The organism is Helicobacter pylori (assembly GCF_002832345.1).
Lineage (GTDB): Bacteria > Campylobacterota > Campylobacteria > Campylobacterales > Helicobacteraceae > Helicobacter > Helicobacter pylori_CP.
This window is the reverse complement of the sequence record NZ_PHLZ01000004.1, coordinates 1-56,904: the sequence shown is the minus strand read 5'-3', so window position 1 is coordinate 56,904 and position 56,904 is coordinate 1. Positions and strand designations below refer to the sequence as shown.

Sequence of the window (56,904 nt, the reverse complement as noted above, 5' to 3'; positions counted from 1 at the left end):
TTTGTGCATGAGAGCTTACTCAACATGTTTTCAGCTTTCCCTAGCAACGCCCACCCTATGGCGAAACTCTCTAGCGGTGTGTCTATTTTATCCACCCTTTATTCCACGCACCAAAACATGCACACTGAAGAAGATTACCAAACGATGGCCAGAAGGATTGTCGCTAAAATCCCCACGCTTGCGGCTATTTGCTATCGTAATGAAGTGGGAGCGCCCATTATTTATCCGGATATTGCGCGCTCTTATGTGGAAAATATCCTTTTCATGCTGAGAGGGTATCCTTATAGCCGCTTAAAACACACCACTCAAGGCGAAGTAGAAATCACGCCCCTAGAAATAGAAGCCTTTGATAAAATCCTAACCTTGCACGCTGATCACAGCCAAAACGCCTCTTCTACCACGGTAAGGAATGTCGCTAGCACCGGCGTGCATCCTTATGCAGCTATAAGTGCTGGCATTAGCGCTTTATGGGGGCATTTGCATGGCGGAGCGAATGAAAAAGTGCTTTTACAATTAGAAGAAATCGGCGATGTGAAAAATGTGGATAAATACATCGCACGCGTGAAAGACAAAAACGACAATTTCAAACTCATGGGCTTTGGGCATAGGGTGTATAAAAGCTACGATCCGCGCGCCAAAATCTTAAAAGGCCTGAAAGACGAACTGCATAAAAAAGGCGTTAAAATGGACGAGAGGTTGAGCGAAATCGCCGCCAAAGTGGAAGAAATCGCGCTAAAAGACGAGTATTTCATTGAAAGGAATCTCTACCCTAATGTGGATTTTTACTCCGGCACGATTTTAAGGGCTTTAAAAATCCCGGTGCGTTTTTTCACGCCGGTGTTTGTCATTGGCCGAACCGTGGGCTGGTGCGCTCAATTATTAGAGCATGTCAAAAGCCCACAAGCTAGGATCACGCGCCCAAGACAAGTTTATGTAGGGGATTAATGTTGGGCTAGGCTTTGTTTTAATAAAGCGTTGATGATAGTTTTAAGAAACGCTCAAAGCCTTGTTTAAAGAGTAAGCGTCTCGCACCAAGCAAGCGGTAATTTTTTACTAACCGCATGCAAACACCCCAAAACTCAAGGATAACCCCACTTTTTTAAAGAAACCCTTGAGTTTTTAGGCTTAGGGAACGCTCTTATAAATTAGCGTTTTATTGAAACCACCACTTTTTAAAAACCCTTGAGTTTTTGAGGAGAATAATTGCAAAACCTTTTTATCTCCTTAAGAAAATCCTTTTTACAACAAAATTTACAACAAATCTAAAGAAAAAATCATTTTTATAACAAATATCAAGCAATCAAATCTTATTTTTTAGAAAAAATCCTTTTGACAACAAATCTCAAACAACCAAACCAAACAATCAAAGTTAAAAACCCTTTTTTGATAGCTACCCCTATTCAAACAAAACCTCATTTCTTTTAAAATCATTTTCATTGGTTTAATATTTGTTTAGAAACTCCACAAAAACCTTTTTTTTTTTTTTGAAAGGACAAAAACGCCTAATTAATATCAAAATCCCATTAATTTATACTATATTAACGAAAGCTTGCGGTATAGAATTACTTAAATATACATTTGCGCAAGATTTACGGACAAAATCAATCTTATTTCAAGTAATAAAAGGAGAAAACATGAAGAAAAAATTTCTGTCATTAACCTTAGGTTCGCTTTTAGTTTCCACTTTAAGCGCTGAAGAGAACGGCTTTTTTGTGAGTGCGGGCTATCAAATCGGTGAATCCGCTCAAATGGTGAAAAACACCAAAGGCATTCAAGAACTCTCAGACAGCTATGAAAGATTGAACAATCTTTTAACGAATTATAGCGTCCTAAACACTCTCATCAGGTAGTCCGCCGACCCCAACGCTATCAATAACGCAAGGGGCAATTTGAACGCGAGCGCGAAGAATTTAATCAATGATAAAAAGAATTCCCCGGCGTATCAAGCGGTGCTTTTAGCCTTGAATGCGGCAGCGGGGTTGTGGCAAGTGATGAGCTATGCGATCAGCGTTTGCGGCCCTGGCTCTAACAAAGATAAAAATGGAGGCGTTCAAACCTTTGAAAATGTGCCATCAAATGGGGGGACTACCATTACTTGCGATTCGTTTTATGAACCAGGAAAGTGGAGCGGTATATCCACTGAAAATTACGCGAAAATCAATAGAGCTTATCAAATCATCCAAAAGGCTTTTGGAGCAAGCGGGCAAGATATTCCTGCTTTAAGCGACACCAAAGAACTTAATTTTGAAATTAAAGGGAAGAAAAACGATAGCGTCCAGCCAGGAGAAAGATGGAAATTCCCATGGACTAATGGAAAATTTGTTCCAATCAAGTGGGTGAATGGGACTTACACAGAAACTAAAGAAGACATCAAAGTATCCAACAACGCTCAAGAGCTTTTACAACAGGCTAGCACGATTTTAACCACCCTTAATGAAGCATGCCCATGGTTGAGTAATGGCGGTGCAGGTAATGTGGGTGGTGGCAATAGTTTATGGGCTGGAATAGACAAAGGCGACGGAACAGCGTGCGGGATTTTTAAAAATGAAATCAGCGCGATTCAAGACATGATCAAAAACGCCGAAATAGCCGTAGAGCAATCCAAGATCGTTACCGCCAACGCGCAAAACCAGCACAACCTAGACACCGAGAAGACATTCAACCCCTATAAAGACGCCAACTTCGCCCAAAGCATGTTCGCTAACGCCAAAGCGCAAGCGGAGATTTTAAACCGCGCTCAAGCAGTGGTGAAGGACTTTGAAAGAATCCCTGCAGCGTTTGTGAAAGACTCTTTAGGAGTATGCCATGAAAAGGGTAGCGACGGCAATCTCCGTGGCACGCCATCCGGCACGGTTACTTCTAACACTTGGGGGGCCGGCTGCGCGTATGTGGGAGAGACCGTAACGAATCTAAAAAACAGCATCGCTTATTTTGGTAATCAAGAGGAGCAAATCAACCATGCGCGAAACCTCGCCTACACTTTAGCGAATTTCAGCGGCCAGTATAAAAAGCTAGGCGAACACTATGACAGCATCACAGCGGCCATTTCAAGCTTGCCTGACGCTCAATCTTTACAAAATGTGGTGAGCAAAAAGACTAACCCTAACAGCCCGCAAGGCATACAGGATAACTACTACATTGACTCCAATATCCATTCTCAAGTGCAATCTAGGAGTCAAGAACTCGGCAGTAACCCTTTCAGACGCGCCGGGCTAATCGCTGCTTCTACCACCAATAACGGCGCGATGAACGGGATTGGCTTTCAAGTGGGCTATAAGCAATTCTTTGGGAAAAACAAACGATGGGGCGCGAGATACTACGGCTTTGTGGATTACAACCACACCTACAATAAATCCCAATTTTTCAACGCCTCTTCTGATGTTTGGACTTATGGCGTGGGGAGCGATTTGTTAGTGAATTTCATCAACGATAAAGCCACTAAACACAATAAGATTTCTTTTGGCACGTTTGGCGGTATCGCCTTAGCCGGGACTTCATGGCTTAATTCTCAGTATGTGAATTTGGCGAATGTGAACAATTACTATAAGGCTAAAATCAACACCTCTAACTTCCAATTCTTATTCAATCTGGGATTAAGGACCAATCTCGCCAGGAATAAGAGGAGAGGTGCTGATCATAGCGCGCAACATGGCATGGAATTAGGCGTGAAGATCCCCACGATCAACACGAATTACTATTCTTTGCTAGGCACTACCTTGCAATACAGAAGGCTTTATAGCGTGTATCTCAACTATGTGTTTGCTTACTAAAAGCTTAAACCCCTTTTTAAACCCTCTTTTTTGGGGGTTTAATCTTTTTTCGCTGACTTCTCACTCGCTTTTTAACTTTTCATAAAGTTTTTATTTTTCTAAACTTTTTTAATCTTTTCCACCAAACAAAGTTTTTTGACTTCAAGCGTTAATCACAAAAAATACTCAAAGGCGTTTTTTACAATCTAAATAAAAATTAGCGTTATTCAAGCGATCATTTTTATAACCCAATGAAAACGCCCCAAAGTCAAGGACAAACCACCCACAAGGAAACCCCTAAGCTTTTTAGGCTTAGGGGAACTTTGGCTAATAAAATTACTTTTCTATAGAAAAGACCACTTTAAACCCCTTAAAAGAGATTTTAATGTATAATACTAACCAAGAGTTTTTATCATGCTTTCTTTTCATGATAAACCCTTTTAAGAACAGATTTGCCCCATATCCTAACTATGGGGCGTGATGAAACCCTACAACAAACGCACTTTAAAGCTCTTAAACGCAACCACCCTAAAAGCGCTTTCCACCCTTAAAATAAACCATAAAATCCCCATACCTACGATATAATCCTAAGACTGATTGATTTTAAGGGGCGTGTTTGACATCATTATTCCATCTGAAGTTTTTAAAGCCCCTAAGTTGTCTGCAAGCCGGTTTGCTCTATAGCCTTATTTTTGGCGTTTTATACCATTTCCCTTTGTTCGCTTACGTTTATAAAGAAAGCAACCAGGTTAGTTTTATAGCCATGATTATTATCGTGCTTTTTTGCGTTAATGGCACTCTTTTTTTGGCGTTAGGCTTGATCTCTGCTTCTTTAATGCGTTGGAGCGCGATAGTTTTTAGTTGGCTCAATTCTGTCGCTTTCTATTTCATTAGCGCTTATAAGGTGTTTTTAAATAAGAGCATGATGGGCAATGTCTTAAACACCAACACGCATGAAGTTTTAGGCTTTTTGAGCGTCAAATTATTCCTTTTTATCGTTGTTTTTGGGGTGTTGCCCGGCTATATCATTTATAAAATCCCCCTTAAAAATTCTTCTAAAAAAGTGCCCTTTTTAGCGATCTTGGCGTTAGTGTTTATCTTTATCGCTAGCGCTTTAATGAACGCTAAAAATTGGTTGTGGTTTGACAAGCATGCGAAATTCATAGGGGGCTTAATTTTGCCCTTCGCTTATAGCGTGAACGCCTTTAGAGTGAGCGCTCTTAAATTTTTCGCCCCCACTATCAAGCCGCTCCCTCTTTTTTCGCCCAACCATTCTCATTCGTTTGTGGTGCTGGTCATTGGCGAAAGCGCCAGAAAGCGCAATTACGCCCTTTATGGCTATGATAAACCCACCACCCCAAGATTAAGCAAACGCTTAGAAAATCATGAACTCACTCTTTTCAATGCCACTTCTTGCGCCACTTACACGACAGCGAGTTTGGAATGCATTTTAGATTCTTCTTTTAAAAACAACGCCTATGAAAATTTGCCGACTTACTTGACTAAAGCCGGTATCAAAGTCTTTTGGTATAGCGCGAATGACGGCGAAAAGAACATTAAGGTTACAAGCTATCGTAAAAACTACGAATTGATTCAAAAATGCCCCAATTGCGAAGCGATCGCTCCTTATGATGAATCCTTACTCTATAATTTGCCTGACCTTTTAAAAGAACACTCTAATGAAAATGTCTTGCTCATCTTACACCTTGCCGGCTCGCATGGCCCCAACTACGACAACAAAGTGCCTTTAAATTTTAGGGTGTTTAAGCCCTATTGCTCAAGCGCTGATCTGTCTTCTTGCTCCAAAGAAAGCCTGATTAACGCCTATGACAACACCATTTTTTACAACGACTATCTGTTAGACAAAATCATTAGCATGCTTGAAAAAGCCAAACAGCCCGCCTTAATGATCTATTTGAGCGATCATGGCGAGAGTTTGGGCGAAGAAGCGTTCTATTTGCATGGCATTCCTAAAAGCATCGCCCCCAAAGAACAATACGAGATCCCCTTTATTCTGTATGCCAATGATCTTTTTAAAAAGGAGCATTCCATTATCCAAACCCAAACCCCCATTAATCAAAATGTGATTTTCCATAGCGTTTTAGGGGTGTTTGAGGATTTTAAAACCCCAAGCGTTGTTTATCGCCCTTCTTTAGATCTGCTCAAACACAAAAAAGAGTAAAATAACACTCATGAAAAAATTCTTATTTAAACAAAAATTTTGTGAAAGTCTGCCCAAAAGCTTTTCTAAAACTTTGTTAGCGCTCAGTTTGAGTTTGATTTTATTGGGTGTTTTTGTGCCTTTCCCAAAAGTCCCTAAACAGCATAGCGTGCCTTTGGTGCTTCATTTCACCGAGCATTACGCGCGCTTTATCCCTACGATTTTATCTGTGGCGATTCCTTTAATCCAAAGAGATGCGATAGGGCTTTTTCAAGTCGCTAACGCTTCTATCGCTACAACCCTCCTCACACACACCACCAAAAGAGCCTTAAACCATATAACAATCAACGAGCAGCGTTTGGGCGAGCGCCCTTATGGGGGTAATTTCAACATGCCAAGCGGGCATTCGTCTATGGTGGGTTTGGCGGTGGCGTTTTTGATGCGCCGTTATTCTTTTAAGAAATACTTTTGGCTCTTACCCCTAATCCCTTTAACCATGCTCGCTCGCATTTATTTAGACATGCACACCATTGGCGCGGTGTTGGCCGGGCTTGGCGTTGGAATGTTGTGCGTGGCTCTTTTTACAAGCCCCAAAAAGCCTTAATTAAAAGGCTTTAATTGAGATCTTAATTCCTGTTTTTATAATATTCATAAGAAAAGCTTTTGAGGATTTTAAAACCTTGCGAATCTATTTTAGCCAGGCTTGGCAGTGGCACGCCATTAAATGAATTGTTTTTCACGATCGTATAATGGAGCATGTCTTGAAACACGATTTTATCGCCCCTTTTTAAAGGCGTTTCAAAGCTAAAACTCCCCATAAAATCCCCCGCCAAACAAGTAGGGCCGCCTAAAAAGTAAGAAAACGCCCCTTGATTTTCGCCCTTTTCAACTTCAATAATTTCTTCATCGTTTTCTACAGAAATTTTAAGGATACTAGGGCGATAAGGCATTTCTAGGCAATCTGGCATGTGAGCGCTAAAAGAAGCGTCTAAAATCGCAATTTCTTGATCGTTTTGAACGATATCTATCACGCTTGCGATTAAAAACCCGCATTGCCACCCTATGGCTTCCCCAGGCTCTAAAATCACTTCTATATCGTGGTAGCGTTCTTTAAAATCCTTAATCGTTTGGATGAGCAAATTCACATCATAATCGCTCTTAGTGATATGATGCCCCCCACCAAAATTCACCCACGCCATGTTTTCTAAATAAGGCTTGAAATGCCTTTCCACATGCTCTAAAGTCCGGCACAAAGCGTCGGCGTTTTGCTCGCAATGCGTATGGAAATGCAACCCGCTCACCCCCTCTAAGCCATGCTCTTTGACTCCCTTTTCAAATTCGCTAGGCGTAATCCCTAACCGACTTGTTTTAGAGCATGGGTTATAAATCGCTGGGGTTACTTCGCTATAAAGGGGGTTAATCCTCAAACCCATTTTAATGGGGCTTAAGCCCAAGTTTTCTAACTGCTTGTTTTTGTCTAAAATCCTGTCTTTATAGGTGGCGTACTGGTAAAAAGAGTTGAAAATGATGCTTGTCGCTAGGGGTAAAATCGCGCTCATTTCAGCTTCTTTAAAGGCCGGGCTATAAACGCAAATTTCCTTATGGCTCTCTCGCCCTCCAAACTCTTCAAAAGCGAGCTTGGCCTCATAAAGACCGCTCGCGCAACACCCGTTCAATTTTTGCCTCAAAATCCCAAACTCACGCCAAAACGCATACCCTTTTAAAGCGAGCAAAACCTTTGCCCCACTTTGCTGGCGCACGATTTCTAAAATCTTGGCGTTTTTTTCTAAGCGTTCGCTCTCTAACACATAGCAAGGGGTGGGGATAGCGCTGTATTTTTTCATGCTAATTCCAAAAATTGCTTAACCACCCGTTGGATGTCTTTAGGGTTAGACTTGGAGATGAAATCATCGGCCTTTAAACTCCTGGCCATGTCTTCATTAGAACTGCCGCTCATAGAAGAATTGACCACAATGGGGATTTTTGAAGTCAAAGGATTGTTTTTAACCTGCTTGATCACTTCAAAACCGCTCGCCTCTGGCATTTCCAAATCGGTAATAATCAGGCCAATATTACCCACATCGGTTGTTGGGTTGAACAAATGCTCTAATAAGGTTTTACCATTGATAAAATCTATATGCTTGACGCCCAGCTTGTCTAAAATCATTTGCATGGTTTTTAAAACGCTTGGGGAGTCATCAGCGAGCAAAACGCATTGGTTAGAATGGATTTTAGAAAGCGTTTCTAAATCGTTGTGTTTTTCATCTTCAATCCAAGGGAACACGTCTATAAGCATTTTTTCAATATCCACCACTTGCACCAAGCGCCCGTCAAAATAGTGCGTGCGGCTCACAAGTTTGTTGTTCCCAGCAGATCCCCCTAGCCCAGCGCTTTGCTCCATTTCAGTCCATTTCTTGCTCAAAATCCTATCCGCTTCATAGATCCTAACCCCTATGGTCCAGCGAGAAAACTCACAAATCATAACAATATCGTCTTCGCCTTTTTCTTTTTCTATCCTGTAAGGGCGTAAATCCTTGTTTTTGTTTTGGCTGTCATAATAAAACCATTTTTTCATATCAATCAAAGGAATGGTGAGCTCTCTTATAATGATCAAGCCCTCAACGAGTGAATTGTTTTCGTGGCTGATGATAGTGAGATTGCCATGGTATTTCACCACTTCACGGATCTTAAAGACATTGACCGCATACAAATCCTTGTTTTTACCCAGCCTGAAACACAACAATTGCAACTCGTTATTTTTATGCAAACTCGTAACTTGATCAATGCCCGCTAAACTATCAGCCATGACTTCCCCTTAATTTAGGTTTTCGTATCGTTTTATAATTATATCGTGTTTGTGTTTAATGCCAACGACACTTAAAAACTATCTTTGGGGTTTTTTAAATCATTTTAAATGACTCAAAACAAACCCGTTTTTAAAGCTGCGCACATATAAAATATTATGGCGGTTAGAGCAAAAGACTTGTGGGGCTGTTACAAACCCTGAAAGCAATTCCCTAGCGTCAATGACTTTAGGGCTTTCAAGCGATCTTTTACAAGGCTTTAATGAAAACGAAAAAGCGTCAATAGAATCAGCTCGAACTTCATAATTTTCAAAAGCCTTATTTTTGATACGCATAAGATAGATTTTATGGGCAAAAATGCTCGTGTTTCTGGTGTCTGCAAAGGTGCTTACACCTGAATACAACGAAGTTACTAGCCCTCCAACAAACCCCAAATAATAGTTCGCTACCGCTTGCATGCCCACCTTAAAAGTAGCCGATAAAATGGCTCTAGTGATAATATAGGGCAATTGCTTCCTAAATTCGCTAGCGACCACCGCATCTATTGAGGCTAAAGTGTCAAAGGGCGTTACTTTTTCTCCATCTTTGAGGGTGAAATTTTGATAAAACGCTTCCCCTTTTTCTAGCTTGGGCAAGGCTATACTCACGTTATAAACCGAATCGATCATAAAAATAGGCACATCAATTTTAAATTCGCTTTTTTGCGGCTCTTTACCATCTTCAATGATGATCCAAGTGAAATGACTCCTGTTAGGGTTTTTGAAAAAAACCAAGTCTTGGGCTACAAAAGGGCTTTGACTGATCCCATAGGCTTCATTAAGATAGCCTAACCCCTTATTTTTATCCCCATCTAAAGCGTAAAACAACCCTGAAAGATACGAAACCGCCGGGTTAAGCAAGCCTTGATAAGCTTCGTATTTGTCTAAATTAGAATAGGTGTTGTTTAAAATCTCGCTCACTTCTACCCTAGAGCGTTCCATATTAATATTGTGCTTTTTGCTAGAATCGATCTCTTTAATGGCTTTTTGAACTTCCTCATAATAAAATTCCTTAGCCCTGCGCTGGCGTTCATTCGCGCGGTTGAATTGCACCCTAGCGTTCGCGCTATCGTTTAAAAGCATGTAGTCTATCGCTTTGTAATAATTGATTAAAACGCTCTCATAAATATTCCCCCCATAAGCGCGCACGTTATCATTAATCATGGTAGCGCCCACATAACTAGCCCCTCTTGTAAAAGCGCTTTGCGTTTTATCAAAGCGTTGCTCGGCTTGATCTAATACCCCTAAAGAAGTCTCGTAATCTCTGGCGTATAAAGCGCTCAAGCCGTTTTGCAAGTCCCATAAAAGAGCGTTCTTTTTTTTCTTAGTGAATTGTTTGGAATATTCATAAGCTTTTTTAGGGCTTTCTTCATAATAGAGCGTGTTAAAATGTTCTAAGTCCATACGATAGCCTATGCAACCTGTTAATGATATTCCTAAAATTACCGACATCAACAGAACGAATATTTTCAATCTAACCCTTTTAATTGACATTTTTTTGCTTGACTATTTGAGCGTATCATAACATTTTTAATGAAAACATAAGCTTTTTATGGCTAAAATGATCCCTAAGCTCTTATTTAGACCTATGCAATAGGACTTTAGGGTAACGCTTCAGGGTAGGAATACAGCAGAGTCCCCTAATTTCTTGTGTGCCTTAGCCATCTGAATAGGAGTGCTTCAAAATAATATTAACTTTTTAAAACTAGCTCTTCAAAAGTTTCTCACGCCACTCTGTAGGGTAGTCTTTTTGTAACGCTTTTACTTTATTCACATGGCTAGAATCCGAATTAAAGATTTTCAAATAACGCCCCAAACTTTCCAAGCTCACATCAATCATGTTAGAATTCCCGTTACCCAGATTTTTGACTAAAACCTGCCTAGCATACAAAGGGGTGTTTTCTAAAAAAGAAATTTCAGTTTCGCTCAAAGGCACATTGAAATGGTGTTTCAACTCCCTAGCGTTTTTTTGCGGATACAAAATAAGAGTCCCCATGTTGCTTAAAAAACTATGAGCGTTTTTGACCCCGCTTAATTGGTAAATATCTTGCAAGGCCAACACCACCACGCCATTAGCTTTTCTGGCTTGCGTGATTAAAGCGTTAATTTTAGCGTTCAATAAATCGTTTTCCACATAGGATTTAAACTCGTCTAAAAAAACCAAAAAACCGCTGTCGTTTTTCCTGGATTCTTCTAAGATTTTATAAAACAAGTAATAGGCTAAAAGCCCTAAGTCTTTAGGGTTTTGGGTGATGGTGTCTAGGTTTATCACATTTAAAAAAGCGTTGGAGTTGAACGCGTCATTCAAAGCGTTAAAAAGGGGGTTATTCAAATACGGCTCTAAACTCAAGCCCAATTGGTTAGATGAGGTTCTTTTAAGCGTTTCTTTAAAATCTAGCAAACTAAAAGCTTTAGGGTATAAAGTCTCATAAAGGCTCTTAATCGCGCTAGAAATCGCATTCATATCTTCCAAGGCTTCTTTATCCCTTGAAGGGGCAAGATCAAGCATGCTCAAAAAGAAGGATTGCAAAAATTCCAAATTCTGCAAATTAGGCTCTAAACAAAAGGGGTTGATGCTAAAAGATTGGCCGTCATGGTAATGCCCTTTAAAAAATTTGGTGAAAGAATACAACCCTTGCATCCTGTCAAATGCTAAAAGGCGCATGTTTTGGTATTTCAAAGCGCTCATCATTAAAAAGCTAATCAGCGTGCTTTTACCGCTTCCGGTAGCCCCTATGATTAGAGTATGCCCATTCACTCTAGCGATTTCTTTAGCGTTGTTGTGGCTCACTTCTTGGTTGTGGAAATTGAATAAAAAAGGGGAATAATCCAAATTTTTAAACACGCTCAAAGGGCTATTCCCCCATGAATTAGCTTTAAAGCCTAAATTTTGCCTTTCAAACACCATCAAACACGCTAGGGCTTTAGAGGTTAAAAAACGCAAGCGGTGGTTCAAATGGATGCGTTCAGGGAAAAAGGAAAAATACCCCCCTTTCAAGCCAAAAGTTTCTATAACGCCCACTAAGTTTTCTTTAAATAAAAGCCCTAAAATTAAGCTTGTTTGAGCGTCTAAATCCTCTAAACTGGGGGCTTTGATAAGAATGTTTAGGGCGAATTTTTGCATGGATAGGCGTTTGGTTTTGACTAATTCTTGGTATTCTAGCAGCTCGTTTTTAACGAGATTGGACATGCTAAACTTGGCCCTCTCTTTTAAAAAACTCAGCGTTTTATGTGCACTCATAGGCTCTATAGAAAAGATAATATCTAGTGGAGTCTCTTGGTATAAAAGCGCTCCGATCGCTATAGAAGTGATGCGTTCGCTCTCATAAGCTTTAATGCCAATCAAGCGGTTGTAGGTTTTTTGATTAAAGCTTTCTTGAATGAAATAATCCTTTTCAAAAGTGATAGAACTAGCGATATAGCTATCGCTCAAATACCCCCCTACTAGGGGCTTTAAAGGGAGATCAAACCCGTTAATGTATTCCGCATAAAAATTCAAAACCTCTTTGGAGCTTAAGAGTTTGGGGGCATAATTTTTGAGCTGGATTTCTAAGCTTTTTAAAGTTTCTTGCAAAAAATGCGCTTTATAAGAGAGAATGTCCTTAAAATTTTCCCTATTGGCATGCATGAGAGATTTTTTCTTATGCTCTAAAACGCCTTGTAAAGAGTGTGCGCTTTCTAAAACTAAAAAATACTGATTTTCATACACTTCTTTGTTTTCAAATTGATTCAAGATCGCTTGCAAGTATTGAGAATCAGATTGAATGTTTTGTTGGTGATCAATTTTACGCCTTTTAACCACCAGGCGCGCCACGACTTTTTCTAAAGAATCCAACGCCATCTGGCGCTCGGTGAAGAGATCTTGCAATTGCTCTGTGCTTAAATGGGTGTAGCTAACCCCCTCTAAACGGAGGATGCCCACTAAGTTTTCGTTTTTAGTGAGTAAAAAATGCTCATCATACAAGCCTAAAATGTTGTTTTCTTCGCTCATAGAATAGCTTTTAGGCAAAACCCCTAAAAAATAGTTTGAAACTTTTTGTTTGATAGCACTTAAAAGCTTTTCTAACATCCTACGCTCTATAACATTTGGTTTTAGTCTTTATTTTGCTTTTAGCCACAATAATATCTGCAATATCTTCATCAAAAAATTCCAGCACGCTAAAGAGCGCTAAAAACCCTAAATACAATAAAAAAGCGCTCAACAAATCAATCCAAGGGAGCAAGATAAAAGGCGCAAAAACAGAAATCAAATAAGATTTAGCGTTCAGCCATAAAAATTTTTCTTTAACCGAAATTTCACGCAAATTCTTCACGCTCGCTGAGAGGATAATCATTAAAAAATTCCCATAAACCAATTCGCTAAACTCGGGGCTTTAAAGAATAAAAAAATCCCAAACACCACGCCAAGGATCGTGAATAAAATCTCTTTCCACCGGTCTAAATTCCTCCACACATAAATAGCGATCCCTATGAAAATCACCATTAAAATCCCCTTAGCGATGGGGCTTTTGAGCTGGGCTTCTAGGGCGTTAAAAAACCCCTCTAAACCTTCAGCGAACAAACTTGAAACGCACATGCCTACTAAAAAAACGATTTTTAAAAAATGAGCGGACATCAAAACCCTTTTGTTTAATTTTAATTAACTTTATAACGCTTTATTATCTCAAAAAAACCATAAAAATCCTCTAAAAGGGGGTCAAAAGGGGTGCATTTGATCTTTAAAAGGGTAAAAAAGCAAAGCTGAAGAGGTAAAAGCCTTACTATTCTACGATTTGATAGACATAAGAAAGATTGGTGTGTTCTTTGGTTTGTAGGGTGTCTTCTTCTAAGAGGCTTTGAATCTTTTCAAAACTATATTGTAAATGGTTGTAAGCGACGATCACCACCTCATCGCCTTTTTGCAAAAAATGCTCTTGTGCAAAAGGCATATAAGGGGTAGCCCCAATCGCAAAAATCATTTTAGTAGGGAAATTATGGTGCTCTAAAAAAGGTCTTAGAGCCTCTAAAGAGTCGCCATCTTGTTGGTGGTTTAATTGGTCTTTGATCCAATCTAAAAGCTTTTGATAAAAAAACTCGTATTTGAGCAATTTGCTGTTTTCCCCATAAATGTGCCAAACATTATTGTATTTCAAAAAAGACGCGATAGAGAAATTGTTACACACCCCCCCATAAACAAACCTATCAATGGGCAATTTTTGCCCTATACCTTTAGAAGCTGGTGAAAAATTCTTTTTTTGGGAGAGCTTTGCGGCTTCTAAATTACGCACAGAAGCGTCGTTAAACGCCATGAAAAAATTAGGCACAAGCTTGGTTACCAAATGTTTTTCATCGTATTTAACATCGCATTCTAAAGCGATTTCTGGCTCTGCTTGCACTTTCAAATTCAAATCACTAGGCAAAATAATCTTATGGTTATTAATGCAACAACGCCCCAGATAGCAATTCTCATACGGGATATAAAAAGGGAATAACCCCTTGGGGGCGTCCTTTTCTTCGCTTTTCATGTTAATAAAACTATGACTCTCTCCTGCTTGCTCCAAATGTCCTGCAAAATTCCCCACCACACCAAAACCTAAAAACTCTTGCATGCAAACCTCCTAGCAAATAGCTTAATGATTAGAGCTTTTTCCATTATAGCATAAAAAGAAAACCCCTAAAATTCTCAAAAACTCCCTTTTAAGCGAACAAATATTCTCTAGCGTTCTCTTTATCCAATGGGTAAAGCTCGCGTTTTTCATCCCCTATTTGAATGAGGTAAGCTTGATTTTTTAAAGTCTTAGCATAGCCTAAAGCGATACGACCGGCCAATTCTTTATCTTCTTGGCTGGCGTTTTTATCCACTAAACTCAAAGGGCCTTTACAGCTTAATAATTCAATCTTATCCATTAAGGGGTGTTGAATGTCTAGCTTATGGTTTTCTTCTTCATTCCTTGCCACCACCAAACGAGCGTTATTAGGTAAGATAAAATAACGCCCGTTTTTGACAATCGCACTATCTTCAAACACCATTTCTCTGTATTCTTTCAAATTCTTAATCTTATTGCTCACTTGAATGTCCGTAAGCAAGCACCCCCCACCTGGCTTTTCATAATATTTCAAGCCGTAATCTTTGATCATTTGCAATTGTCTAGTGCGCCCCCTGCCACTCACATCTAAAAGCTTTTCTCTATCAACAAAACCCTTTTTTTCCATAAAAGTAGGCTCTAAGAGTTTAGCGCTCATGGGCCTTAAGAGCAATTCGTCTAAAAATTGCGGTTTTTCATCGCCTGCTTGCGTTCGGTCTAAAACGGGATCAAAACGAGCCTCTTCGCCCACCTCTCTGACTAATTTCCTCACCTGATTGAGCGCTTCTTTCCTTTGGGATTTAGGGCGTTGCCCTAGCACTTCCCCGCTCAAAACAAAATCCGCGTTCAATTCAAGCATCTTATAAAAAGCGTTCCTAAACATGTTGGCATGGCAATCAATGCAAGGGTTGAAATACTTCCCATAGCCGTATTTGGGCTTGAACAACACATCGTTAAAGAACTGCTCTCTAATATCGCACACCAAGAGTTTAGCCCCGATTTGCGCGGTGGCGTTTTCAAAATACTCTCTTTTATCTTTATTCCCCCCAAACCCTATATTGAAGTGTAAAGCGGTTACTTCAATGCCTTGATCGATGAGTAATTTCATGGACAACAAACTATCCAACCCCCCACTAAATAGGGCTAAAGCTTTAATCTTTTTCATATGGCGACTAATTCTCCTTGTTTTAATTTCATAATGGCCTGGCGAGCCTTTTTCAAACAGATCATTTTTTCGCTAAAAGAAAGCGGGCTTTTAGGGATTTCTTTGAGTTGCCGCTCAAAATAGCGCAAAATCAACAAACGCAATTCCTTTTCAAACCCCCCTTTTTTTAGGGGTAAATTCGCATCTAATAATAACGCAACTAATTTAGGGTCGTCTAATTTTTCTTGACACAAAGCGTCAAATTCTTGTTTTTTATGCAAGAATACCCCACTATGGATATAGCCCACCGCTAAATCCAACAAGCTTCTGTCTTCTAAAAGATAGCGGATCACCAATTTTTCTAAAAATTCCAAACCCATCGTGTTAGGAACATGAGCGAACTTTTGAGCAAGATTGGGTTTTTCTGTTTTGGGGTAAAAAGGCTGAAAAGAGGCTCGCTCTCTAACCCCTAAAACATGCAAAGGCACTTGCAAAAGAGAAGCGATTAAGGGCTTGTATTCGCTTTGTAAAAGCAAGGAAAAGTTTTTTAAAAACCCTAACATTTCTTTAAGGGCCTTATCTTTTTCTAAAGGATCGTCTAAAAGATAAAAACCCGCCATGCGCCTTAAAACAAATTCAATAAAAGCCATGGGGCGCGATAGCCAATTTTTTAAGGTTTCAATCTGATTATTAGCGATCATATCCGCTGGATCCAGGTTGTTTTCAAACAAAATCACCCCCCCCTTCCTTTGCTCTTTAGCCAACATCAAGCTCGCTTTATAAGCCGCGTTTCGCCCTGCCTTATCCCCATCATAGCTTAAGAGGATTTCGGGATCGCCTTTTTTAAGTAAGGGCAAATGCGATGGCGTTAAAGCTGTCCCAAGCGTGGCTATGGCGTTTTTAAAACCCGCCTGGTGCAATAAAATCGCATCCAAATACCCCTCTGTTACAATAACTTGCTTTTGTTTATAGATGTGTTCTTTAGCCAAATGATAGCCATAAAGCAAACTGGATTTATCAAAAAGCTTATTTTGGGGCGAATTGATATACTTGGCCGCTTTTTCTTTTAAGGTGCGCCCTCCAAAGCCCACCACTTGAGTGCTAGGGCTATAAATAGGGAACATGATGCGATCCAAAAAGCGCAAATAGGTTTTACCCTTTTTATCGCTCTTGCCCAGCACGCCTAATTCAATGAGCTTGTCCTTATTCAAGCCTTTATTTTCAATGCCGTAATCAATCCTATTCGTGCATAAGCCTAATTTAAACGCTTTGATACTCTCTAGGCTAAGCCCTCTTTTTTGCAAATAATTCAAAAAAAACGGGGCGTTAAAAAGCTCTTCTTGATACAACGAACTCACCATTTCTAAAAGGTGGTAATCTTCTTTATGATCATAATAAACGCCTTTGTCATACTCTAAAGCTATATTGAATCGGTGGGCTAATTTCTCTAATGCTTCCACAAACGAAAGTTTTTCAAACTCCATCACAAATTTAATGCTATCCCCGCTCGCCCCACACCCAAAGCAATGGTAAAACCCTTTAACTTGATTGACGCTAAAACTCGCGCTCCTTTCTTCATGAAAAGGGCAACAAGCCATGTAATTCGAACCTGATTTCCTCAAATCCACATAGGAGCTAATGACTTCTACAATGTCTATCGTTTGCAAAAGGCGATCAATGGAACTTTTAAGAATCATTTTTCATGCTTTCTTCATCTTGTTTCTTGTTTTAAGCTGTTTGAATGAATTATACTCAATAAATAAAATCTTAAAAAAGGTTTGTTAATAACGCCTCTTTTTTCTAATCCTTATATTTTTAAACTAATGAAACTTTATACAAATAGACTAATAAATCCTTATAGTTATATTCTTAGCTTTGTTTTTATGGCTTGACTTATCCCTAAAAATGCGCTATAGTTATGTCGCTTAAGAATACTAAGCGCTAAATTTCTATTTTATTTATCAAAACTTAGGAGAACTGAAATGAAGTTTCAACCATTAGGAGAAAGGGTCTTAGTAAAAAGACTTGAAGAAGAGAATAAAACCAGTTCAGGCATCATCATCCCTGATAACGCTAAAGAAAAGCCTTTAATGGGCGTAGTCAAAGCGGTTAGCCATAAAATCAGTGAGGGTTGCAAATGCGTTAAAGAAGGCGATGTGATCGCTTTTGGCAAATACAAAGGCGCAGAAATCGTTTTGGACGGCACTGAATACATGGTGCTAGAACTAGAAGACATTCTAGGCATTGTGGGCTCAGGCTCTTGCTGTCATACAGGTAATCATGACCATAAACATGCTAAAGAGCATGAAGCTTGCTGTCATGATCACAAAAAACACTAAAAAACATCATTATTAAGGATACAAAATGGCAAAAGAAATCAAATTTTCAGATAGCGCGAGAAACCTTTTATTTGAAGGCGTGAGACAACTCCATGACGCTGTCAAAGTAACCATGGGACCAAGAGGTAGGAATGTGTTGATCCAAAAAAGCTATGGCGCTCCAAGCATCACCAAAGATGGCGTGAGCGTGGCTAAAGAGATTGAATTAAGTTGCCCGGTGGCTAACATGGGCGCTCAACTCGTTAAAGAAGTAGCGAGCAAAACCGCTGATGCTGCTGGCGATGGCACGACCACAGCGACCGTGTTGGCTTATAGCATTTTTAAAGAGGGCTTGAGGAATATCACGGCTGGGGCTAACCCTATTGAAGTGAAACGAGGCATGGATAAAGCCGCTGAAGCGATCATTAATGAGCTTAAAAAAGCGAGCAAAAAAGTAGGCGGTAAAGAAGAAATCACCCAAGTAGCGACCATTTCTGCAAACTCCGATCACAATATCGGGAAACTCATCGCTGACGCTATGGAAAAAGTGGGTAAAGACGGCGTGATCACCGTTGAAGAAGCTAAGGGCATTGAAGACGAATTGGATGTTGTAGAAGGCATGCAATTTGATAGAGGCTACCTCTCCCCTTACTTTGTAACCAACGCTGAGAAAATGACCGCTCAATTGGATAACGCTTACATCCTTTTAACGGATAAAAAAATCTCTAGCATGAAAGACATTCTCCCGCTACTAGAAAAAACCATGAAAGAGGGCAAACCGCTTTTAATCATCGCTGAAGACATTGAGGGCGAAGCTTTAACGACTCTAGTGGTGAATAAATTAAGAGGCGTGTTGAATATCGCAGCGGTTAAAGCTCCAGGCTTTGGGGACAGAAGAAAAGAAATGCTCAAAGACATCGCTGTTTTGACCGGTGGTCAAGTCATTAGCGAAGAATTAGGCTTGAGTCTAGAAAACGCTGAAGTGGAGTTTTTAGGCAAAGCCGGAAGGATTGTGATTGACAAAGACAACACCACGATCGTAGATGGCAAAGGCCATAGCGATGATGTTAAAGACAGAGTCGCGCAAATCAAAACCCAAATTGCAAGCACGACAAGCGATTATGACAAAGAAAAATTGCAAGAAAGATTGGCCAAACTCTCTGGCGGTGTGGCTGTGATTAAAGTGGGCGCTGCGAGTGAAGTGGAAATGAAAGAGAAAAAAGACCGGGTGGATGACGCGTTGAGCGCAACTAAAGCGGCTGTTGAAGAAGGCATTGTGATTGGCGGCGGTGCGGCTCTCATCCGTGCGGCTCAAAAAGTGCATTTGCATTTACACGATGATGAAAAAGTGGGCTATGAAATCATCATGCGCGCCATTAAAGCCCCATTAGCTCAAATCGCTATCAATGCCGGTTATGATGGCGGCGTGGTCGTGAATGAAGTGGAAAAACACGAAGGGCATTTTGGTTTTAACGCTAGCAACGGCAAGTATGTAGATATGTTTAAAGAAGGCATTATTGACCCCTTAAAAGTAGAAAGGATCGCTCTACAAAATGCGGTTTCGGTTTCAAGCCTGCTTTTAACCACAGAAGCCACCGTGCATGAAATCAAAGAAGAAAAAGCGGCCCCAGCAATGCCTGATATGGGTGGCATGGGCGGAATGGGAGGCATGGGCGGCATGATGTAAGCCCCCTTGCTTTTTAATACCATTTTTTATAAAAGCTCTCTTCTTGGGGGGCTTTTTATCTCACAAAACCGCTCGTCTTGAAAAACGCACAACAAAAAATCTCTGTTAAGCTTTTATCATTAGCATTCCATTAAAACAAAATCTAAAAACTCTTTACCACCCAAAGCACAAAAAATGCAAAAATGCTAAAATTTTCTCCAAATGACAAAAAAAAAAAAAACGATTTTGTGCTACAATAATCTCAAATACATTAAGTATGTTCTTAATGTATAAAATCTCAATCACTCAATTTAATTTCAAAGGATATTTATGAAAAAAACCCTTTTACTCTCTCTCTCTCTCGCCACTTCGCTTTTAAACGCTGAAGACAACGGCTTTTTTATCAGCGCGGGCTATCAAATCGGTGAAGCCGCTCAAATGGTGAAAAACACCGGCGAATTGAAAAGGCTTTCAGACACTTATGAGAATTTGAGCAACCTTTTAAACAATTTTAACAACCTCAATCAGGCGGTAACGAACGCGAGCAGCCCTTCAGAAATCAATGCTGCGATCGATAATTTAAAAGCCAACACGCAAGGGTTGACTGGCGAAAAAACCAACTCCCCGGCCTATCAAGCGGTGTATTTGGCGTTGAATGCGGCGGTGGGCTTGTGGAATGTCATCGGCTATGCGATCATGTGTGGGAACGGTAACGGCACAGGTAGTGGCCCTGGCAGCGTGGTTTTTAATGATCAACCAGGGTCGTCGTCCACGAGCATCACTTGCAACCGGTATGAAGCGACTGGGCCTGGTAAGTCCATGTCTATCCAAGAATTTGAAAAACTCAATAAAGCCTATCAAGCTATCCAAAAAGCTTTAAAGGCTCAAAATGGTTTTCCTGTCTTAGACAACAAAGGCACAGAAGTGACCGTAACCTACACCTACGAATGCAAACAAAATAATGATATTAGTGGTGGTGTGAACCAGTTCTGTAACAAAAATGGTAGCAGTAATGGTGTAACTAGCTCTAGTAATAACAACAAAGAAACGCAAACCTTTAAATTCACCAATACCGCTCAAAACCTTTTAGAACAAGCAAGCACGATCATGAATGTCCTTAACACGCAATGCCCTCTCGTGCGATCTACGCATAATGAAAACGCTCCGGGTGATGGTAGCCCATGGAATATCAGTAAAAATGGGAATGCGTGCCAAATCTTTAGCGCTGAATTTAGCGCCGTTACCAACATGATCAAAAACGCCCAAGAAATCGTAACGCAAGCTCAAAGCCTTAACGCTCAAAACAATCAAAGTGCGCCGCAAGATTTCAACCCTTACACCTCTTCTGATAGGGCTTTCGCTCAAAACATGCTCAATCACGCGCAAGCGCAAGCCAAGATACTGGAACTAGCCGATCAAATGAAAAAAGACCTTAACACTATCCCAAGCCATTTTATATCAAATTACTTGGCAGCTTGCAGAAGTGATGGCACAACACCCAATCAAGGGGTTACTTCTAACACTTGGGGAGCCGGTTGCGCGTATGTGGAAGAGACGATAACGGCTTTAAATAACAGCCTTGCGCATTTTGGCACTCAAGCCGAGCAAATCAAGCAATCTGAGTTGTTGGCGCGCACGATACTTGATTTTAGAGGCAGCCTTAGCACTTTAAACAACACTTATAACAGCATCACCACGACCGCTTCAAACACGCCTGATTCCCCATTCCTTAAAAATTTGATAAGCCAATCCACTAACCCTAATAACCCCGGGGGCTTACAGGCCGTTTATCAAGTCAACCAGAGCGCTTATTCGCAATTATTAAGCGCCACGCAAGAATTAGGGCATAACCCTTTCAGACGCTTTGGATTGATCAGCTCTCAAACCAACAACGGCGCGATGAATGGGATCGGCGTGCAAATAGGGTATAAACAATTTTTTGGTGAAAAAAGAAGATGGGGATTAAGGTATTACGGCTTTTTTGACTATAACCATGCTTATATCAAATCCAGCTTTTTCAACTCCGCCTCTGATGTGTTCACTTATGGGGTAGGGACTGATGTTCTTTATAACTTCATCAATGATAAAGCCACCAAAAACAGCAAGATTTCTTTTGGGGTGTTTGGAGGGATTGCGTTAGCCGGCACTTCGTGGCTTAATTCTCAATACGTGAATTTAGCGACCTTCAATAATTTCTATAGCGCTAAAATGAATGTGGCGAATTTCCAATTCTTATTCAACTTGGGCTTGAGAATGAACCTCGCTAAGAATAAGAAAAAAGCGAGCGATCATGCGGCTCAGCATGGCGTGGAATTAGGCGTGAAGATCCCCACGATCAACACCAATTACTATTCTTTGCTAGGCACTCAACTCCAATACCGCAGGCTTTATAGCGTGTATCTCAACTATGTGTTCGCTTACTAATATCTGGCTTTTTGTGAAACTCCCTTTTTAAGGGATTTCTTTTTTGAAGCCTTTCTTTTTTTTGAACCCTTTCTTTTGGGGGGTCAAGCGTAAAATTCACCCCTATCCCTTTAAGAAAATAAAATAAAAGAAAATGCGTTTTACAACAAAACAAGATCTAAAACAATAAAACAAAACCCCATTTTTTAACAATGAAATTTTTTAAACAAAAAAAGCATTAAATCCTAATAAGATTTGTTAGATCTTGATAAAAACAAAGCTTTTTTAAAACCCCTAAAAACAATACTAACCAATAACCAAAATGCATGGCGTCTATTATTATCCTTATAGCATTAAAGCGCAACCAAGTTTTTATTTAAGCAAAAGCTGTTATGCCGTTTTAAGAGCGTTTCGTTTCTATGAAAACCGCAATATTTTTCAATTATTCTTGACAAGCGTTAAAAAAAATTGTATCATTATCTTTTTTTGTGAGACCCGTTAGCTCAGCTGGTAGAGCAATTCCCTTTTAAGGAATGGGCCGTTGGTTCAAATCCAACACGGGTCACCATGAGCATCGTGGCTCCTTCATCTAGTGGTTAGGATACCACCCTTTCACGGTGGTTACAGGGGTTCAAATCCCCTAGGAGTCACCACTCTTTTATACGGGTTTAGTTGGATTCTATCTCAATATTTTGGTCGCTTAGCTCAGTTGGTAGAGCGCTACCCTTACAAGGTAGATGTCATAAGTTCGAGTCTTATAGCGACCACCATGACTAAAGCATGCGTTTTTAGGCTATGGAGTTTGGATAGGGAGCGGTAGTTCAGCTGGTTAGAATATCTGCCTGTCACGCAGGGGGTCGCGGGTTCGAGTCCCGTCCGCTCCGCCACCAAGAACTTTTTAAATCATTTTCTACGCTTTATTTTCAAATAATAGTCAATCGTTAAAAATGACCCTTTCATCTAGTGGCCAAGGATACCACCCTTTCACGGTGGAAACGGAAGTTCAAATCTTTCAAGGGTCGCCACAAAGATTTCAAACTACACCCACAAATTATCTAAAAGCCTGGTTTTACCCACACGAGCCGCCACCAAAATGAGCGTGTTAGTTGGCTCTATGGTTTTTAAAGGCTCTAGCTTGTGGTTGCAACATTCCAAATAATCCACTTCTAAATTTTCTAAAATTTCAAGCCCTAGTTTTTTCAGTTTTTCGCACGCTTTTTCGCCCCTATCTATGGCCTGCTGGATTTTTTCTAAAGCTTTTGGAATGGCTAGGGCTTGTTTTCTTTCTACCGCACTCAAATACACATTCCTAGAGCTTAAAGCCAAATGATCGCTATCGCGCACGATCTCGCATGGCGCTATTTCAATGTCTAAAAGCAAATCTTTGACTAAATGCTGGATGATTAAAAGCTGTTGGGCGTCCTTTTTGCCAAAATACGCTCTAGTGGGATTGATAAGATGGAACAATCTTAACACGACCTGAACCACCCCATCAAAATGCCCATGACGCATGGCTCCCTCTAAAGAATGGGATAAAAATGTAGGGACGTAGAGTTTTAGGCGTTGCTTTGCTTCATAGGGATACATTTCGCCAATTTTAGGCAAAAACACCGCATTAACGCCCAGTCCTTCACACAAAGCCAAATCCTTTTCTAAAGGGCGCGGGTAAGCGCTAAAATCTTCATTAGCCCCAAATTGCGTGGGGTTGACAAAAACGCTTACAATCGTGTGGGGATTTTCTTTCAAACTCCTTTCTATCAGGCTTTGATGCCCTTTGTGTAAAGCCCCCATAGTCGGCACAAACCCCACGCTTTCTTCCAAACTTTTACGATATTCTCTTAAAGTAGCAATCGTTTCTAACACGCGCATTTAACAATCCTTTAAAAGCTCTAAAACCACTTCTCTAGGCTCTTTAGCCTGATAAATGGGGCGGCCCACCACGATAAAATCGCTTAAATTTTGTTTAGCCTCTTTAGCGTTCGCCACCCTTTCTTGATCTTCTTTATCATTTTTATTCAGCCTTATGCCAGGGGTTAAAGTCAAAAAGTTTTTACCCAAAGCCTCTTTAATCGCCAAACTTTCAAACACCGAACACACCACCCCATCAATCCCGCTCTCTTTACCCATAGCGCTTAATGTGATCGCTTGCATTTTTAAAGGAGCGTTATACACGCTTAAAAATTCCTCTTCGCTAAAGCTGGTTAAAGCGCTCACGCCCATGATTAAGGGGCGTTTTTTAAGAGCGTTCAGGCGTTGCATTAAAATGGTTAGTGCGCTTTTAGCGCTGCTTAAATGCACGGTGAGCATATCAATTTCTAATTTCGCGCATTCTAGCGCGGCATTTGCCATCGTATAAGGAATATCATAGAGCTTCAAATCCAAAAAAATCTTAAAATTCCCATCAATTTTTCTGATTTCATCTAAAAAAACAGCCCCATCTCTTATAAACGATCTAAGCCCCACCTTAGCCCACAAATCTAAGCCCTTTAATTCTTGCAATAAAGAAAGATTGTCCTCTTTTTTTTCTAAATCCAATGCGACACATAATTGCATGAAAGCCCTTTAAAGTGTAAAATAACGCCATTATAACAAAAAGAAATGCAAGATTTTTAGCTATGATAAGCGTTTTAAAAACAAAACGAATTTTAATCAAATGAGATTTAAGGGTTAAAGAGTGAAAGCGTTTTTAGGAGCGTTAGAGTTTCAAGAGAATGAATACGAAGAGCTTAAAGAGCTTTATGAGAGCTTAAAAACCAAGCAAAAGCCCCACACTTTGTTCATTTCTTGCGTGGATTCACGAGTCGTGCCTTATTTAATCACAGGCACTAAACCGGGCGAATTGTATGTGATCTGCAACATGGGCAATGTGATCCCCCCTAAAACAAGCCATAAAGAATCCCTTTCTACTATGGCGAGCATTGAATACGCTATTATGCATGTGGGCGTTCACAATTTAATTATTTGTGGGCATAGCGATTGTGGGGCTTGCGGGAGCATTCATCTAATTAATGATGAAACCACCAAAGCTAAAACCCCTTACATTGCAGATTGGATACAATTTTTAGAGCCTATTAAAGAAGAATTAAAAAACCACCCGCAATTCAGCAACCATTTCGCCAAGCGTTCATGGCTTACAGAGCGTTTAAATGCGCGCTTGCAACTCAACAACCTCTTAAGCTATGATTTCATTCAAGAAAGGGTGGTGGATAACGAATTGAAAATTTTTGGTTGGCACTACATCATAGAAACAGGCAGGATTTATAATTATAATTTTGAAAGCCATTTTTTTGAGCCGATTGAAGAAACCATTAAACAAAGGATAAGTTATGAAAACTTCTAAAACAAAAACCCCCAAATCCGTTTTAATCGCCGGGCCATGCGTCATTGAGAGCTTGGAAAATCTAAGAAGTATCGCTACTAAATTACAACCCCTAGCCAACAACGAGCGATTGGATTTTTATTTTAAAGCGAGTTTTGATAAGGCTAACCGCACGAGTTTGGAGAGTTACAGAGGGCCTGGTTTGGAAAAAGGCTTAGAAATGTTACAAATTATCAAAGAGGAATTTGGTTATAAAATTTTAACCGATGTGCATGAGAGCTATCAAGCAAGTGCAGCGGCCAAAGTAGCGGATATTTTACAAATCCCGGCGTTTTTGTGCCGCCAAACGGATCTGATTGTAGAAGTGAGCCAAACTAACGCTATTGTCAATATCAAAAAAGGGCAATTCATGAACCCAAAAGACATGCAATATTCTGTCTTAAAAGCCCTTAAAACGAGGGATAAAAGCATTCAAAGCCCCACTTATGAAACGGCGTTAAAAAATGGCGTGTGGTTGTGTGAAAGGGGGAGCAGCTTTGGGTATGGGAATTTAGTGGTGGATATGCGCTCTTTAAAAATCATGCGAGAGTTTGCCCCGGTGATTTTTGACGCTACCCATAGCGTGCAAATGCCAGGGGGAGCGAACGGGAAAAGTTCAGGAGACAGCTCTTTTGCCCCTATTTTAGCCAGAGCGGCGGCGGCGGTGGGGATTGATGGGTTGTTCGCTGAAACGCACATTGATCCTAAAAACGCCCTAAGCGATGGGGCGAACATGCTAAAACCTGGCGATCTAGAACATTTAGTAGCTGACATGTTAAAAATCCAAAATTTATTTTAAAGGAATTTCATGCAAATCATAGAAGGGAAATTGCAATTACAAGGGAATGAAAAAATCGCTATTTTAACCTCGCGCTTCAACCATATCATCACAGACAGATTACAAGAAGGGGCGATGGATTGCTTCAAAAGGCATGGGGGCGATAAGGAGCTTTTAGATCTCGTGCTAGTGCCTGGGGCTTATGAATTGCCTTTGATTTTAGACAAATTGTTAGAGAGCGGAAAATACGATGGCGTGTGCGTTTTAGGAGCGATCATTAGAGGGGGGACTCCGCATTTTGACTACGTGAGCGCGGAAGCGACTAAGGGCATTGCCCATGCGATGCTCAAATACAGCATGCCGGTAAGCTTTGGCGTGCTGACCACAGACAATATTGAACAAGCGATTGAAAGAGCGGGCAGTAAAGCCGGCAATAAGGGCTTTGAAGCGATGAGCACTCTCATTGAATTGTTGAGCTTGTGCCAAACTCTCAAGGGTTAAAATGGCGACACGAACTCAAGCCAGGGGGGCTGTGGTTGAATTGTTGTATGCGTTTGAAAGCGGTAATGAAGAAATTAAAAAAATCGCTTCCAGCATGTTAGAAGAAAAAAAGATTAAAAACAACCAGTTGGCTTTCGCTTTAAGCCTTTTTAATGGCGTGTTAGAAAAAATTAATGAGATTGACGCCCTCATCGAACCGCATTTAAAAGACTGGGATTTCAAGCGATTAGGGAGCATGGAAAAGGCGATTTTACGCTTAGGAGCGTATGAAATTGGCTTCACGCCCACGCAAAACCCTATCATCATCAACGAATGCATAGAGCTTGGCAAACTCTACGCTGAGCCTAACACCCCTAAATTTTTAAACGCTATCTTGGATTCTTTGAGTAAAAAGCTCGCTCAAAAACCCTTGAATTGAGGGCGTTTTATGCTTAAATTTAAAAAATAATGCTATAACCGCTTTATTTTCTTTTTAGCCATTATTTTATTAGTTGTTTTTTATAAAAAAAACATTATTCAGGCAATAACCAAAGAATTGGTGTTTTAAAGCATGAAATCTATAGAGCTTAAGAGCGTTGGGCTTTTGAGTTTGAGCCTTTTTAGAATATTAAGTATAATTTTAGACAAATGATATTAAAATCAGTAACCACTTTAGAAAAACAGCGATGGAGTGCGAAAAGTCGTTTGTTTTTAATAAGTGATAAAACAATATAAAGGAATAATATGGCATACAAATATGATAGGGACTTGGAATTTTTAAAGCAATTGGAATCTAGTGATTTATTGGATCTGTTTGAGGTGCTTGTTTTTGGTAAAGACGGCGAAAAAAGACACAATGAAAAACTGACCAGCTCCATAGAATACAAAAGGCATGGCGATGATTACGCTAAATACGCAGAAAGAATCGCTGAAGAGTTGCAATACTATGGGAGCAATAGTTTTGCGAGTTTCATTAAAGGCGAAGGAGTCTTATACAAAGAGATTTTATGCGATGTGTGCGATAAATTAAAGGTCAATTACAACAAGAAAACTGAAACGACTTTGATTGAACAAAACATGCTTTCTAAAATCTTAGAAAGAAGTTTGGAAGAAATGGATGATGAAGAAGTGAAAGAAATGTGCGATGAATTGTCCATAAAAAACACCGACAATTTGAACAGACAAGCCTTAAGCGCGGCGACTTTAACGCTGTTTAAAATGGGAGGCTTTAAATCTTATCAATTAGCGGTCATTGTTGCGAATGCGGTCGCAAAAACCATTCTAGGGCGTGGTTTATCGCTTGCGGGCAATCAGGTGCTTACAAGAACTCTGAGCTTTTTAACAGGTCCTGTTGGCTGGATCATTACAGGCGTATGGACAGCGATTGATATTGCAGGGCCGGCTTATAGGGTAACCATACCGGCATGCATTGTGGTCGCCACTTTACGCCTAAAAACACAGCAAGCCAATGAAGATAAGAAGTCATTGCAAATAGAATCCATTTAAGCTTTTTTTAGGAAAAAAGGTATAGAATGGAAACCTAGATGCGAAAATGCATTTGGTTTTTATTTTAATTTAAGGGAGACAAAATGAGTAACAGTTGCAGTAATCAAAACCACAATCAAAAAGGTGATGCTAAAAATCAAAACAACGAAGGCTGTCAAAAAAATAGCCAAAACCAAGCTAATCAATGCAACGCTAACCACGAACATAAAAACAATAAAAAGTAAGGGTTAGAGGGTTAAAGGAGGGGGGTTTCCTTGTGTCAAAAATCAAAACAGCAGTTCGTTAAATTAGCCCTACCTAAAGAAATCAATAAGTCTCCTACTTTCAAATCAGATTTGTTTTACATTATTAACATTCGCTTTATTGATATAACGAGTGAAATCGCCATCGCTAACGCTAGAATTAGGCATTCCTATCCAAAATGATAAGCGTATCAAAACATTTTAATTATTATCATCATTCTTTGGTTGTAAAATCAATAAAACTCATTAGCATTTGTAGCGCAATATCCATGCGCAGTTAGCGGGTGTGTTTAAGTCTTTTAGGGCATTAAACATGATTTTAAAAAATGATGCTATAATCACTAATCACTAATCACTAATCACTAATCACTAATCACTAATCACTAATCACTAATCACTAATCACTAATCACTAATCACTAATCACTAATCACTAATCACTAATCACTAATCACTAATCACTTCACTAAAAAAGGGGGTTGGTGGGATTTGAGTGAGCGGTAGAAGTAAAATTAAAGGAATAATATGGCATACAAATAGCGATTTGGCATTTTTAAAGCGATTAAGCTCTAGCGATCTGAAAGATTTGTTTGAGGTGCTTGCTTATGATGAAGATGGCACACTAAGAATGAATGAATAATTGACAAGTTCAACAGAATACAAAAGGTATGGTAGCGATTACGCCAAATACCCCACAAGGATCGCTGAAGAGTTACAGCATTATGGGGGCAATAGTTTCATGAATTTTTTAGAGATGAAGGGGTCTTATACAAAGAGATTTTGTGCGATGCGTGCGATCATTTAAAGGTTAATTACAATGAAAAATCTCCAACCTCTTTGATTGAGCAAAACATTTTTTCTAAGCTTTTGAAAGATAGTTTAGAAAAAATGAGTGAGAGAGAGATTAAAGAACTTTGCAATGAATTGGGCATGACAAATATTGATAAAGTGATTGGTGAGAACAAACAAGTCCTAATCGCATCTGTTTTAACGCTGTTTAAAGCCGGTGGCTCTCATTCTTATGCGTTGGCTATAGCTGTTGCAGATGTAATGGTGAAAAAAACTCTAGGGCATGGTTTATCGTCTGTGGTGGGTAAAGTAGCGCTTAAAAAAACTTTGGGTATTTTAGCTGGCCCTATTGGTTGGGTCATTACAGGCGCGTTAGTGAGCATCAATCTTGCTGGGCCGGCTTATAGGGTAACCGTGCTTGCATGCGTTTTGGTTGCCACCTTACGCCTAAAATTAAAAGCAGAACAAGAAGCGGATGAAACCAATAAAACATGGTATCTGGTTATTGTTTTTTGTATTCTCATTGGTCTAGTTGTTTTGGCTGTTTTTTTCATGAAAGAGAAACACCATTCAAGCAACAACCCAAAAAGCGGTGTTGAAAACCTTAAAAACCCTAGCCACAAAAATTAAAGAATGGTAGCAACCGCTCCAATTAGCGTTTGAGAGAATTGACGGTTTGGAGCATGGCATCAGCGGTTTGAATGCTTTTAGAATTGGCTTCATAGGCCCTTTGAGCGGTGATTAGATCCGTCATTTCTTCTACCAATCTCACGTTACTAAGCTCCAAAAAGCCTTGCCTTAACTTGCCTAATCCTTGAGAATCCGGATTGCCCACAATCGCATCGCCGCTAGCGTTGGTGATGGAGAACAAATTATCCCCCATAGAATGAAGCCCCGCCGGGTTGACAAAATTAGCCAAAGTGATTTGCCCGATCACATTAGAAGTCGTTTGCAAGCCTTGAGTCACGCTCACCGTGCCATCCACACCGATGTTTACTTGCGTGGTGTCTTCGGGCAAAGTGATTTGAGGGATGAGGAGATAGCCCTCGCTTGTTACAAGATTGCCCTGCTCGTCTAGCTTGAAATTCCCGCTCCTTGTGTAAGCGGTAGTGCCATCAGGAAGCTGGACTTGAAAAAAGCCTTTACCCGTAATGGCGACATCTAAATTGTTTTCCGTTTCTTTAGGGCTGCCTTGCGAAAACATTTTAGTGATCGCGCTAGGGCGCACGCCTAAGCCCACTTCCATGCCATCTGGCGATAAAGTCGTGTTGCTTGTGTTGGTGCCAGCATATTGCATCGCTTGGTAAAACAAGTCGTTAAAATCCGCACGAGATTTTTTAAATCCGGTGGTATTGACATTGGCGATATTGTTTGAAGTGGTGTCAATATGCGTCTGTTGGGCGAGCATCCCTGAAGTGGCGCTATAGAGAGAGCGGAGCATTTTTTCCCTTTAAACTAAAACTTAACAACCTAGAATTATAACCAAAATAAGATTAAATTTGACTAAAACGCGCTTTTTTAACACCCTCTTTTTTAAGCTCTTGCCTCAAAATAACCGATACTTGACGCTATTGATAAATTTTAGGGCGTTTGATCATGTGCTTTCTTTTCGCACCCATTCACTCAAAACTTTTTAACAGCGTTCTTGGCGAAATGTTGGCCTTTTCTAAAGGGACAAAGCGCTTTTTTTGATAGGCTTCTAGGCTGGATCGCCCTATCATGGCGGCATTGTCGCTGCAAAATTCTAAAGGGGCTAAAACAAGCTTGCAATCAAACTCAGCGCACAAATTTTCAAACGCCTTTCTTAAAGTCAAATTTTGGCTCGCTCCCCCCACAATGCCAAAAATTTTAGGGCGTTTGATTTTAAAATAGCGTTTAGTCTGCTGGATTAAATGCTCAATAGCCGCGCTTTGAAAATGATAGGCAATCTTTTGTTTGATCGCTTCATTCAAATTATGGGCGTTTTTTTCAATCTCCAAACGCACCGCATTTTTTAAACCTGAAAAACTAAAAGCCAGATTCGGGCTGTTTTTTAAAGGGATAGGGAACATTAAAGGCTCGTTTGGATGCGCGTAATCAAGGGCTAATTTTTCCACTATGGGGCCTCCTGGATAGCCTAAATCAAGCATTTTAGAAACCTTATCAAAACTCTCCCCAAAGCTATCGTCTAAACTCGTGGCAACGATTTTAATATTCTCATAATCTCTAGCCTCTAAAATCAAAGAATGCCCCCCAGAGACTAACAGCACGCTTAAAGGCATGCAGGTTTGTTTTTCATTGATAAAGAGCGAATACACATGCCCTCTCAAATGATCTTCCAAAATCAAGGGCAAATTCAAAGACAGGCTCAAGGCTTTTGCCATCATCAAACCTTCTATTAAGGTAACGCTCAAACCTGGCTGATTAGTGATAGCGATGGCTTTAATTTTGGAAAAATCCTTATTCAAGCTTATTTTAATGCGTTCTAATAAAAGCGGCAAATTCTCAGCATGCAAGCGCGATGCAAGCTCAGGCACAACGCCCCCATAAGAGCTGTGGTGCTTTTCTTGAGAGATTTTAAAATGAGCGATGAGTTTGGCGTCCTCTATTCTTGTAAGGGCTAAAGAGCTGTCATCGCAAGAACTTTCAATGCTTAAAATCATTATCTTTATCTTTGGGTGGTGTTTTTGCTTGAATTATACCTTGTTAGCAACACTCTAAAGCCTTTAAACCAAAACTAAAAAGTGGATTTACAAAAATACCAATGAATAGAAAGCTAGAATTAAACATTGAGCATGAAGAATAAAGAGATGAAATCTAAAATTAAAGCCTTGAATGAAATAAGCCCCTTTTTTAGAAAAAGCCTTTAAGCTAAGTATTTGATCGCGTTCAAATAGCTTTTGTTGTTCGCTTTGTTTTGATAAGCAATGTCAAACGCCGTGCCGTGGTCAGTGGAAGCGCGTAAAATGGGAGCGTTCAAACTCACATTAATGCTTTCATCAAAATAGAGCGCTTTTAAAGGGGCTAGCCCCACATCATGGCTCATGCTCACATAAAAAGGGGTTATTTTGCGCTTATTGGGGGCAAAAGCGCTATCAGCAGGCAGTGGTCCTAAAAAACATTCAAAGCCCAGCGTTTGGTTGCTCTTTTGAATGGCCTTTAAAATCTTTTCATCTTCTTCCCCAAACAAGCCCTCTTCACCCGCATGGGGGTTAAAACCACACACTTGAACGATTTTAGCTTGAGTGCTTTTTTGAAACGCTAGTAAAAACCGGACCAACGCTCCCACTTGAATGAGTTGAGAAACCGCCCCTAAAGGCACATGGTCGCTAAACAGCCCCACAAAGAGTTTTGAACACCCAAGCATCATAATAATTTGATGATCTTTATAGCGTTGCTTTAAAAAATCGGTATGCCCCACAAAAGGGATTTGAGCTTGTTGCCATGCGAGCTTGTTGATAGGCAAAGTGCAAATGCCATCCACTTCTTTACTATCCGCTAACTCGCAAGCCTTTTTAAAACTCTCAAAACTATACGCCCCGCTTTGAGCGCTGACTTTGCCTATCGTGCTAGAGTTTAATAAGGGTAAGGGGGCATCAATAGCGAGTGTGTTAAGCGTTTTAGCTTCATAAGCGTTATGAAGCAATTGGTTGGCCCGCTCTAAAAGTTCGCTATCAATGAGATACAACGGCTCACAAAATGCACTCACTTCCTTATGGCTTTTTAAAATCAATTCTAAGCCTACGCCTTGAATATCCCCGCAACTGATCGCAATTTTCTTTTTAGCCATTTTATCGCTTGATGAGTTGTGCCATTTCTAAAATCGCTTTTTCCAAGCCCACAAAAACCGCTTTTGAAACCACGCTATGACCGATATTAAGCTCTCTTAAAGAGGGGATTTTTAACAATTCTTTCACGTTAGAATAATTCAACCCATGCCCCGCGCACGCCGTGATGCCCATAAAAAACGCTTCTTTACTCATTCGTCTTAATTGCAAAAAAGCGTTGTGCAATTCTTCTTTCAGCTCTTTAGGGCTTTTGTCTTTGAGTGCGCTAATGGCATGGATTTGGTTGTTAGCGTTAGAATATAGAGCGTTGTGCAAATTCGCATACACCCCAGTGTGGAACTCCACTTGCTTGACTTGATGCTCCTTTGCAAAATGCAGGGCGTCTTTTAAAGGATCAATAAACAAAGACACTTCAATGCCTTTATTGTGATACGCTCTAATCACCTCTCCTAAACCCTTTAATGAGCAATCCAATCCCCCCTCTGTCGTAACCTCATTTCTGTTTTCAGGCACGATCGTAACCTTACTGGGCTTATTTTTCAAAGAGCATAAAAAATCAGTGATTTCAGCATTAATAGAGCATTCAATGTTGATAGGCAAAGGGCTTATTTCAAGCAACCTCAAAACATCTTCATTTTGAATGTGTCGTTTGTCTTCCCTCAAATGGATGGTGATTAAATCCACTTTATGGGTGTTTTTAGCGATGAATAGGGCTTCTAAAATCTCAGGCTCATAAGTCTTTCTTATCTCTCTTAAAGTCACAATGTGATCAATATTCAATCCAAAACGCATGACTATCCTTTATTTTATAATAATGATTTTTGGAATTGTAACATAAAACCCGCCTCTTACACCTATAAGATTTTATCATCAAGCTATCTTTTGCTATAATACCCAAAACAAAATGCCAATTAAATCCAATAAAAAGTGTTGTGGGTGCTATATTTTTTAACCAGTTTATTTATTTGCTCTTTGATTATTTTGTGGTCTAAAAAATCCATGCTCTTTGTGGATAACGCTAATAAAATACAAGGCTTTCATCATGCAAGAACCCCACGAGCTGGGGGGCTTGGGATCTTTCTTTCTTTTGTGTTAGCTTATCTTTTTGAGCCTTTTGAAGTGCCTTTTAAGGGGTTTTTTGTTTTTTTGGGTTTGTTATTGGTATTTTTAAGCGGTTTTTTAGAAGACATTAACCTTTCATTAAGCCCCAAAATACGCCTTATTTTACAAGCCGTAGGGGTTGTTTGCATCATCTCATCAACGCCTTTAGTGGTGAGCGATTTTTCGCCCCTTTTTAGTTTAGCTTATCCTATAGCTTTTTTATTTGCAATTTTTATGCTAGTAGGCATCAGTAACGCTGTCAATATCATTGACGGGTTTAACGGGCTTGCATCAGGGATTTGTGCGATTACTCTTTTAGTCATTCATTATATAGAGCCTAGCAGTTTGGCGTGCCTATTAGCTTACATGGTGCTTGGGTTTATGGTATTAAATTTCCCTTTAGGAAAGATTTTTTTAGGCGATGGGGGGGCGTATTTTTTGGGTTTGGTGTGCGGGATTTCCCTTTTACATTTGAGTTTAGAGCAAAAAATCAGCGTGTTTTTTGGACTCAATTTAATGCTTTATCCGGTCATAGAGGTGCTTTTTAGTATCCTTAGACGCAAAATAAAACGCCAGAAAGCCACCATGCCAGACAATTTGCATTTGCACACCCTTTTATTTAAATTCTTGCAACAACGCTCTTTCAATTACCCTAACCCTTTATGCGCGTTTATCCTTATTCTGTGCAACCTGCCTTTTATTTTAATCAGCGTCTTTTTTCGCTTAAACGCTCATGCGCTCATTGTCATTGGCTTAGTCTTTATCGCATGCTATTTAATGGGCTATGCTTATTTGAACAAGCAAGTTTGCGCCTTAGAAAAGCGAGCGTTTTAATGAAAAAGCTCAAAAATCTTTTTTTGATCCTGCTCTTATGGGTGTATCCTTTAAGGAGTGAGCCGATCAATGAGGGGGCATACATTTTAGAAGAGATTGGCGATGTGCTTAGGTTTTTGCCTATTTTTGTCGGCACGGTCAGTTTGGCGATGCGCGATTATAGAGGTTTAGGGGAATTAGCGGTCGGCACATTGGTTACTCAAGGAGTGATTTATGGCCTTAAAGGAGCTTTTAGCAACGCCCATAAAGATGGGGCTAGAGTGGGATTTGCTAAACGCCCATGCTGTAATTCTTGGAGAGGCATGCCAAGCGGGCATGCTGGGGGGGTGTTTAGCGCGGCTGGGTTTGTGTATTACCGCTATGGGTGGAAGCCGGCTCTTCCTGTGATCGCTCTTGCAATCCTCACTGATGCTAGCAGAGTGGTGGCAGGACAACACACGATCTTGCAAGTTACGATCGGTAGCCTTATCGCATGGGGGTTTGCTTATTTATTCACTTCACGCTACAAACCCAAGCAATGGATGCTCTATCCTGAAATCTCTAGCGATTTTAAGGGCAGTAGCCGCTATGGGGTGAGCTTTTCTTATCAATGGTAAAGGGATAAAGTGCTAAAAAAATTATTACTCATTTCGCTCTTTTTAGGATTTTTAAGAGCGGAAGGCGAACATTATGAAATCATCGTTGAGCTTTCAAAGGCTTTTTTGAAAGCCCAAGAAGTTTTGACTGCGATCCATCAAGCTTATAAAACCTGCATAGAAACCGGGCATGATCGCACCCAAATACGCCTCCAAAGCGCTTTTTTAGAGAACTTGTCTCAAACAGAACGGCAATTTGATGATTATTTTGAAAAGGATTTTAAAAGCGTAGAAGTTTTAAAAACCTTGCTTAAAGACATCCAATCGTTAGAAAAAGCTTCCAACAAGCTCGCATGCATTACCCCAAAAAACGCTAAAAATTTTGAAATTTTAGAAGGAGCGATAACGCAAATCATAGACTTAGAAAAACAGATGGATAAATTTATCAATGGTGCAAAATAAAGCCCATTTTGGCATGAGAATTTAATGGAATATTCATCGTAAAAAGCTCTAATTCAGTTTGAATGATAACCTTTTAAAAGCGTTCTTTAGAAAGTGGGGTTTTACCATAAACAAAGCGTAAAAATCCCCTTTAAAAAGCGTATTAAAGTTGGCTTTGAATATTCGTATTTGATGAGAGCCAAATCCCTAATACTTATGCTTTCTTAGGCGTTTCACCACATAATCCCCCGCGCTTTGAATGATTTGCACTAAAACAATAATCACAACCACCGCATAAAAAAGCACATCGCCCCTATAACTTTGATAGCCAATCCTAATGGCTAAATCCCCCAATCCCCCAGCCCCTAACGCTCCCGCCATAGCCGAATAGCCTATTAAAGAAATTAAGGTGATGGTGATATTGTTCACTAAAGAAGGCAGGCTCTCTAAAAGCATCATTTTAATGACTTCCAAATGAGACGCTCCCAAACTTAAAGTGGTTTCAATCTTGCCATGCTCTACTTCCATTAGAGAATTTTCAAAAAGCTTTGCGACAAAAGGGATGGCTGAAATGGCTAACGGGATAATGCTTGCGCTAGAGCCAATGCTTGTGCCAATCAAAAAGCGCGATAAAGGCAAGAGCAAAATAATGAGAATGATAAAAGGGAAAGAGCGAGTCATGTTGATAGAAGTGTCTAAAATTTTATGCAAAAGGGGCTTGTTTAACAAATGCCCTTTTTTACTCACTAACAATAAAACCCCCAAAGGCAAGCCAAAAACAACCGCCAAAAAGCTCGCCACAAACACCATATAAAGCGTTTCTAGCGTGGCTTGAATGAGCATTTGAGAAATCATTTTAATCCTTTAATTTTTCCACTTGTAAGCCTAAAGCGTTTAAATACTCTAAAGCCCTTTGAATCTCTGCAACACTGCCTAAAAACCGCACCACTAAATACCCTATATCTTTAGTCGTAAGCTCTTCAATGTTGCCTGAAATGATACTCACGTCTATTTTAAAACGCCTGATCAAATTAGAAATGATCGGTTCGTCTAAATGCTCCCCTAAAAACACGATGCGATAAATGTCTTGGCATTTTTGATCCCCATGCTCGTTTTTGATGCCAAGCAATTCTTTAGTAACGGCATGTTTAGGGTTGGCAAAAATTTCTTCTACTGAGCCTCTTTCCACAATTTCGCCACTGCTGATCACGCACATTTGATTGCACAATTCCTTAACCACTTCAATCTCATGCGTGATGAAAACGATGCTCAAGTCAAGCTTTTTTTGAATGCCGCTCAAAAGCGTTAAAATAGAATGCGTGGTTTTAGAATCCAGCGCGGATGTGGCTTCATCGCAAAGCAACAAATCAGGGCAATTCGCTAAACTCCTAGCGATCGCCACTCTTTGTTTTTGTCCACCGCTGAGCTGTTTAGGATAAAAATGCATTTTATCTTCTAGCCCCACTAATTCCAATAATTCATGCACCCTTGATTTAATCTTAGTTTTTTCCCATCGGGCGATTTCTAGAGCGAAAGCGACATTTTCAAACACATTTTTAGCGCTCAATAAATTGAAATGCTGGAAAATCATGCCTATTTTTTGGCGCGCTTTTTGCAATTCTTTAGGCTTTAAGTTTAACAGATTGACCCCATTGACTAACACTTCGCCAGAACTGGGGCGCTCTAAACAATTAATCAGGCGGATGAGCGTGGATTTCCCCGCCCCTGAATAGCCTATCACGCCTAAAATATCGCCTTTTTTCAATTCCAAATTCACGCCTTTTAAAGCATGAAACCCGTTTTCATAAATCTTTTCAATGTTTTTTAATTCTACTACCATCGTTTTAACTTTGTATTTTGCTCACTGGGACATTTGCGCGTTATTTTCCACGCTATTGAGCCATAAAAACACTTGCACCACGCTTTCATACAATTCTTCAGGTATCGCGCAGTCTAATTCCACCTTCAAAAGCGAATCCACCAGCATGGGGTTAGAAAAGAGTGCTATATCGTATTCCTTAGCTTTTTGAATGATCCTTTTAGCCACTTCGCCCACCCCACTTGCGATCACTTTTGGGGCATGATCTTGCCCCATGTTATAGGCTAGAGCGGCGGCTTTTATGGTTTTATTCATCTAATACCCTAAAGTCAAAGAATCGGCGTCATTCCAAGAGAAATTTTTTTCAAACCCTTTTGTTTTTTTCAAAATAGACGCAACGCTGCGGACTAACATGTCCGTTTCAATATTCACGCGCCGTTTGAGTGGATAAGTCTTAAAAAGGGTATTCTCTAAAGTGTAAGGGATAATCGTTAGCCAAAACCCCTTTTCTTCTACCTTGCTTAAAGTCAAACTCACCCCATCAATGGCGATAGAGCCTTGCTCAACGCACAACAAAAGCGTTTCTTTAGAAGTGCTGATGAAAAAATCCACTTGATTAGAGTTGTGAATGATTTTTTCAATGACCCCGATAGCGTCAATATGCCCTTGCACAAAATGCCCATCCAAACTCGCATCAGCTTTTAGAGCTGGCTCAATATGGACTAAATCCTTGTAATTTTCTAACGCTACGCTGTTTTGGGTTTTTTGGCTCAATTCCACGCTAAAATGCGTTTTTGAACTTTCTATGGCGGTCAAACATGCCCCATTAATCGCAACGCTATCACCAAGCTTGGGATTGAGATCGCTCTCTACGCTTAAAATATTGTTGTGGAAACTTTTCACTTTAGCTATTTGATGGATTAGACCGCTGAACATCGTTAATGATTATTTTCCTTATGTTAGAATGCTTAAGCATTGTAACATATTAAATAAAACCATAGGATAAAAGCATGTTTATTGATACGCATTGCCATTTGGATCACAAGGATTATGAAAACGATTTAGAAGAAGTGTTACAAGAAAGCCTAGAAAAAGGCGTTACTCAATGCGTGATTCCGGGCGCGGACATGAAGGATCTGAATAGAGCGGTAGCAATTAGCGAAAAATTTGAAGGCGTGTTTTTTGCCATAGGCGCTCACCCTTATGATGTGGAAAGCTTTGATGAAAGCCTATTTGAAAAATTTGTCAGCCATCAAAAATGCGTGGCGATAGGCGAATGCGGACTGGATTACTACCGCTTGCCTGAATTAAATGAAAGAGAAAATTATAAAAGCAAGCAAAAAGAAATTTTTACCAAACAGATTGAATTTTCTATCCAACACAACAAGCCCTTGATTATCCACATCAGAGAGGCGAGTTTTGATAGTTTGAATCTTTTAAAAAGCTATCCTAAGGCTTTTGGGGTGTTGCACTGCTTTAACGCTGATAATATGCTTTTGGAATTAAGCGATCGTTTTTACTATGGGATAGGGGGGGTTAGCACTTTTAAAAACGCTAAAAGACTGGTAGAGATTCTCCCTAAAATCCCTAAAAACAGGCTTCTTTTAGAAACGGATTCGCCTTATTTGACCCCACACCCTTTTAGAGGCACCAGGAATAGCCCTACTTATATCCCTTTAATCGCTCAAAAAATTGCCGAAATCATCAACATAGAGACTGAAGAGCTCGCTTCTTTAAGCACGCATAACGCTCAAACGCTCTTTAGTTTCCCCTGAAAATAAGGCTGTGTTAGAAAGCGTTATTCAAGTTTAGTTATAATTAGAGCCATTATTGAACTTATCAAATGATCAGGATTTTAAAAAAGAATGAAATATTTTAATACCAAATGGTTATTTTTTTTAATGACTCATTGGTTCTTACTGACTTCTTTAGGCCATGCGAAAATGGCTTTTGAATCTAATATTGACACCAAAGCGCTAGAGGCTTTTGGGGTTAATGCGGGCTTTTTATCCCAAATGCCCAACGCTTTAAAGAAAATGAATAAAGAAGAAGAATGGAAAAAGTTAGTCAAAAGATTTGATGTGAATTACCAATTCATCCCTATCATCAAAAACATGCTCATAGAAGCGAGCGTGCCGCAAGAATTTTTATTCTTAGCCATGGCAGAGTCTAAATTTTCATCAAGGGCTTATAGCAGGAAAAAAGCGGTAGGGATTTGGCAATTCATGCCAAGCACGGCTAAAGAATTAGGGCTTAAGGTCAATCATTACATTGACGAAAGAAGAGATCCCATTAAAAGCACTCAAGCGGCGATCACTTATTTGAAACGGCTCTACAAGCAAACCGGAGAGTGGTATTTGGTCGCTATGGCGTATAATTACGGCTTACGCAAGGTTCAAAACGCTATTAAAGCCGCCGGCACTTCGGACATTAAGATTTTGTTGGATGAAGATAAGAAATACCTCCCTAAAGAAACACGAGAGTATATCCGCTCTATTCTAAGCTTGGCGTTGAAATTCAACAGCCTAGACAACCTCAAAGATAAAGAATATCTGCTCAATCGTGGGGCGATGGTGAGTTTAGTGGGCGTCCCGTTTAAAAGGCACACTTCTTTAATCCAAGTGGCCAAAAATTTGAATTTGAGTTTAGAAACCTTAAAATCCTACAACCACCAATTCCGCTATAACATTCTACCCTCTAAAGACCCCACTTACACCATTTATATCCCTTATGAAAAACTCGCTCTTTTCAAACAACGCCAACTCAAACAAAATAAAAACACTCAAGCCAGTCCTAAAAGCCCTTTCATCACCCATGTGGTCTTGCCTAAAGAAACCTTATCTTCTATCGCTAAACGCTATCAAGTCAGTATTTCCAGTATCCAATTAGCCAATAACCTCAAAGATTCTAATATCTTTATCCACCAGCGCTTAATCATCCCTACCAATAAGAAATTGATCGCTACAAGGGAATTTTAATGGGTTTGGCGTTAAAAAAAGTTTGTTTTTTAAGCGTTATTTTTTTGATTAGCGCTTGTGCGGTTAAAAAAGAGGGAATGAAGAATTTGTCTTATAAGCATGAAAGCTTGCGCGCTTATGAAAACGCTAAAGACTATGACCCGACAACCAAAAAAGCCACCTATAAGCGCAATTTTTTTGAACGCCATTTCAAACACCACTCCGATTCGCAAGATAGCAATACAAAACAACCCCTAGATAACGGCATGCGCGATTCTAGCGCGATCCAAAGGGCCACCATGCGCCCTTATCAAGTGGGGGGCAAATGGTATTACCCCACTAAAGTGGATTTAGGCGAAAAAATTGATGGCATTGCGAGCTGGTATGGCCCCAATTTCCATGCCAAAAAAACCAGTAATGGGGAAATTTATAACATGTATGCCCACACCGCCGCGCACAAGACTTTACCCATGAACACCGTGGTGAAAGTCATCAATGTTGATAATAACTTAAGCACCATTGTGCGCATTAATGATAGAGGGCCTTTTGTGAGCGATCGCATCATTGATTTGTCTAATGCGGCCGCTAGGGATATTGACATGGTTCAAAAAGGCACGGCCAGCGTGCGCCTTATTGTTTTGGGTTTTGGTGGGGTTATCTCCACGCAATACGAACAATCCTTTAACGCCAACTATTCAAAGATCTTACACAAGGAATTTAAAGTCGGCGAGAGCGAAAAAAGCGTGAGCGGAGGGAAATTTTCTTTGCAAATGGGGGCTTTTAGAAACCAAATAGGCGCTCAAACTTTAGCGGATAAATTGCAAGCAGAGAATCCAAATTACAGCGTTAAGGTTGCTTTTAAAGACGATTTGTATAAAGTTTTAGTTCAAGGGTTTCAAAGCGAAGAAGAGGCTAGGGATTTTATGAAAAAAAATAACCAGAATGCGGTTTTAACGAGAGAATGATTAAGTTATTGCTTTTAGATGTGGATGGCACGCTCACGGACGGGTCGTTGTATTTTGATGAAAATTTTCACGAAATCAAGGCTTTTAATGTCAAAGACGGGCTTGGCATGACGCTATGGCAAAAATTAGGCAAAAAAATCGCTATCATTACAGGAAGAACTTCAATCATGGTGAAAAAACGCATGGAGAGTTTGGGCGTTCAGTTTGTTTTTATGGGCGTTGAAAATAAAAGCGTGGTTGTGGAGCGGCTCAAAAAAGACTTGCAATTAAACGGGCAAGAAATCGCATGCGTAGGCGATGATTATAACGATTTAGGCATGTTTAAGGCATGCGCTTTGAGTTTCGCTCCTTTTGATGCGCACCCCTTGCTTAAAAGTAAGGCTTATAAAGTGTTGCAAAATTCAGGGGGTAAGGGGGCTGTTAGGGAAGCGATTGATTATCTTTTAGAATTAGAAGGCTTGCAAGATGAAGCGCTCAAGCTTTACCTCTAATAGCGTTTTAAACTTTTTTGTGGTTTTATCTTTCATTACGATAGGGCTAGTTTTTTTCTTTTTGCGTTCCCAACCCACTAGCGTGGTCTCTAAAGAAAATATCCCTAAGATTGAATTAGAAAATTTTAAAGCGTTTCAAATCAACGATAAGATCCTTGATTTGTCCATAGAGGGCAAAAAAGCTTTACAATACGATGATCATGAAATCTTTTTTGATTCTAAAATCAAGTGCTATGATGAAGACACCATTGAAAGCGTTGAATCCCCTAAAGCCAAACGGCAGCAGGATTTGTATTTCTTCCCTAATGGGGTTACTTATAAAAGAAGCGACGATTCTAGTTTTTGGAGTGAAACAGGGATTTACAACCATAAAGGGCAAAATTTTAAAGGCAAGGGCCGTTTCATTCTCACTTCAAAGGATAGCAAGGTTGAAGGGCTTGACATTTCTTATTCGCATGCTTTAGAAGTAATTGAAGCTCAAAGCATTCAAGCGCATTTATTTTTAGACGAAATCAAACAAAGCCAGAAAGAAAAGAAAAAACTCCCCACTTTCAAAGGAGGATTTTAATGCGTTGGTGGTGTTTTTTGGTGTGTTGTTTTGGTATTTTAAGCGTGATGAACGCTCAAAAAACAGAGAATAAAGGTTTGAAAAAAGAAAGAGAGCTTTTAGAGATTACTGGCAACCAATTTGTAGCGAACGACAAAACCAAAACCGCCGTTATTCAAGGCAATGTGCAGATCAAAAAAGGTAAAGATCGGTTGTTTGCGGATAAGGTGAGCGTGTTTTTAAACGATAAGCGAAAGCCAGAGCGCTATGAAGCCACAGGGAACACGCATTTTAACATCTTTACAGAGGACAATCGTGAAATCAGCGGGAGCGCTGACAAACTCATTTATAACGCGCTGAATGGGGAATACAAATTGTTGCAAAATGCGGTGGTTAGAGAAGTGGGGAAATCTAATGTCATCACCGGCGATGAAATCATTTTAAACAAAACTAAGGGTTATGCTGACGTGCTGGGGAGCGCGAAACGGCCCGCTAAATTCGTGTTTGATATGGAAGATATTAATGAAGAAAATCGTAAGGCTAAATTGAAGAAGAAAGGCGAAAAACCATGATCGCTATTAAAGACGCTCATTTTCTCACTTCTTCAAGCCAACTTTCGCAATGCCCTGCGAGCCTGACTTCTGAGATGGTCATTTTAGGGCGCAGTAATGTAGGCAAAAGCTCGTTTATTAATGCCTTGTTAGGAAAAAATCTCGCCAAAAGTTCAGCAACGCCGGGAAAAACCCGTTTAGCGAATTTTTTTTCCACCACTTGGGAAGATAAAGAAAACGCCTTAACGACCACTTTTAATGTGATTGATTTGCCCGGGTTTGGCTACGCTAAAGTTTCTAAAAGCTTGAAAAAAGAATGGGAGGGGTTTTTATGGGAATTGTTGAGCGTTAGGACTTCAATCAAACTTTTTATCCATTTAGTGGATGCGCGCCACTTGGATTTAGAAATTGATAAAAACGCTAAAGAAAATATTCAAGCCCTTTTAAGGCCCGATCAAGCCTACCTTACTCTTTTTACGAAATTTGACAAGTTGAATAAAAACGAGCAACACCGCCTTTTTTTAAACGCTCCTAAACCTTTTTTAATCAATACCACCCATTTTAACGCTCTTTCTTCAAAATACCCAACCCTTGAAATAGTGCGCCAAACCCTTTTGAAATACTTGCTCACTAACCCCTTATAAGCCACAAAACCATGCTCTCTTTAAAACAAGATTCCTTTTTTTTCTTATGTTTAGGGATTTTTGGTTTTTATTTTTATAGCCTTTTAAGAGACTTAATGCCTTTTTTGCCCCCGATGATTGGGTTTTTATTCTTGTTTTATGCGAAAAAATACGATCATTTTCTGCCAAGTTTAAGCGTGTTTGGTTGTTTGTTTTGGTTTGAAAGCATGCATTTAAAGACTTTAGGCGTTTTAGCCTTGCTGTTTTTAATCTACCACCAAATCGTCTATAAAAACTCTTTAAAGCTTTTTAATGACGGCTTTTTATTCAAAACTTTGCATGTCTTTTTGGTTTATTACCTCTATTTATCGCGCTTTTTTTCGGTGTCTTTGGATTTGAAGATACTCGGTTTTCTCGCTCTTTTTGCGCTCATAGAGAGCGTTTTGTGGGGTTTGTATGAAAAATCTTCGCTATAAGCTTTTACTCTTTGTTTTTATAGGGTTTTGGGGGTTGTTGGTTTTAAATTTATTTATTCTAAGCGTTAAAAATCAAGAATACTATGAAAAACTGGCCGAACGCAACATGACCAAAAAGGAATTTTTAGTCCCTACAAGGGGCAATATTACAGACAGAAACCATGAGTTTTTAGCCCTTAATGAATTGGTGTTTGGCGTGTTTTTGCCTAGTGGATTGAAACAAAAAGAGCTTTTAGAAAAAATTGAAATGATCCAAAAGTTTTTCCCTAATTTTTCCAAAGAAACGCTTTTAAACAATTACCAAAAAGAAAATTCGCTTTATAACCACAACCTCATTAAAGTAGTGGGTCTCATTCCTTATGCTACCATGCAACCTCTTTATACCAAACTCATCCAAACTCAAGGCATTTTTGTGCTGCCTTTAGACAAGCGCTACTACCCTAATAACGCTTTAGCTTCGCATGTTTTAGGCTATGTGGGGGTGGCAAGCTTGCAAGATTTAAAAGACGATGAAGAGAATCAATACAGCCAGATTGTGGGCAAAACCGGCATTGAAAAAGAATACAATAAGCTTTTACAAGGCAAGGTGGGCTATAAAATCATGCGTGTCAATGCGCTCAATCAAGAATTAGCCACTTTAGAAGTAGTGCCGCCAAGCACCAATAACCACTTGCAATTGAGTTTAGACAAACGCTTGCAAAAAGAAGCGGACAAGCTCTTTGAAAATAAAAGGGGGGCTATTTTAGTGATGGATGCAGAAAATGGGGAATTGCTCGTTGCAGGAAGTTACCCTGAATACAATTTGAACGATTTTGTAGGCGGGATCAGTCAAGACAAATGGCAAAAACTTCAAGATGATATTTATAACCCCTTATTAAACCGCTTCGCTAACGCCTTGTATCCGCCGGGATCTGTAGTTAAAATGGGCGTGGGCTTGAGCTTTTTAGAAAACCTTAATATCACAGAAAACACCACCATACCCACCCCGCCTTTTATTGAAGTGGGCAAGCGCAAATTCAGAGACTGGAAAAAAACAGGGCATGGCAATTCTAATTTGTATAAAGCCATTAGGGAGTCTGTGGATGTGTATTTTTATAAGTTTGGGCTTGAAATCTCTATAGAAAAACTCTCTAAAACTTTAAGGGAAGTGGGCTTTGGGGAAAAAACGGGCGTTGATTTGCCGAATGAATTTGTGGGGATTGTGCCGGATAATTTGTGGAAACTCAAACGCTTCAATCAAGATTGGCACGTTGGGGACACGCTCATTACCGCTATTGGGCAAGGCTCTTTTTTAGCCACGCCCTTGCAGGTGCTAGCCTATACGGGACTCATTGCGACAGGCAAACTGGCAACGCCTCATTTTGCTATCAACAACCAACAACCGCTCAAAGACCCCCTGAATAGTTTTCAAAAAAAGAAGCTCCAAGCCTTGAGAGTGGGCATGTATGAAGTGTGTAACCATAAAGACGGCACCGCTTATCATTCCACAAGGGGTTCTAAGGTTACTTTAGCGTGTAAAACCGGCACCGCGCAAGTCGTAGAAATCGCTCAAAACATCGTCAATCGCATGAAAGAAAAAGATATGGAATATTTCCATCGATCCCATGCGTGGATTACCGCATTTTTGCCTTATGAAAAACCCAAATACGCTATCACTATTTTAGTAGAACATGGGGAAGGGGGGTCAAAACTAGGGGGGTTGTTAGTGAAAATGAGCAACAAACTCTATGAGCTTGGCTATCTTTAATAAAATTCTAAATCTTTTCAAAAACGCATTACCCTCTAAACGCTAAAGACCTTTAGCCAACCTGTTTCCAACTTGTTTCAGCGCTCTATAACTCAGTCTAACGGGTGGTTTAAAACTGGTCTTTATTGGAAAAATTCTAAAAGCGCAACTTCAATGAGATTTAGGCTTGCTGTATGTTTGGCTTTGTTCTAATCGCATACTGACAGCTGAAGCCTTGTTTAATCTTTTTAAAAATGGGGTTTTAGTTATTTGCCTCATCGTTTTAGATTTGATCACTATTTTCTTAAAGGATAAGGGGGGAGGTTATTTTGCGCCATTCCTCCCCTCAACCAATAGCGCTTTTTAAGAAATTATCGCTTGATTAGCGCGAGCTCTTTTCGTTTTATTTTAAAAATACTCTTAGCGTTTCTAATACTCAACGAGAAAAGAGCTTTTGATTGGCGCCTAAAGCCCCCATTCATCTTAAAGATGAATTTTGTCCAAATGGCTTAAAAAGCCGGGATAATCGCCCCCTTATAGGTATCCAAAATAAATTTCTTGGTCTTTTCACTTTGCAAGGCTTCAATCAGCGCTTTTATGGCTTCATCTTGCGCGTTATCCTCACGAGCGGCTATTAGATTGGCATAAGGTGAGTCCTTGTCTTCTGAAAATAAGGCTCCGGTGAGTTTTGCTTGCAAGGCATAATTCCCTGTTACAATGGCCCCATCCACATCCCCTAAAACTTTAGGCAATAATGCGGCTTCTAAAGGCTTGATTTTGATGTTGTAAGGATTTTTGACAATATCAAACTCCGTAGCGTATAGATTGCTTGGGTCTTTGAGGGCGATAAGGCCTTGTTTATGGAGTAAAATCAACGCCCTGCCTTGATTGGCCGGATCATTTGGCACAGCAATCACTGAGCCTTTTTTAAGGTTTTTAATGTCTGTGATTTTTTGAGAATAAAATCTTAAAGGCTCCACATGGATATTGGCCAAACCAACAAGGTGCATTTTTCTGTCCAAATTAAACCGATCCAAATAAGGGCGGTGCTGGAAGTAATTCGCGTCTAAAGAGCCGTCATTGAGCGCTAAATTAGGCAACACATAATCGGTAAAAGACACGATCACTAATTTGATCCCTTTCTCTTTCAAATCGTCCACGACTGATTGCAAGATTTGCGCATGCGGCACAGGGTTAGCGCCCACTTTAAGCTCACGAGTGATTTTGCGGTCTTCTTTTTTTTCTTTGTGGTGTTTGGCGTCTAAAAGGTTAAAAAAACCTAAAACAATAGCGGTTACGCAAATAATACGCTTGAATATGTTCATAAAAAACCCTTTATTAAAAAAAAATTAATTCAAAAATTATAAAAAGATAAAACGATACGAAAATTCTAGAAACCGGCAAAGAATAAAAAGAAAAGGATTCAACCAAGAAAAACGAAGTTTCTCTTGATCAAACAGCGAATTAAACCATTAAAGGTTAATGGAATTTTCTTTAAGATATTCTGCAACGCCTTTATGGGTAGCTTTCATACCTTTATCACCTTTTCTCCAGCCTGCTGGGCATACTTCACCATGTTCTTCAAAGTGCAAGAGAGCGTCTACCATGCGAAGCATTTCATCTGCATTCCTACCCAATGGCAAGTCATTGATCACTGCGTGTCTTACTTTCATGTTTTTGTCAATCAAAAAAGCTCCTCTCAAAGCGATCGCTTCTTCAAACAGCACATCATAGTCTCTAGAAATGCTCTTAGTAATATCAGCCACCATAGGGAAAGTTACTTGACCGATACCGCCTTTTTCTACAGGGGTGTTTTTCCATGCAAAATGCACTTGTTCGCTGTCAATAGACACGCCAATCACATTAAAGCCTTTTTCTTGGAAGTCTTTCACTCTTTTGTCAAACGCAATGATTTCTGTAGGGCATACAAAAGTAAAATCTTTTGGCCAAAAGAAAAGAATCGCACCGCTCTTACCTAAATTTTTAGAAAGCTCAAAGTGTTCATCAACCTCGTTGTTTCCTAAAACGGCAGGCGCTTTAAAATCGGGGGCAAGTTTTGTAACTAACATATACAACTCCTTAGTGTTATTAAAATTTTGTTGGATCAAAATTAAACCTGAATAGATTTAATTTTACTATGCTTTCCACTCAGTCAGCGGAAACATGGTGGAGTATATTCTTAAAAAGTTAATGAAAGGATATTTCCTTTTAAATTTTAAGATTTTGTGAAAAAAAGTTTCATTTTCACTGCTTGTATTTCCTTAATGGTGTTATAATCACTCCATAAATCATACGAAAGGAATTGTCATGCTAATCGCTCGCTTTAAAAAAGCTTTAATTTCCTATTCTTTAGGCACGCTTATTGTTTCATCGTTATTAGGCGTGGCTAACGCTTCTAATCAAGAAGTCAAAGTCAAGGATTATTTTGGGGAGCAAACCATAAAGCTTCCTGTTTCTAAAATAATCTACTTGGGTAGCTTTGCGGAAGTGCCTGCCATGTTCAATACTTGGGATAGGGTTGTAGGCGTTTCGGATTACGCTTTTAAATCTGATATTGTTAAAGCCACTCTCAAAGATCCTAAACGCATTAAACCCATGAGCAGTGATCATGTGGCGGCGTTGAATGTGGAGCTTTTAAAAAAGCTTAGCCCTGATCTTGTGGTAACCTTTGTGGGCAACCCTAAAGCCGTAGAGCATGCGAAAAAATTTGGCATATCATTCCTTTCTTTCCAAGAAAAAACCATTGCAGAAGTCATGGAAGATATTGACGCTCAAGCTAAAGCCTTAGAAGTTGACGCTTCTAAAAAACTGGCCAAAATGCAAGAAACTTTGGATTTCATTGCTGAGCGTTTGAAAGATGTCAAAAAGAAAAAGGGCGTGGAACTTTTCCATAAAGCCAATAAGATTAGTGGCCATCAAGCTCTCGATTCAGACATTTTAGAAAAAGGGGGTATAGACAATTTTGGCTTGAAATATGTCAAATTTGGGCGTGCTGATATTAGCGTGGAAAAAATCGTTAAAGAAAACCCTGAGATTATCTTTATTTGGTGGATAAGCCCGCTTAGCCCTGAAGACGTGTTAAACAACCCTAAATTTACTACTATTAAGGCCATCAAAAACAAGCAAGTTTATAAACTCCCCACAATGGATATTGGCGGTCCTAGAGCCCCACTCATTAGCTTGTATATTGCCTTAAAAGCCCACCCAGAAGCGTTTAAGGGCGTGGATATTAATGCGATAGTCAAAGACTATTATAAAGTGGTTTTTGATTTGAATGACACAGAAGTTGAGCCATTCTTATGGCACTGATTTTAAAAAAGGGCTAAGCTTTTCAGCCCTTCGTGTATCGCGCTAGGCTTAGAACAAGCCTTGTAATTAAAATTTTCTTCCATATTTTTACCTTATTTTTATCTTTTAAGATTTTATGAAAAATAGTTTCATTTTTACTATTGTTATTTTCTTAATGGTGTTATAATCGCTTTATAAATCATACAAAAAGGATCGTTATGTTAGTTACTCGCTTTAAAAAAGCTTTCATTTCTTATTCTTTAGGCGCGCTTGTCGCTTCATTATTATTGAATGTGTGCAACGCTTCAGCACAAGAAGTCAAAGTCAAGGATTATTTTGGGGAGCAAAATATAAAGCTTCCTATTTCCAAAATAGCCTATATAGGGAGTTATGTAGAAGTGCCTGCCATGCTTAATGTTTGGAATAGGGTTGTAGGCGTTTCGGATTACGCTTTTAAAGACGACATTGTTAAAGCCACTCTCAAAGGCGAAGATCTTAAACGAGTCAAACACATGAGTACTGATCATACAGCCGCATTGAATGTGGAATTATTAAAAAAACTTGGTCCTGATCTTGTGGTAACCTTTGTGGGCAACCCTAAAGCGGTAGAGCATGCGAAAAAATTTGGTATATCATTTCTTTCTTTCCAAGAGACAACGATTGCAGAGGCCATGCAGGCCATGCAAGCTCAAGCTGCAGTCTTAGAAATTGACGCTTCTAAAAAATTCGCCAAAATGCAAGAAACTTTGGACTTTATTGCTGAGCGTTTGAAAGATGTCAAAAAGAAAAAAGGGGTGGAGCTTTTCCATAAAGCCAATAAAATCAGCGGTCATCAGGCCATTAGCTCAGACATTTTAGAAAAAGGGGGCATAGACAATTTTGGCTTGAAATACGTTAAGTTTGGGCGTGCTGACATTAGCGTGGAAAAAATCGTTAAAGAAAACCCTGAAATCATTTTCATTTGGTGGGTAAGCCCACTCACGCCTGAAGACGTGTTAAACAACCCCAAATTTGCTACTATTAAGGCCATTAAAAACAAGCAAGTTTATAAACTCCCCACAATGGATATTGGCGGTCCTAGAGCCCCACTCATAAGCTTATTTATCGCCTTAAAAGCCCACCCTGAAGCCTTTAAGGGCGTGGATATTAATGCGATTGTTAAAGACTACTATAAAGTGGTTTTTGATTTGAATGACGCAGAAGTTGAACCATTCTTATGGCACTGATTTTAAAAAAAGGGCTGATATTTTTAGCCCTTTGTGTATCGTGCTAGGCTTAGAACAAGCCCTATAGCGATACAATTCGCTAAAAGCGAACTCCCTCCATAGCTCAAAAACGGCACCGCTAGACCTTTAACCGGAAGAATTCCGCCCACCCCAAAGGCGTTGATCACCAAAGAAAAACTAATAAGCAGCACCACGCCCACGCAAAATAGCGAATATTTTGGCTCTTTCAAGCGGTTAGCGATCCTAAAAATCAAAACAATCAAAACAGAAAACAAAATAAAACAAACGCATAACCCCAAAAAACCCCATTCTTCGGCGATCCCAGCTAAGACCATGTCCGTATGCACTTCGCTCAAAAACCCAAGCTTGATTTGACCTAGCCCAAGCCCTTGCCCCAACAACCCCCCATTATGCATGGCATTGCCTGCATGAAAGACTTGATAGGATTCGGGCAAGTCGCTTATTCTAAGAGCGTTCGCTAATTTATCCGGCAAGAGCGTGAAAAGCGAGTTTTGCAAATTAGACCACCACAATTTCAAGCGCAAAATCCTATGCTCGCTTGTAACAATCGCTAAAACGCTAATCGCAAACGCCCCTGAAATAATCAAGCCAAACAAATGCACGCTCCCCCCAGAAAAAACCAATAACACCGCTAAAACCGCTCCCAAAAGAACAATCTGCCCCAAATCGTTTTGCAAAACCCCCACCCCAATCGCTAAGGCCACAAACACCACCGAATAAGGCACAAAAGTGATGAGTTCTTCTTTCACATTAGCCTTTTCTTTTGCCACAAAGGTGCGAGACAAACTCCACGCAAGAAAAAAGGTAAAGCCAACCTTTAAAAACTCCAAAGGCGCTAGAGAAAAAAACCCCAAACGAATCCATCGCTTCGCCCCCCCAGCGCTGCTAGAAAGGCTTTCTGGCAAAAAAAACATGCCAATAATGAGTAATGGCGGAATCAAAAGAAGAAAAAACCCCAAACGGCTAAACCACTTGCTAGGATCAACCCTAGACAACCCCCACATGATAACAATCCCCATGATCGCACTCACAAGCTGGCGTATGAAAAAATGGAATTCCCCATAATGATACAGCACCACTGTGGTGTAAGTTGAGAGCGAATAGCTCATCAATACCCCCAAAAAAATCAATAGCGAAGTGCAAAAAAACAGGTTTCTGTCTGTGGTCATTAGGATTCCCTTATTTTGGTTTTTGAATAGGCGTTCTCTTAAGGTATTTTAGGGGTATTTTACACTATAATGGCTCTGAATTGGCTTATCGCTCAAGCTTAAAGCATGCTTTGAAATTGGATCGCATTCTTTAATGAGAAAGCGAGCCGGTTTTGGAATGCTTTTTGCATGCTATGAATTTGCAAGGGTTTAAAAAAGGGGTTTTGTATGGATTTTTCTAAAGCGTTTGGGTTGGTTTATAAAGCGCTAGATTATAGGGCTTTAAGGCAGGATATGATCGCTTCTAACATCGCTAATGTGGATACCCCCTTTTACAGGCCAAAGGATTTGGATTTTGAAAGCGTTTTAGCAAAGAAAAAAGCAGAAATTTTTGAAAACCAATCCAGTAAAGTTTTGCCTTTAGCCCACACTAACCCTAGGCATTTAGACTTTGAAAATAGTGCTAAAGATGGGGCGAGCCTTTTTTTTAGAGACGGGCATTTGGCTAAAAATGATGGCAACAGCGTGGATTTAGACATTGAAACGAGTGAAATGGGCAAGAACTCTACCATGTATTTAGCCTTGAGTTCAGCCTTAAAAAAGTATCGAGGCGTGATCAATTACGCCATTGATTCCAGTAAGAATTTATAATTAGGAGAAAAGCATGTTTTTGTCTTCTTTTGATATTAGCGGTTATGGTTTGTCCGCCCAACGCTTAAGGGCTAATTTGATTTCTTCTAATATCGCTAACGCTAACACCACGCGCACGAGCGAAGGAGGCCCTTATAGGAGGCAAGAAGCGGTGTTTAGGGCTTTTGATTTCAACGAGATTTTAAACCAAAAAATCGCCCAAAACAATCAAATTATCCCCTATGAAGACCCCTTAGATGAAGGCGATGACAACCCCTTAATCCCCATTACAAGCGTGGTGGTGGATAAGATTGTGCGCGATGATAGTGAGCCTTTAATGAAATACGATCCCAGCCACCCTGACGCTAACGCTCAAGGCTATGTGGCTTACCCCAATGTGAATGCGGTGGTTGAAATGGCAGACTTAGTGGAAGCGACTAGAGCCTATCAGGCTAATGTTGCAGCCTTTCAAAGCGCTAAAAACATGGCGCAAAATGCGATTGGCATGTTACAAACATGAATGATTTGTAACAATTTATGGTAGTATAAGAAAATTTAGGTAGTATTAGCCAAAGATCAGTAGAATACAGAATGAATAAGATATTTAATAGAGTTAAGTTTTTAAAAAAGAGCTTAAGGAGGTTCTATGCAAGCCATACACAATGATAAAAGCTTATTGAGTCCTTTCTCTGAGCTTAACACGGACAACAGGACTAAAAGAGAAGAATCAGGTAACGCCTTTAAAGAACAAAAAGGTGGGGAGTTTTCTAAGCTCTTGAAACAATCTATCAACGAGCTTAACAACACTCAAGAGCAGTCTGATAAAGCCTTAGCCGACATGGCGACAGGGCAGATCAAAGACTTGCACCAAGCGGCTATCGCCATAGGGAAGGCTGAAACGAGCATGAAACTCATGCTTGAAGTGCGTAACAAAGCGATCAGCGCTTATAAAGAGCTTTTAAGAACGCAGATCTAGTCTCTTAAGTGGCGTCTCTTTAAATGATCGCTTGGTCTTTTTTAAAGAGAGGGTTTGTTGTTACTATATCTCATTTTAATAGATTTTACCATCAAAAATTCATGCTCCCATGCGTTGCGAAAATCCAACGCCACGCCATTTTCAAGTAAGCACTTATGGATAATAAAAACATTGATCCCAACTTCAACCCAGAGCAATTTTTAGAAACCCAAAGAGACAAGGGTTCTGTTACGGCATTAATCTTTTTATTGCTTTTTTTTATTTTTTTAATGGTGGCTTTTAAAAAAGCTTTTTTTGCCCAAGCCAACATGCCCACTCTAGTGATGAGCAAACAAGACACTGCGACTAGGGGGACTATCTATAGTCAAGACAACTACAGCCTGGCCGCTTCGCAAACCCTTTTCAAACTGGGCTTTGATACAAGGTTTTTAAACCCAGATAAAGAAGATTTTTTCATTGATTTCCTTTCTATTTATAGTAATATCCCTAAAAAATCCTTAAAAGATGCTATTAATACGAAAGGCTATATTATTCTAGCCTATGATCTCACGCCCAATATGGCCGCTAATATTAGAGACTTGAATAAGAAATTTTTAGCCTTTGGGGTTTTTCAAAATTTCAAAGACGCGCACGATAAGGTGTGGCAAAAACAGGGGCTAAACATTGAAGTGAGCGGCGTTTCCAGGCATTACCCTTATCAAAATAGCCTAGAGCCAATCATTGGCTATGTGCAAAAACAAGAAGAAGACAAGCTCACTTTAACTACCGGTAAAAAAGGCGTTGAAAAATCTCAAGATCACTTGCTTAAAGCCCAACAAAATGGCATAAGAACAGGCAAAAGAGATGTGAGCTTTAACTTCATTCAAAACCACTCTTACACAGAGGTTGAGCGCCTTGATGGCTATGAGGTGTATTTGAGCATTCCTTTAAAACTCCAAAGAGAAATTGAAACCCTATTAGATAAAACTAAAGACAAACTCAAGGCTAAAGAAATCCTAGTGGGTATCATTAACCCTAAAAGCGGGGAAATTTTATCGCTGGCTTCAAGCAAGCGCTTCAATCCTAATGCGATTAAAACCAGCGATTATGAAAGCTTGAATTTGAGCGTTGCCGAAAAGGTTTTTGAGCCAGGCAGCACGATCAAACCCATTGTTTATTCCTTGCTGTTAGACAAGAATTTAATCAACCCCAAAGAACGCATTGATTTAAACCATGGCTATTACCAATTAGGAAAATACACCATTAAAGACGACTTTATCCCTAGTAAAAAAGCCGTTGTTGAAGACATTTTGATCCAATCTAGCAATGTGGGCATGATAAAAATCAGCAAAAATCTCAACCCAGAGGATTTCTATAACGGGCTTTTAGGCTATGGGTTTTCTCAAAAAACCGGCATTGATTTATCCTTAGAAGCCACAGGAAAGATCCCTCCTTTGTCCGCTTTCAAGCGTGAAGTGTTAAAGGGGAGCGTTTCTTATGGCTATGGGCTGAACGCGACTTTTTTGCAGCTTTTAAGGGCTTATGCGGTGTTTTCTAATGAAGGCAAATTGACTACCCCCTATTTAGTGCAACGAGAAACCGCCCCTAATGGCGATATTTACATCCCTAGCCCCAAACCCGTTTTTCAAGTCATTAGCCCAAAAAGCGCTAGAAAAATGAAAGAAACCTTAATCAAAGTGGTGCGTTATGGCACAGGCAAAAACGCTCAATTTGAAGGGCTATACATAGGGGGCAAAACAGGCACGGCTAGGGTTGCTAAAAACGGGAGTTACAGCACGGAGTCCTATAACAGCTCTTTTTTTGGGTTCGCTGAAGATGAAAGGCAGGTTTTTACTATCGGCGTGGTTATCTTAGGCTCGCATGGCAAGGAAGAATATTACGCTAGCAAGATTGCAGCCCCTATTTTTAAAGAAATCACTGAAATTTTAGTGCGTTACAATTACCTATCGCCCTCTATTGCGATTCAAAACGCGTTGGAGAAAAACCGCTTTAAGATAAAATAAAAGACTCTTTTTAACCCAAACTCCAAAAAAGGAGTCTAAAGTTGCCAGATCTATTGTATTAAGGCTAAATTTAGAGGATAGATGAGAAAAAATCTGTTCAAGTTAGATTGATCCTAATTAAATAAAATGAAACTTGCATGATCCCTAGAAAGACAATTAAAACTAACCCCTAAATCAAAAAAGAATGCGGATTAACTTGTTATTGCAATTTAAACGCAAGGTTTACAATAGGCGAGTGTTCAAAATTTAATCAAAATAATGTAAAATTAGAGCGAATATAAAAACTTAACAGCATCAACTAGACTCATTAAAAGGCGAAATTCAAATGATTAAAAGCATAGAAATTGAAAATTACAAAAATTTCAAGCACCTTAAAATGGAAAATTTTAAACTCATCAACTTTTTTACCGGTCAAAACGATACAAGCAAAACCAATCTTTTAGAAGCTCTTTATACCAACACAGGCCTTTGTGATCCTACTGCCAATCAAGTCAGTCTTCCTCCTGAACATGCCGTGAATATTAGTGAATTCAGAAAAATCAAACTCGATGCCGACAACCTAAAAACCTTTTTTTATCAAGGAAACACCGCTAATCCCATTAGTATCCGCACTGAATTTGAACACGCTACTATCCCTCTTACTATCCAATACCCCACACAAACCAGTTACAGCAAAGACATCAATTTGAATAGCGATGATGCTCATATGACAAACCTTATAAACACAACAATAACGAAGCCACAGCTCCAATTTTCCTACAATCCATCCCTTTCCCCCATGACAATGACTTATGAATTTGAAAGGCAAAACCTAGGTTTAATCCATTCTAATTTAGATAAAATCGCTCAAACCTATAAAGAAAATGCGATGTTTATTCCTATAGAATTATCTATTGTTAATTCTCTTAAAGCATTGGAAAATTTACAATTAGCAAGCAAAGAAAAAGAATTGATTGAAATCCTACAATGTTTCAACCCTAATATTTTAGATGCTAATACAATAAGAAAGTCTGTCTATATCCAAATCAAAGATGAAAACACACCGCTAGAAGAAAGTCCCAAAAGGCTTTTAAATTCGTTTGGTTGGGGTTTTATCAAATTCTTTATCATGGTGAGCATTCTTATTGATAATCGCGTCAAGTATCTTTTCATTGATGAAATAGAAAGCGGTTTGCACCATACAAAAATGCAAGAGTTTTTAAAAGCTCTGTTTAAGTTAGCTCAAAAATTACAGATTCAAATTTTTGCCACCACGCACAATAAGGAGTTTTTATTGAACGCTATCAACACCATGCCCAATAATGAAACGGAAGACATAGCCTTGTTTGAGCTTGAAAAAGAAAGTGCTTTTGGCTTTATCAGACACAGCTATTCTATGCTAGAAAAAGCGCTCCATAGGGGCATGGAGGTTAGAGGCTGATGCGAGAAAAGTTCGTTTATGTGGAGGGCGAATCAGACAAAATCTTTTTAACGATTTTAAATGAGGTTAAAAATTTAGGCCTTAAAGATTCTAATATTATCAATTGTGGGAGCAAGGATAAGCTTTCTGAAGAAGCCGAGAGTAGTGAAGTGCCCAACCGCTAAAGACGATTGGGCTTCCTAGGCTGATGTTGCCCGTAGGGAGAGTTTGGTTCTCACTCTGTGTCCCTATAGTAGGGATTTTACAGAGTTTGAGCTCCAACGCATTCCCTACAGGTCTCACACATCATATCTCCAAAGGCGTAACTTTGCGCACTTCCT

Annotated in this window: 56 protein-coding genes, 5 tRNA genes, 1 other RNA gene and 2 pseudogenes (1 of these 64 only partly in view); 42 read left to right on the top strand and 22 right to left on the bottom strand. The window is 39.7% G+C overall.

What is annotated here, in order from left to right:
• The 4 genes and pseudogenes from CXY28_RS02095 to lpxE form a co-directional block, all read left to right on the top strand.
• Window positions 1–945: the 3' portion of a citrate synthase gene (locus CXY28_RS02095; protein ID WP_100971029.1), read on the top strand. The gene continues 336 nt to the left of window position 1, outside the view; only the last 945 of its 1,281 coding nucleotides appear in the window; its start codon lies off the left edge, out of view; its stop codon occupies window positions 943–945.
• Window positions 946–1,634: 689 nt separating this feature from the next.
• Window positions 1,635–3,770: pseudogene (gene labA, locus CXY28_RS02080) on the top strand (Hop family adhesin LabA).
• Window positions 3,771–4,365: 595 nt separating this feature from the next.
• Window positions 4,366–5,931: a phosphoethanolamine--lipid A transferase EptA gene (gene eptA, locus CXY28_RS02075; RefSeq protein ID WP_100979307.1), complete on the top strand. Its 1,566-nt coding sequence runs from the start codon at window positions 4,366–4,368 to the stop codon at window positions 5,929–5,931.
• 49 nt (window positions 5,932–5,980) lie between these two features.
• A complete protein-coding gene (gene lpxE, locus CXY28_RS02070; RefSeq protein WP_232779970.1) occupies window positions 5,981–6,514 on the top strand; it encodes a lipid A 1-phosphatase LpxE in 534 nt (177 codons plus the stop codon).
• A 22-nt stretch (window positions 6,515–6,536) separates the two neighbouring features.
• Here the strand turns inward: lpxE and nspC are convergent, their stop codons facing one another.
• The 3 genes from nspC to CXY28_RS02055 all read right to left on the bottom strand — a co-directional run bounded on the left by nspC (window position 6,537) and on the right by CXY28_RS02055 (window position 10,156).
• Window positions 6,537–7,754 (bottom strand): carboxynorspermidine decarboxylase, encoded by a 1,218-nt coding sequence (gene nspC, locus CXY28_RS02065; protein WP_100979305.1) that lies wholly within the window; start codon window positions 7,752–7,754, stop codon window positions 6,537–6,539.
• Complete coding sequence (cheV1, locus tag CXY28_RS02060) at window positions 7,751–8,716, bottom strand: chemotaxis protein CheV1 (protein WP_100979304.1); 966 nt, start codon at window positions 8,714–8,716, stop codon at window positions 7,751–7,753. The genes nspC and cheV1 overlap by 4 nt, the downstream gene beginning before the upstream one ends.
• A 99-nt stretch (window positions 8,717–8,815) precedes the next feature.
• On the bottom strand, window positions 8,816–10,156 hold the full coding sequence (locus CXY28_RS02055; protein ID WP_198542588.1) for a COG3014 family protein: 1,341 nt from the start codon (window positions 10,154–10,156) through the stop codon (window positions 8,816–8,818).
• A 173-nt stretch (window positions 10,157–10,329) separates the two neighbouring features.
• Here CXY28_RS02055 and ffs point away from each other — a divergent pair.
• Window positions 10,330–10,427, top strand: an RNA gene (gene ffs / locus CXY28_RS02050) — signal recognition particle sRNA small type.
• Window positions 10,428–10,457: 30 nt separating this feature from the next.
• Here the strand turns inward: ffs and CXY28_RS02045 are convergent.
• The 6 genes from CXY28_RS02045 to dnaG form a co-directional block, all read right to left on the bottom strand.
• Window positions 10,458–12,821: a VirB4 family type IV secretion/conjugal transfer ATPase gene (locus CXY28_RS02045; protein WP_100979302.1), complete on the bottom strand. Its 2,364-nt coding sequence runs from the start codon at window positions 12,819–12,821 to the stop codon at window positions 10,458–10,460.
• 1 nt (window position 12,822) lies between these two features.
• A complete protein-coding gene (locus CXY28_RS02040; protein ID WP_000584956.1) occupies window positions 12,823–13,086 on the bottom strand; it encodes a hypothetical protein in 264 nt (87 codons plus the stop codon).
• Window positions 13,086–13,367, bottom strand: a complete 282-nt coding sequence (locus tag CXY28_RS02035; protein WP_001272690.1) for a TrbC/VirB2 family protein — start codon at window positions 13,365–13,367, stop codon at window positions 13,086–13,088. The genes CXY28_RS02040 and CXY28_RS02035 overlap by 1 nt, the downstream gene beginning before the upstream one ends.
• 145 nt (window positions 13,368–13,512) lie before the next feature.
• Window positions 13,513–14,340 (bottom strand): DUF5718 family protein, encoded by an 828-nt coding sequence (locus tag CXY28_RS02030; RefSeq protein ID WP_100979301.1) that lies wholly within the window; start codon window positions 14,338–14,340, stop codon window positions 13,513–13,515.
• 88 nt (window positions 14,341–14,428) lie between these two features.
• Window positions 14,429–15,481: an MnmA/TRMU family protein gene (locus tag CXY28_RS02025; RefSeq protein WP_100979300.1), complete on the bottom strand. Its 1,053-nt coding sequence runs from the start codon at window positions 15,479–15,481 to the stop codon at window positions 14,429–14,431.
• The gene (gene dnaG / locus CXY28_RS02020; protein ID WP_100979299.1) at window positions 15,478–17,157 is read right to left on the bottom strand and encodes a DNA primase; all 1,680 of its coding nucleotides are present in this window, start codon (window positions 17,155–17,157) and stop codon (window positions 15,478–15,480) included. Before dnaG ends, CXY28_RS02025 begins: the two co-directional genes overlap by 4 nt.
• Window positions 17,158–17,442: 285 nt before the next feature.
• On the opposite strand from dnaG, the gene groES reads away from it, so the two are divergent.
• From groES to CXY28_RS01970, 8 genes are all read left to right on the top strand, one after another.
• A complete protein-coding gene (gene groES, locus CXY28_RS02010; RefSeq protein ID WP_100979298.1) occupies window positions 17,443–17,799 on the top strand; it encodes a co-chaperone GroES in 357 nt (118 codons plus the stop codon).
• A gap of 25 nt (window positions 17,800–17,824) precedes the next feature.
• A complete protein-coding gene (groL, locus tag CXY28_RS02005; RefSeq protein WP_100979297.1) occupies window positions 17,825–19,465 on the top strand; it encodes a chaperonin GroEL in 1,641 nt (546 codons plus the stop codon).
• A 309-nt stretch (window positions 19,466–19,774) separates the two neighbouring features.
• Window positions 19,775–21,868, top strand: a complete 2,094-nt coding sequence (sabA, locus tag CXY28_RS02000; RefSeq protein WP_100979296.1) for a Hop family adhesin SabA/HopD — start codon at window positions 19,775–19,777, stop codon at window positions 21,866–21,868.
• Between the two features lie 471 nt (window positions 21,869–22,339).
• Window positions 22,340–22,415, top strand: a tRNA-Lys gene (locus CXY28_RS01990).
• A 10-nt stretch (window positions 22,416–22,425) separates the two neighbouring features.
• Window positions 22,426–22,500: transfer RNA gene (locus CXY28_RS01985), tRNA-Glu, on the top strand.
• Between the two features lie 41 nt (window positions 22,501–22,541).
• Window positions 22,542–22,617, top strand: a tRNA-Val gene (locus tag CXY28_RS01980).
• A gap of 40 nt (window positions 22,618–22,657) precedes the next feature.
• A tRNA-Asp gene (locus CXY28_RS01975) sits at window positions 22,658–22,734 on the top strand.
• Window positions 22,735–22,796: 62 nt separating this feature from the next.
• Window positions 22,797–22,872, top strand: a tRNA-Glu gene (locus tag CXY28_RS01970).
• 13 nt (window positions 22,873–22,885) lie between these two features.
• On the opposite strand, the gene panC is transcribed toward CXY28_RS01970, so the two are convergent.
• Both panC and pyrF read right to left on the bottom strand, forming a co-directional pair.
• Window positions 22,886–23,716 carry a pantoate--beta-alanine ligase gene (gene panC, locus CXY28_RS01965; RefSeq protein ID WP_100979294.1) on the bottom strand — a complete coding sequence of 277 codons (831 nt, stop codon included), beginning with the start codon at window positions 23,714–23,716 and terminating at the stop codon, window positions 22,886–22,888.
• Entirely contained in the window at window positions 23,717–24,400 is a 684-nt protein-coding gene (gene pyrF, locus CXY28_RS01960; RefSeq protein WP_100979293.1) for an orotidine-5'-phosphate decarboxylase, read from the bottom strand.
• Window positions 24,401–24,521: 121 nt separating this feature from the next.
• On the opposite strand from pyrF, the gene CXY28_RS01955 reads away from it, so the two are divergent.
• From CXY28_RS01955 to CXY28_RS01925, 8 genes and pseudogenes are all read left to right on the top strand, one after another.
• A complete protein-coding gene (locus CXY28_RS01955) occupies window positions 24,522–25,187 on the top strand; it encodes a carbonic anhydrase (protein ID WP_100977186.1) in 666 nt (221 codons plus the stop codon).
• Window positions 25,174–26,004 (top strand): 3-deoxy-8-phosphooctulonate synthase, encoded by an 831-nt coding sequence (gene kdsA, locus CXY28_RS01950; RefSeq protein ID WP_100977187.1) that lies wholly within the window; start codon window positions 25,174–25,176, stop codon window positions 26,002–26,004. Before CXY28_RS01955 ends, kdsA begins: the two co-directional genes overlap by 14 nt.
• A 9-nt stretch (window positions 26,005–26,013) precedes the next feature.
• Window positions 26,014–26,484 (top strand): 6,7-dimethyl-8-ribityllumazine synthase, encoded by a 471-nt coding sequence (gene ribH, locus CXY28_RS01945; protein ID WP_100979292.1) that lies wholly within the window; start codon window positions 26,014–26,016, stop codon window positions 26,482–26,484.
• A gap of 1 nt (window position 26,485) precedes the next feature.
• The gene (gene nusB / locus CXY28_RS01940) at window positions 26,486–26,902 is read left to right on the top strand and encodes a transcription antitermination factor NusB (RefSeq protein ID WP_000235739.1); all 417 of its coding nucleotides are present in this window, start codon (window positions 26,486–26,488) and stop codon (window positions 26,900–26,902) included.
• A gap of 305 nt (window positions 26,903–27,207) precedes the next feature.
• Entirely contained in the window at window positions 27,208–27,969 is a 762-nt protein-coding gene (locus tag CXY28_RS01935) for a YaaW family protein (protein ID WP_000323693.1), read from the top strand.
• Between the two features lie 83 nt (window positions 27,970–28,052).
• Entirely contained in the window at window positions 28,053–28,193 is a 141-nt protein-coding gene (locus CXY28_RS08655) for a hypothetical protein (RefSeq protein ID WP_050826376.1), read from the top strand.
• Between the two features lie 30 nt (window positions 28,194–28,223).
• Complete coding sequence (locus tag CXY28_RS08650) at window positions 28,224–28,394, top strand: hypothetical protein (protein WP_020948474.1); 171 nt, start codon at window positions 28,224–28,226, stop codon at window positions 28,392–28,394.
• Window positions 28,395–28,754: 360 nt separating this feature from the next.
• Window positions 28,755–29,629 (top strand): annotated as a pseudogene (locus CXY28_RS01925) (YaaW family protein).
• A gap of 22 nt (window positions 29,630–29,651) precedes the next feature.
• Here CXY28_RS01925 and flgG read toward each other — a convergent pair.
• From flgG to pdxJ, 4 genes are all read right to left on the bottom strand, one after another.
• Complete coding sequence (flgG, locus tag CXY28_RS01920; protein ID WP_000946437.1) at window positions 29,652–30,440, bottom strand: flagellar basal-body rod protein FlgG; 789 nt, start codon at window positions 30,438–30,440, stop codon at window positions 29,652–29,654.
• Window positions 30,441–30,618: 178 nt separating this feature from the next.
• Complete coding sequence (gene tsaD / locus CXY28_RS01915; protein WP_100950288.1) at window positions 30,619–31,641, bottom strand: tRNA (adenosine(37)-N6)-threonylcarbamoyltransferase complex transferase subunit TsaD; 1,023 nt, start codon at window positions 31,639–31,641, stop codon at window positions 30,619–30,621.
• A 203-nt stretch (window positions 31,642–31,844) separates the two neighbouring features.
• Window positions 31,845–32,768, bottom strand: a complete 924-nt coding sequence (gene pdxA, locus CXY28_RS01910) for a 4-hydroxythreonine-4-phosphate dehydrogenase (RefSeq protein ID WP_100979291.1) — start codon at window positions 32,766–32,768, stop codon at window positions 31,845–31,847.
• 1 nt (window position 32,769) lies between these two features.
• Window positions 32,770–33,558 carry a pyridoxine 5'-phosphate synthase gene (gene pdxJ, locus CXY28_RS01905; protein WP_100979290.1) on the bottom strand — a complete coding sequence of 263 codons (789 nt, stop codon included), beginning with the start codon at window positions 33,556–33,558 and terminating at the stop codon, window positions 32,770–32,772.
• A gap of 135 nt (window positions 33,559–33,693) precedes the next feature.
• Between pdxJ and wecA the strand changes: the two genes are divergently transcribed.
• From wecA to CXY28_RS01890, 3 genes are read left to right on the top strand one after another with little or no spacing between them, the layout of a single operon-like run.
• Window positions 33,694–34,701 carry an undecaprenylphosphate N-acetylglucosaminyl transferase WecA gene (gene wecA / locus CXY28_RS01900; RefSeq protein ID WP_100979289.1) on the top strand — a complete coding sequence of 336 codons (1,008 nt, stop codon included), beginning with the start codon at window positions 33,694–33,696 and terminating at the stop codon, window positions 34,699–34,701.
• Window positions 34,701–35,297, top strand: coding sequence for a lipid A 4'-phosphatase (gene lpxF, locus CXY28_RS01895; protein ID WP_128026781.1), 597 nt, complete (start codon window positions 34,701–34,703; stop codon window positions 35,295–35,297). The genes wecA and lpxF overlap by 1 nt, the downstream gene beginning before the upstream one ends.
• A 9-nt stretch (window positions 35,298–35,306) precedes the next feature.
• Window positions 35,307–35,738 carry a hypothetical protein gene (locus CXY28_RS01890; RefSeq protein WP_100979287.1) on the top strand — a complete coding sequence of 144 codons (432 nt, stop codon included), beginning with the start codon at window positions 35,307–35,309 and terminating at the stop codon, window positions 35,736–35,738.
• Between the two features lie 186 nt (window positions 35,739–35,924).
• Here CXY28_RS01890 and metI read toward each other — a convergent pair whose 3' ends face one another.
• From metI to ribE, 4 genes are read right to left on the bottom strand one after another with little or no spacing between them, the layout of a single operon-like run.
• On the bottom strand, window positions 35,925–36,572 hold the full coding sequence (metI, locus tag CXY28_RS01885; RefSeq protein ID WP_000625450.1) for a methionine ABC transporter permease: 648 nt from the start codon (window positions 36,570–36,572) through the stop codon (window positions 35,925–35,927).
• A gap of 1 nt (window position 36,573) precedes the next feature.
• Window positions 36,574–37,557 (bottom strand): methionine ABC transporter ATP-binding protein, encoded by a 984-nt coding sequence (locus tag CXY28_RS01880; protein ID WP_100979286.1) that lies wholly within the window; start codon window positions 37,555–37,557, stop codon window positions 36,574–36,576.
• A gap of 21 nt (window positions 37,558–37,578) precedes the next feature.
• Complete coding sequence (locus tag CXY28_RS01875; RefSeq protein WP_001044048.1) at window positions 37,579–37,851, bottom strand: FlhB-like flagellar biosynthesis protein; 273 nt, start codon at window positions 37,849–37,851, stop codon at window positions 37,579–37,581.
• Window positions 37,852–38,472: a riboflavin synthase gene (ribE, locus tag CXY28_RS01870; RefSeq protein WP_100979285.1), complete on the bottom strand. Its 621-nt coding sequence runs from the start codon at window positions 38,470–38,472 to the stop codon at window positions 37,852–37,854.
• Between the two features lie 74 nt (window positions 38,473–38,546).
• Here ribE and CXY28_RS01865 point away from each other — a divergent pair, with 74 nt between their 5' ends.
• The 9 genes from CXY28_RS01865 to mrdA all read left to right on the top strand — a co-directional run bounded on the left by CXY28_RS01865 (window position 38,547) and on the right by mrdA (window position 45,893).
• Complete coding sequence (locus CXY28_RS01865; RefSeq protein ID WP_100959895.1) at window positions 38,547–39,311, top strand: TatD family hydrolase; 765 nt, start codon at window positions 38,547–38,549, stop codon at window positions 39,309–39,311.
• A gap of 90 nt (window positions 39,312–39,401) precedes the next feature.
• Window positions 39,402–40,514 carry a lytic transglycosylase domain-containing protein gene (locus CXY28_RS01860; protein WP_100979284.1) on the top strand — a complete coding sequence of 371 codons (1,113 nt, stop codon included), beginning with the start codon at window positions 39,402–39,404 and terminating at the stop codon, window positions 40,512–40,514.
• Window positions 40,514–41,458, top strand: coding sequence for a septal ring lytic transglycosylase RlpA family protein (locus tag CXY28_RS01855; RefSeq protein WP_100979283.1), 945 nt, complete (start codon window positions 40,514–40,516; stop codon window positions 41,456–41,458). Before CXY28_RS01860 ends, CXY28_RS01855 begins: the two co-directional genes overlap by 1 nt.
• Window positions 41,455–41,949, top strand: a complete 495-nt coding sequence (locus tag CXY28_RS01850; RefSeq protein WP_100950300.1) for a KdsC family phosphatase — start codon at window positions 41,455–41,457, stop codon at window positions 41,947–41,949. The genes CXY28_RS01855 and CXY28_RS01850 overlap by 4 nt, the downstream gene beginning before the upstream one ends.
• Window positions 41,924–42,517 carry a hypothetical protein gene (locus tag CXY28_RS01845; protein ID WP_100979282.1) on the top strand — a complete coding sequence of 198 codons (594 nt, stop codon included), beginning with the start codon at window positions 41,924–41,926 and terminating at the stop codon, window positions 42,515–42,517. Before CXY28_RS01850 ends, CXY28_RS01845 begins: the two co-directional genes overlap by 26 nt.
• A complete protein-coding gene (lptA, locus tag CXY28_RS01840) occupies window positions 42,517–43,068 on the top strand; it encodes a lipopolysaccharide transport periplasmic protein LptA (protein ID WP_100979281.1) in 552 nt (183 codons plus the stop codon). The genes CXY28_RS01845 and lptA overlap by 1 nt, the downstream gene beginning before the upstream one ends.
• A complete protein-coding gene (gene yihA, locus CXY28_RS01835) occupies window positions 43,065–43,691 on the top strand; it encodes a ribosome biogenesis GTP-binding protein YihA/YsxC (RefSeq protein ID WP_100979280.1) in 627 nt (208 codons plus the stop codon). The genes lptA and yihA overlap by 4 nt, the downstream gene beginning before the upstream one ends.
• Before the next feature lie 11 nt (window positions 43,692–43,702).
• The gene (locus tag CXY28_RS01830) at window positions 43,703–44,146 is read left to right on the top strand and encodes a hypothetical protein (RefSeq protein ID WP_050826392.1); all 444 of its coding nucleotides are present in this window, start codon (window positions 43,703–43,705) and stop codon (window positions 44,144–44,146) included.
• Window positions 44,127–45,893: a penicillin-binding protein 2 gene (gene mrdA / locus CXY28_RS01825; RefSeq protein WP_100979279.1), complete on the top strand. Its 1,767-nt coding sequence runs from the start codon at window positions 44,127–44,129 to the stop codon at window positions 45,891–45,893. Before CXY28_RS01830 ends, mrdA begins: the two co-directional genes overlap by 20 nt.
• Before the next feature lie 488 nt (window positions 45,894–46,381).
• Here mrdA and CXY28_RS01815 read toward each other — a convergent pair whose 3' ends face one another.
• Together CXY28_RS01815 and CXY28_RS01810 are read right to left on the bottom strand one after the other, a co-directional pair.
• A complete protein-coding gene (locus CXY28_RS01815) occupies window positions 46,382–47,197 on the bottom strand; it encodes a MetQ/NlpA family ABC transporter substrate-binding protein (protein WP_100979278.1) in 816 nt (271 codons plus the stop codon).
• 147 nt (window positions 47,198–47,344) lie between these two features.
• Window positions 47,345–47,941 (bottom strand): peroxiredoxin, encoded by a 597-nt coding sequence (locus CXY28_RS01810; protein ID WP_000961662.1) that lies wholly within the window; start codon window positions 47,939–47,941, stop codon window positions 47,345–47,347.
• Between the two features lie 238 nt (window positions 47,942–48,179).
• Between CXY28_RS01810 and CXY28_RS01805 the strand changes: the two genes are divergently transcribed.
• Both CXY28_RS01805 and CXY28_RS01800 read left to right on the top strand, forming a co-directional pair.
• On the top strand, window positions 48,180–49,181 hold the full coding sequence (locus tag CXY28_RS01805) for an ABC transporter substrate-binding protein (protein ID WP_015643510.1): 1,002 nt from the start codon (window positions 48,180–48,182) through the stop codon (window positions 49,179–49,181).
• Between the two features lie 197 nt (window positions 49,182–49,378).
• Window positions 49,379–50,386 carry an ABC transporter substrate-binding protein gene (locus CXY28_RS01800; RefSeq protein ID WP_100979277.1) on the top strand — a complete coding sequence of 336 codons (1,008 nt, stop codon included), beginning with the start codon at window positions 49,379–49,381 and terminating at the stop codon, window positions 50,384–50,386.
• 23 nt (window positions 50,387–50,409) lie between these two features.
• Here the strand turns inward: CXY28_RS01800 and CXY28_RS01795 are convergent, their stop codons facing one another.
• Window positions 50,410–51,576 carry an FtsW/RodA/SpoVE family cell cycle protein gene (locus CXY28_RS01795; protein WP_100979276.1) on the bottom strand — a complete coding sequence of 389 codons (1,167 nt, stop codon included), beginning with the start codon at window positions 51,574–51,576 and terminating at the stop codon, window positions 50,410–50,412.
• 207 nt (window positions 51,577–51,783) lie between these two features.
• Between CXY28_RS01795 and flgB the strand changes: the two genes are divergently transcribed.
• The 7 genes from flgB to CXY28_RS08605 all read left to right on the top strand — a co-directional run bounded on the left by flgB (window position 51,784) and on the right by CXY28_RS08605 (window position 56,748).
• A complete protein-coding gene (gene flgB, locus CXY28_RS01790) occupies window positions 51,784–52,206 on the top strand; it encodes a flagellar basal body rod protein FlgB (RefSeq protein ID WP_000347766.1) in 423 nt (140 codons plus the stop codon).
• A gap of 13 nt (window positions 52,207–52,219) precedes the next feature.
• Window positions 52,220–52,705 (top strand): flagellar basal body rod protein FlgC, encoded by a 486-nt coding sequence (gene flgC / locus CXY28_RS01785; RefSeq protein ID WP_000480107.1) that lies wholly within the window; start codon window positions 52,220–52,222, stop codon window positions 52,703–52,705.
• Between the two features lie 126 nt (window positions 52,706–52,831).
• Window positions 52,832–53,161, top strand: coding sequence for a flagellar hook-basal body complex protein FliE (fliE, locus tag CXY28_RS01780; protein WP_001147916.1), 330 nt, complete (start codon window positions 52,832–52,834; stop codon window positions 53,159–53,161).
• Window positions 53,162–53,184: 23 nt separating this feature from the next.
• A complete protein-coding gene (locus tag CXY28_RS08640; protein ID WP_082222048.1) occupies window positions 53,185–53,310 on the top strand; it encodes a transcriptional regulator in 126 nt (41 codons plus the stop codon).
• A 6-nt stretch (window positions 53,311–53,316) separates the two neighbouring features.
• A complete protein-coding gene (locus tag CXY28_RS01770; RefSeq protein ID WP_100979275.1) occupies window positions 53,317–55,164 on the top strand; it encodes a peptidoglycan D,D-transpeptidase FtsI family protein in 1,848 nt (615 codons plus the stop codon).
• A 325-nt stretch (window positions 55,165–55,489) separates the two neighbouring features.
• The gene (locus CXY28_RS01765) at window positions 55,490–56,584 is read left to right on the top strand and encodes an AAA family ATPase (protein WP_100979274.1); all 1,095 of its coding nucleotides are present in this window, start codon (window positions 55,490–55,492) and stop codon (window positions 56,582–56,584) included.
• Window positions 56,584–56,748 carry a hypothetical protein gene (locus CXY28_RS08605; RefSeq protein ID WP_157819739.1) on the top strand — a complete coding sequence of 55 codons (165 nt, stop codon included), beginning with the start codon at window positions 56,584–56,586 and terminating at the stop codon, window positions 56,746–56,748. The genes CXY28_RS01765 and CXY28_RS08605 overlap by 1 nt, the downstream gene beginning before the upstream one ends.
• Window positions 56,749–56,904 lie beyond the last annotated feature (156 nt).

Bases quoted from the DNA above. Each gene is read 5' to 3' on its own strand.
- nspC (WP_100979305.1), bottom strand. From the start codon at position 7,754: ATGAAAAAATACAGCGCTATCCCCACCCCTTGCTATGTGTTAGAGAGC.
- cheV1 (WP_100979304.1), bottom strand. From the start codon at position 8,716: ATGGCTGATAGTTTAGCGGGCATTGATCAAGTTACGAGTTTGCATAAA.
- CXY28_RS02055 (WP_198542588.1), bottom strand. From the start codon at position 10,156: ATGGACTTAGAACATTTTAACACGCTCTATTATGAAGAAAGCCCTAAA.
- CXY28_RS02045 (WP_100979302.1), bottom strand. From the start codon at position 12,821: ATGTTAGAAAAGCTTTTAAGTGCTATCAAACAAAAAGTTTCAAACTAT.
- CXY28_RS02040 (WP_000584956.1), bottom strand. From the start codon at position 13,086: ATGATTATCCTCTCAGCGAGCGTGAAGAATTTGCGTGAAATTTCGGTT.
- CXY28_RS02035 (WP_001272690.1), bottom strand. From the start codon at position 13,367: ATGTCCGCTCATTTTTTAAAAATCGTTTTTTTAGTAGGCATGTGCGTT.
- CXY28_RS02030 (WP_100979301.1), bottom strand. From the start codon at position 14,340: ATGCAAGAGTTTTTAGGTTTTGGTGTGGTGGGGAATTTTGCAGGACAT.
- CXY28_RS02025 (WP_100979300.1), bottom strand. From the start codon at position 15,481: ATGAAAAAGATTAAAGCTTTAGCCCTATTTAGTGGGGGGTTGGATAGT.
- dnaG (WP_100979299.1), bottom strand. From the start codon at position 17,157: ATGATTCTTAAAAGTTCCATTGATCGCCTTTTGCAAACGATAGACATT.
- groES (WP_100979298.1), top strand. From the start codon at position 17,443: ATGAAGTTTCAACCATTAGGAGAAAGGGTCTTAGTAAAAAGACTTGAA.
- groL (WP_100979297.1), top strand. From the start codon at position 17,825: ATGGCAAAAGAAATCAAATTTTCAGATAGCGCGAGAAACCTTTTATTT.
- sabA (WP_100979296.1), top strand. From the start codon at position 19,775: ATGAAAAAAACCCTTTTACTCTCTCTCTCTCTCGCCACTTCGCTTTTA.
- panC (WP_100979294.1), bottom strand. From the start codon at position 23,716: ATGCGCGTGTTAGAAACGATTGCTACTTTAAGAGAATATCGTAAAAGT.
- pyrF (WP_100979293.1), bottom strand. From the start codon at position 24,400: ATGCAATTATGTGTCGCATTGGATTTAGAAAAAAAAGAGGACAATCTT.
- kdsA (WP_100977187.1), top strand. From the start codon at position 25,174: ATGAAAACTTCTAAAACAAAAACCCCCAAATCCGTTTTAATCGCCGGG.
- ribH (WP_100979292.1), top strand. From the start codon at position 26,014: ATGCAAATCATAGAAGGGAAATTGCAATTACAAGGGAATGAAAAAATC.
- nusB (WP_000235739.1), top strand. From the start codon at position 26,486: ATGGCGACACGAACTCAAGCCAGGGGGGCTGTGGTTGAATTGTTGTAT.
- CXY28_RS01935 (WP_000323693.1), top strand. From the start codon at position 27,208: ATGGCATACAAATATGATAGGGACTTGGAATTTTTAAAGCAATTGGAA.
- CXY28_RS08655 (WP_050826376.1), top strand. From the start codon at position 28,053: ATGAGTAACAGTTGCAGTAATCAAAACCACAATCAAAAAGGTGATGCT.
- flgG (WP_000946437.1), bottom strand. From the start codon at position 30,440: ATGCTCCGCTCTCTCTATAGCGCCACTTCAGGGATGCTCGCCCAACAG.
- tsaD (WP_100950288.1), bottom strand. From the start codon at position 31,641: ATGATTTTAAGCATTGAAAGTTCTTGCGATGACAGCTCTTTAGCCCTT.
- pdxA (WP_100979291.1), bottom strand. From the start codon at position 32,768: ATGGCTAAAAAGAAAATTGCGATCAGTTGCGGGGATATTCAAGGCGTA.
- pdxJ (WP_100979290.1), bottom strand. From the start codon at position 33,558: ATGCGTTTTGGATTGAATATTGATCACATTGTGACTTTAAGAGAGATA.
- lpxF (WP_128026781.1), top strand. From the start codon at position 34,701: ATGAAAAAGCTCAAAAATCTTTTTTTGATCCTGCTCTTATGGGTGTAT.
- metI (WP_000625450.1), bottom strand. From the start codon at position 36,572: ATGATTTCTCAAATGCTCATTCAAGCCACGCTAGAAACGCTTTATATG.
- CXY28_RS01880 (WP_100979286.1), bottom strand. From the start codon at position 37,557: ATGGTAGTAGAATTAAAAAACATTGAAAAGATTTATGAAAACGGGTTT.
- CXY28_RS01875 (WP_001044048.1), bottom strand. From the start codon at position 37,851: ATGAATAAAACCATAAAAGCCGCCGCTCTAGCCTATAACATGGGGCAA.
- ribE (WP_100979285.1), bottom strand. From the start codon at position 38,472: ATGTTCAGCGGTCTAATCCATCAAATAGCTAAAGTGAAAAGTTTCCAC.
- CXY28_RS01865 (WP_100959895.1), top strand. From the start codon at position 38,547: ATGTTTATTGATACGCATTGCCATTTGGATCACAAGGATTATGAAAAC.
- CXY28_RS01860 (WP_100979284.1), top strand. From the start codon at position 39,402: ATGAAATATTTTAATACCAAATGGTTATTTTTTTTAATGACTCATTGG.
- CXY28_RS01855 (WP_100979283.1), top strand. From the start codon at position 40,514: ATGGGTTTGGCGTTAAAAAAAGTTTGTTTTTTAAGCGTTATTTTTTTG.
- CXY28_RS01850 (WP_100950300.1), top strand. From the start codon at position 41,455: ATGATTAAGTTATTGCTTTTAGATGTGGATGGCACGCTCACGGACGGG.
- CXY28_RS01845 (WP_100979282.1), top strand. From the start codon at position 41,924: ATGAAGCGCTCAAGCTTTACCTCTAATAGCGTTTTAAACTTTTTTGTG.
- lptA (WP_100979281.1), top strand. From the start codon at position 42,517: ATGCGTTGGTGGTGTTTTTTGGTGTGTTGTTTTGGTATTTTAAGCGTG.
- yihA (WP_100979280.1), top strand. From the start codon at position 43,065: ATGATCGCTATTAAAGACGCTCATTTTCTCACTTCTTCAAGCCAACTT.
- CXY28_RS01830 (WP_050826392.1), top strand. From the start codon at position 43,703: ATGCTCTCTTTAAAACAAGATTCCTTTTTTTTCTTATGTTTAGGGATT.
- mrdA (WP_100979279.1), top strand. From the start codon at position 44,127: ATGAAAAATCTTCGCTATAAGCTTTTACTCTTTGTTTTTATAGGGTTT.
- CXY28_RS01815 (WP_100979278.1), bottom strand. From the start codon at position 47,197: ATGAACATATTCAAGCGTATTATTTGCGTAACCGCTATTGTTTTAGGT.
- CXY28_RS01810 (WP_000961662.1), bottom strand. From the start codon at position 47,941: ATGTTAGTTACAAAACTTGCCCCCGATTTTAAAGCGCCTGCCGTTTTA.
- CXY28_RS01805 (WP_015643510.1), top strand. From the start codon at position 48,180: ATGCTAATCGCTCGCTTTAAAAAAGCTTTAATTTCCTATTCTTTAGGC.
- CXY28_RS01800 (WP_100979277.1), top strand. From the start codon at position 49,379: ATGTTAGTTACTCGCTTTAAAAAAGCTTTCATTTCTTATTCTTTAGGC.
- CXY28_RS01795 (WP_100979276.1), bottom strand. From the start codon at position 51,576: ATGACCACAGACAGAAACCTGTTTTTTTGCACTTCGCTATTGATTTTT.
- flgB (WP_000347766.1), top strand. From the start codon at position 51,784: ATGGATTTTTCTAAAGCGTTTGGGTTGGTTTATAAAGCGCTAGATTAT.
- flgC (WP_000480107.1), top strand. From the start codon at position 52,220: ATGTTTTTGTCTTCTTTTGATATTAGCGGTTATGGTTTGTCCGCCCAA.
- fliE (WP_001147916.1), top strand. From the start codon at position 52,832: ATGCAAGCCATACACAATGATAAAAGCTTATTGAGTCCTTTCTCTGAG.
- CXY28_RS08640 (WP_082222048.1), top strand. From the start codon at position 53,185: ATGATCGCTTGGTCTTTTTTAAAGAGAGGGTTTGTTGTTACTATATCT.
- CXY28_RS01770 (WP_100979275.1), top strand. From the start codon at position 53,317: ATGGATAATAAAAACATTGATCCCAACTTCAACCCAGAGCAATTTTTA.
- CXY28_RS01765 (WP_100979274.1), top strand. From the start codon at position 55,490: ATGATTAAAAGCATAGAAATTGAAAATTACAAAAATTTCAAGCACCTT.
- CXY28_RS08605 (WP_157819739.1), top strand. From the start codon at position 56,584: ATGCGAGAAAAGTTCGTTTATGTGGAGGGCGAATCAGACAAAATCTTT.